The organism is Stenotrophomonas sp. FW305-3-2-15-E-LB1 (assembly GCF_058787375.1).
Genome location: NZ_JBYSZR010000014.1, coordinates 1 through 54,806 on the forward strand (window position 1 = coordinate 1; position 54,806 = coordinate 54,806).

General features: G+C 68.7%; 53 protein-coding genes and 1 riboswitch (1 of these 54 running past the window's edge). Of the genes, 21 read left to right on the forward strand and 32 right to left on the reverse strand.

Annotated elements, in window-relative coordinates; all coding sequences use genetic code 11:
* Positions 1–95: 95 nt before the first annotated feature.
* Positions 96–318, forward strand: a riboswitch (cobalamin riboswitch).
* Positions 319–435: 117 nt separating this feature from the next.
* Complete coding sequence (btuB, locus tag AC3WL7_RS11745; protein WP_492750363.1) at positions 436–2,283, forward strand: TonB-dependent vitamin B12 receptor; 1,848 nt, start codon at positions 436–438, stop codon at positions 2,281–2,283.
* Between the two features lie 99 nt (positions 2,284–2,382).
* On the opposite strand, the gene gph is transcribed toward btuB, so the two are convergent.
* The 3 genes from gph to AC3WL7_RS11760 are packed head-to-tail and all read right to left on the reverse strand — an operon-like array spanning position 2,383 to position 4,817.
* Positions 2,383–3,039, reverse strand: a complete 657-nt coding sequence (gph, locus tag AC3WL7_RS11750) for a phosphoglycolate phosphatase (protein ID WP_492750364.1) — start codon at positions 3,037–3,039, stop codon at positions 2,383–2,385.
* Positions 3,040–3,099: 60 nt separating this feature from the next.
* Complete coding sequence (locus AC3WL7_RS11755) at positions 3,100–3,891, reverse strand: class I SAM-dependent methyltransferase (RefSeq protein ID WP_492750365.1); 792 nt, start codon at positions 3,889–3,891, stop codon at positions 3,100–3,102.
* A complete protein-coding gene (locus AC3WL7_RS11760) occupies positions 3,888–4,817 on the reverse strand; it encodes a LysR family transcriptional regulator (protein ID WP_200734567.1) in 930 nt (309 codons plus the stop codon). Before AC3WL7_RS11760 ends, AC3WL7_RS11755 begins: the two co-directional genes overlap by 4 nt.
* A 108-nt stretch (positions 4,818–4,925) precedes the next feature.
* Between AC3WL7_RS11760 and AC3WL7_RS11765 the strand changes: the two genes are divergently transcribed.
* Positions 4,926–5,564: an NAD(P)-dependent oxidoreductase gene (locus AC3WL7_RS11765; RefSeq protein ID WP_492750366.1), complete on the forward strand. Its 639-nt coding sequence runs from the start codon at positions 4,926–4,928 to the stop codon at positions 5,562–5,564.
* 93 nt (positions 5,565–5,657) lie between these two features.
* Positions 5,658–6,569 (forward strand): MBL fold metallo-hydrolase, encoded by a 912-nt coding sequence (locus AC3WL7_RS11770; protein WP_492750367.1) that lies wholly within the window; start codon positions 5,658–5,660, stop codon positions 6,567–6,569.
* Between the two features lie 151 nt (positions 6,570–6,720).
* On the opposite strand, the gene dinB is transcribed toward AC3WL7_RS11770, so the two are convergent.
* Positions 6,721–7,791: a DNA polymerase IV gene (gene dinB / locus AC3WL7_RS11775; protein ID WP_079220499.1), complete on the reverse strand. Its 1,071-nt coding sequence runs from the start codon at positions 7,789–7,791 to the stop codon at positions 6,721–6,723.
* A 191-nt stretch (positions 7,792–7,982) separates the two neighbouring features.
* Between dinB and fabA the strand changes: the two genes are divergently transcribed.
* Both fabA and fabB read left to right on the forward strand, forming a co-directional pair.
* Positions 7,983–8,498, forward strand: a complete 516-nt coding sequence (gene fabA / locus AC3WL7_RS11780) for a 3-hydroxyacyl-[acyl-carrier-protein] dehydratase FabA (protein ID WP_108745897.1) — start codon at positions 7,983–7,985, stop codon at positions 8,496–8,498.
* Positions 8,498–9,706 carry a beta-ketoacyl-ACP synthase I gene (gene fabB / locus AC3WL7_RS11785; protein ID WP_492750368.1) on the forward strand — a complete coding sequence of 403 codons (1,209 nt, stop codon included), beginning with the start codon at positions 8,498–8,500 and terminating at the stop codon, positions 9,704–9,706. Before fabA ends, fabB begins: the two co-directional genes overlap by 1 nt.
* A gap of 273 nt (positions 9,707–9,979) precedes the next feature.
* Here fabB and AC3WL7_RS11790 read toward each other — a convergent pair whose 3' ends face one another.
* Genes AC3WL7_RS11790 through AC3WL7_RS11800 form a run of 3 tightly spaced genes read right to left on the reverse strand, consistent with a single transcriptional unit; the run spans position 9,980 to position 12,428 of the window.
* Positions 9,980–10,663, reverse strand: a complete 684-nt coding sequence (locus AC3WL7_RS11790; RefSeq protein WP_492750369.1) for an HAD family hydrolase — start codon at positions 10,661–10,663, stop codon at positions 9,980–9,982.
* Positions 10,660–11,361, reverse strand: coding sequence for a pseudouridine synthase (locus AC3WL7_RS11795; protein WP_116863745.1), 702 nt, complete (start codon positions 11,359–11,361; stop codon positions 10,660–10,662). The genes AC3WL7_RS11790 and AC3WL7_RS11795 overlap by 4 nt, the downstream gene beginning before the upstream one ends.
* The gene (locus AC3WL7_RS11800) at positions 11,358–12,428 is read right to left on the reverse strand and encodes a class I SAM-dependent methyltransferase (RefSeq protein ID WP_492750370.1); all 1,071 of its coding nucleotides are present in this window, start codon (positions 12,426–12,428) and stop codon (positions 11,358–11,360) included. The genes AC3WL7_RS11795 and AC3WL7_RS11800 overlap by 4 nt, the downstream gene beginning before the upstream one ends.
* A 159-nt stretch (positions 12,429–12,587) precedes the next feature.
* On the opposite strand from AC3WL7_RS11800, the gene AC3WL7_RS11805 reads away from it, so the two are divergent.
* Positions 12,588–12,851, forward strand: coding sequence for a hypothetical protein (locus AC3WL7_RS11805; protein WP_079220493.1), 264 nt, complete (start codon positions 12,588–12,590; stop codon positions 12,849–12,851).
* Positions 12,852–12,942: 91 nt separating this feature from the next.
* On the opposite strand, the gene AC3WL7_RS11810 is transcribed toward AC3WL7_RS11805, so the two are convergent.
* Together AC3WL7_RS11810 and AC3WL7_RS11815 are read right to left on the reverse strand one after the other, a co-directional pair.
* Positions 12,943–13,236: a DUF3247 family protein gene (locus AC3WL7_RS11810; RefSeq protein ID WP_492750371.1), complete on the reverse strand. Its 294-nt coding sequence runs from the start codon at positions 13,234–13,236 to the stop codon at positions 12,943–12,945.
* 45 nt (positions 13,237–13,281) lie between these two features.
* Positions 13,282–15,267: a hybrid sensor histidine kinase/response regulator gene (locus tag AC3WL7_RS11815; protein ID WP_492750426.1), complete on the reverse strand. Its 1,986-nt coding sequence runs from the start codon at positions 15,265–15,267 to the stop codon at positions 13,282–13,284.
* Between the two features lie 247 nt (positions 15,268–15,514).
* On the opposite strand from AC3WL7_RS11815, the gene AC3WL7_RS11820 reads away from it, so the two are divergent.
* Entirely contained in the window at positions 15,515–16,081 is a 567-nt protein-coding gene (locus tag AC3WL7_RS11820) for a DUF3016 domain-containing protein (protein WP_079220490.1), read from the forward strand.
* Between the two features lie 75 nt (positions 16,082–16,156).
* Here AC3WL7_RS11820 and alr read toward each other — a convergent pair whose 3' ends face one another.
* Together alr and AC3WL7_RS11830 are read right to left on the reverse strand one after the other, a co-directional pair.
* Positions 16,157–17,227: an alanine racemase gene (alr, locus tag AC3WL7_RS11825; protein ID WP_492750372.1), complete on the reverse strand. Its 1,071-nt coding sequence runs from the start codon at positions 17,225–17,227 to the stop codon at positions 16,157–16,159.
* Positions 17,206–18,510, reverse strand: coding sequence for a D-amino acid dehydrogenase (locus tag AC3WL7_RS11830; RefSeq protein WP_079220488.1), 1,305 nt, complete (start codon positions 18,508–18,510; stop codon positions 17,206–17,208). The genes alr and AC3WL7_RS11830 overlap by 22 nt, the downstream gene beginning before the upstream one ends.
* A 149-nt stretch (positions 18,511–18,659) precedes the next feature.
* Here AC3WL7_RS11830 and AC3WL7_RS11835 point away from each other — a divergent pair, with 149 nt between their 5' ends.
* Positions 18,660–19,139, forward strand: a complete 480-nt coding sequence (locus tag AC3WL7_RS11835) for an Lrp/AsnC ligand binding domain-containing protein (protein ID WP_200733436.1) — start codon at positions 18,660–18,662, stop codon at positions 19,137–19,139.
* A 99-nt stretch (positions 19,140–19,238) separates the two neighbouring features.
* Here the strand turns inward: AC3WL7_RS11835 and AC3WL7_RS11840 are convergent, their stop codons facing one another.
* Positions 19,239–19,427 carry a lana protein gene (locus tag AC3WL7_RS11840; RefSeq protein WP_079220487.1) on the reverse strand — a complete coding sequence of 63 codons (189 nt, stop codon included), beginning with the start codon at positions 19,425–19,427 and terminating at the stop codon, positions 19,239–19,241.
* Positions 19,428–19,542: 115 nt separating this feature from the next.
* The gene (locus AC3WL7_RS11845) at positions 19,543–19,926 is read right to left on the reverse strand and encodes a classical arabinogalactan protein 4 (RefSeq protein WP_492750373.1); all 384 of its coding nucleotides are present in this window, start codon (positions 19,924–19,926) and stop codon (positions 19,543–19,545) included.
* Positions 19,927–20,066: 140 nt separating this feature from the next.
* On the opposite strand from AC3WL7_RS11845, the gene msrB reads away from it, so the two are divergent.
* From msrB to AC3WL7_RS11870, 5 genes are all read left to right on the forward strand, one after another.
* Positions 20,067–20,534: a peptide-methionine (R)-S-oxide reductase MsrB gene (msrB, locus tag AC3WL7_RS11850; protein WP_108745894.1), complete on the forward strand. Its 468-nt coding sequence runs from the start codon at positions 20,067–20,069 to the stop codon at positions 20,532–20,534.
* A gap of 91 nt (positions 20,535–20,625) precedes the next feature.
* Positions 20,626–21,480 (forward strand): flagellar motor stator protein MotA, encoded by an 855-nt coding sequence (gene motA, locus AC3WL7_RS11855; RefSeq protein ID WP_312738192.1) that lies wholly within the window; start codon positions 20,626–20,628, stop codon positions 21,478–21,480.
* 3 nt (positions 21,481–21,483) lie between these two features.
* A complete protein-coding gene (gene motB, locus AC3WL7_RS11860; protein WP_283221367.1) occupies positions 21,484–22,440 on the forward strand; it encodes a flagellar motor protein MotB in 957 nt (318 codons plus the stop codon).
* A 107-nt stretch (positions 22,441–22,547) separates the two neighbouring features.
* A complete protein-coding gene (locus tag AC3WL7_RS11865) occupies positions 22,548–23,048 on the forward strand; it encodes a hypothetical protein (RefSeq protein WP_079220482.1) in 501 nt (166 codons plus the stop codon).
* A gap of 13 nt (positions 23,049–23,061) precedes the next feature.
* Positions 23,062–23,337: a DUF4031 domain-containing protein gene (locus AC3WL7_RS11870; protein ID WP_108745892.1), complete on the forward strand. Its 276-nt coding sequence runs from the start codon at positions 23,062–23,064 to the stop codon at positions 23,335–23,337.
* A 138-nt stretch (positions 23,338–23,475) separates the two neighbouring features.
* Here the strand turns inward: AC3WL7_RS11870 and AC3WL7_RS11875 are convergent, their stop codons facing one another.
* On the reverse strand, positions 23,476–24,018 hold the full coding sequence (locus AC3WL7_RS11875) for a DUF6630 family protein (RefSeq protein ID WP_492750374.1): 543 nt from the start codon (positions 24,016–24,018) through the stop codon (positions 23,476–23,478).
* Between the two features lie 89 nt (positions 24,019–24,107).
* On the opposite strand from AC3WL7_RS11875, the gene AC3WL7_RS11880 reads away from it, so the two are divergent.
* Positions 24,108–24,356, forward strand: a complete 249-nt coding sequence (locus AC3WL7_RS11880) for a DUF3297 family protein (protein ID WP_079220479.1) — start codon at positions 24,108–24,110, stop codon at positions 24,354–24,356.
* Positions 24,357–24,442: 86 nt separating this feature from the next.
* Here AC3WL7_RS11880 and AC3WL7_RS11885 read toward each other — a convergent pair whose 3' ends face one another.
* From AC3WL7_RS11885 to AC3WL7_RS11900, 4 genes are all read right to left on the reverse strand, one after another.
* Complete coding sequence (locus tag AC3WL7_RS11885) at positions 24,443–26,092, reverse strand: Na+/H+ antiporter (RefSeq protein ID WP_079220478.1); 1,650 nt, start codon at positions 26,090–26,092, stop codon at positions 24,443–24,445.
* Positions 26,093–26,202: 110 nt separating this feature from the next.
* The gene (locus tag AC3WL7_RS11890) at positions 26,203–26,856 is read right to left on the reverse strand and encodes an alpha/beta hydrolase (RefSeq protein WP_313419670.1); all 654 of its coding nucleotides are present in this window, start codon (positions 26,854–26,856) and stop codon (positions 26,203–26,205) included.
* Positions 26,853–27,659 carry a dioxygenase family protein gene (locus tag AC3WL7_RS11895; protein ID WP_492750375.1) on the reverse strand — a complete coding sequence of 269 codons (807 nt, stop codon included), beginning with the start codon at positions 27,657–27,659 and terminating at the stop codon, positions 26,853–26,855. Before AC3WL7_RS11895 ends, AC3WL7_RS11890 begins: the two co-directional genes overlap by 4 nt.
* A 31-nt stretch (positions 27,660–27,690) precedes the next feature.
* Positions 27,691–28,101: a DoxX family protein gene (locus AC3WL7_RS11900; RefSeq protein WP_079220475.1), complete on the reverse strand. Its 411-nt coding sequence runs from the start codon at positions 28,099–28,101 to the stop codon at positions 27,691–27,693.
* Between the two features lie 95 nt (positions 28,102–28,196).
* Between AC3WL7_RS11900 and AC3WL7_RS11905 the strand changes: the two genes are divergently transcribed.
* Positions 28,197–29,078 (forward strand): LysR family transcriptional regulator, encoded by an 882-nt coding sequence (locus tag AC3WL7_RS11905; protein ID WP_312738178.1) that lies wholly within the window; start codon positions 28,197–28,199, stop codon positions 29,076–29,078.
* Between the two features lie 91 nt (positions 29,079–29,169).
* On the opposite strand, the gene AC3WL7_RS11910 is transcribed toward AC3WL7_RS11905, so the two are convergent.
* Positions 29,170–32,121 carry a bifunctional diguanylate cyclase/phosphodiesterase gene (locus tag AC3WL7_RS11910; RefSeq protein ID WP_492750376.1) on the reverse strand — a complete coding sequence of 984 codons (2,952 nt, stop codon included), beginning with the start codon at positions 32,119–32,121 and terminating at the stop codon, positions 29,170–29,172.
* 288 nt (positions 32,122–32,409) lie between these two features.
* Here AC3WL7_RS11910 and AC3WL7_RS11915 point away from each other — a divergent pair, with 288 nt between their 5' ends.
* Positions 32,410–34,521, forward strand: coding sequence for a M13 family metallopeptidase (locus AC3WL7_RS11915; protein ID WP_492750377.1), 2,112 nt, complete (start codon positions 32,410–32,412; stop codon positions 34,519–34,521).
* A 231-nt stretch (positions 34,522–34,752) separates the two neighbouring features.
* Here AC3WL7_RS11915 and AC3WL7_RS11920 read toward each other — a convergent pair whose 3' ends face one another.
* Entirely contained in the window at positions 34,753–35,679 is a 927-nt protein-coding gene (locus AC3WL7_RS11920) for an oxygenase MpaB family protein (RefSeq protein ID WP_492750378.1), read from the reverse strand.
* Between the two features lie 309 nt (positions 35,680–35,988).
* Here AC3WL7_RS11920 and AC3WL7_RS11925 point away from each other — a divergent pair, with 309 nt between their 5' ends.
* On the forward strand, positions 35,989–36,603 hold the full coding sequence (locus AC3WL7_RS11925; protein ID WP_079220468.1) for a hypothetical protein: 615 nt from the start codon (positions 35,989–35,991) through the stop codon (positions 36,601–36,603).
* Between the two features lie 74 nt (positions 36,604–36,677).
* Here AC3WL7_RS11925 and AC3WL7_RS11930 read toward each other — a convergent pair whose 3' ends face one another.
* The 7 genes from AC3WL7_RS11930 to AC3WL7_RS11960 form a co-directional block, all read right to left on the reverse strand.
* Complete coding sequence (locus AC3WL7_RS11930) at positions 36,678–37,448, reverse strand: LytR/AlgR family response regulator transcription factor (RefSeq protein WP_079220467.1); 771 nt, start codon at positions 37,446–37,448, stop codon at positions 36,678–36,680.
* Positions 37,438–38,697, reverse strand: a complete 1,260-nt coding sequence (locus tag AC3WL7_RS11935; RefSeq protein WP_079220466.1) for a histidine kinase — start codon at positions 38,695–38,697, stop codon at positions 37,438–37,440. Before AC3WL7_RS11935 ends, AC3WL7_RS11930 begins: the two co-directional genes overlap by 11 nt.
* A gap of 163 nt (positions 38,698–38,860) precedes the next feature.
* Positions 38,861–40,510 (reverse strand): M28 family metallopeptidase, encoded by a 1,650-nt coding sequence (locus AC3WL7_RS11940; protein ID WP_492750379.1) that lies wholly within the window; start codon positions 40,508–40,510, stop codon positions 38,861–38,863.
* Between the two features lie 149 nt (positions 40,511–40,659).
* Entirely contained in the window at positions 40,660–41,916 is a 1,257-nt protein-coding gene (locus tag AC3WL7_RS11945; protein ID WP_492750380.1) for an RNA polymerase sigma factor, read from the reverse strand.
* Between the two features lie 58 nt (positions 41,917–41,974).
* Positions 41,975–42,385: a VOC family protein gene (locus AC3WL7_RS11950; RefSeq protein WP_492750381.1), complete on the reverse strand. Its 411-nt coding sequence runs from the start codon at positions 42,383–42,385 to the stop codon at positions 41,975–41,977.
* A gap of 46 nt (positions 42,386–42,431) precedes the next feature.
* The gene (locus tag AC3WL7_RS11955) at positions 42,432–42,854 is read right to left on the reverse strand and encodes a VOC family protein (protein ID WP_079220461.1); all 423 of its coding nucleotides are present in this window, start codon (positions 42,852–42,854) and stop codon (positions 42,432–42,434) included.
* Positions 42,855–42,915: 61 nt separating this feature from the next.
* A complete protein-coding gene (locus AC3WL7_RS11960; RefSeq protein ID WP_283221361.1) occupies positions 42,916–43,329 on the reverse strand; it encodes a YciI family protein in 414 nt (137 codons plus the stop codon).
* A 701-nt stretch (positions 43,330–44,030) separates the two neighbouring features.
* Here AC3WL7_RS11960 and AC3WL7_RS11965 point away from each other — a divergent pair.
* On the forward strand, positions 44,031–44,435 hold the full coding sequence (locus AC3WL7_RS11965) for a YciI family protein (RefSeq protein WP_492750382.1): 405 nt from the start codon (positions 44,031–44,033) through the stop codon (positions 44,433–44,435).
* Here the strand turns inward: AC3WL7_RS11965 and AC3WL7_RS11970 are convergent.
* From AC3WL7_RS11970 to cycA, 3 genes are all read right to left on the reverse strand, one after another.
* Positions 44,413–46,494, reverse strand: coding sequence for a gluconolaconase (locus tag AC3WL7_RS11970; RefSeq protein WP_492750383.1), 2,082 nt, complete (start codon positions 46,492–46,494; stop codon positions 44,413–44,415). The genes AC3WL7_RS11965 and AC3WL7_RS11970 overlap by 23 nt on opposite strands.
* A gap of 88 nt (positions 46,495–46,582) precedes the next feature.
* Positions 46,583–47,347, reverse strand: a complete 765-nt coding sequence (locus AC3WL7_RS11975; RefSeq protein ID WP_492750384.1) for a lytic transglycosylase domain-containing protein — start codon at positions 47,345–47,347, stop codon at positions 46,583–46,585.
* A 131-nt stretch (positions 47,348–47,478) separates the two neighbouring features.
* Positions 47,479–48,849, reverse strand: a complete 1,371-nt coding sequence (gene cycA / locus AC3WL7_RS11980; RefSeq protein WP_492750385.1) for a D-serine/D-alanine/glycine transporter — start codon at positions 48,847–48,849, stop codon at positions 47,479–47,481.
* Between the two features lie 226 nt (positions 48,850–49,075).
* Between cycA and AC3WL7_RS11985 the strand changes: the two genes are divergently transcribed.
* A complete protein-coding gene (locus AC3WL7_RS11985) occupies positions 49,076–50,695 on the forward strand; it encodes an EAL domain-containing protein (protein WP_079220455.1) in 1,620 nt (539 codons plus the stop codon).
* 308 nt (positions 50,696–51,003) lie between these two features.
* Here the strand turns inward: AC3WL7_RS11985 and AC3WL7_RS11990 are convergent, their stop codons facing one another.
* Positions 51,004–52,188 carry an MFS transporter gene (locus AC3WL7_RS11990; RefSeq protein ID WP_492750386.1) on the reverse strand — a complete coding sequence of 395 codons (1,185 nt, stop codon included), beginning with the start codon at positions 52,186–52,188 and terminating at the stop codon, positions 51,004–51,006.
* On the reverse strand, positions 52,185–53,363 hold the full coding sequence (locus AC3WL7_RS11995; protein ID WP_492750387.1) for a serine hydrolase domain-containing protein: 1,179 nt from the start codon (positions 53,361–53,363) through the stop codon (positions 52,185–52,187). The genes AC3WL7_RS11990 and AC3WL7_RS11995 overlap by 4 nt, the downstream gene beginning before the upstream one ends.
* Before the next feature lie 224 nt (positions 53,364–53,587).
* Between AC3WL7_RS11995 and AC3WL7_RS12000 the strand changes: the two genes are divergently transcribed.
* Both AC3WL7_RS12000 and AC3WL7_RS12005 read left to right on the forward strand, forming a co-directional pair.
* A complete protein-coding gene (locus tag AC3WL7_RS12000) occupies positions 53,588–54,487 on the forward strand; it encodes a LysR family transcriptional regulator (protein WP_492750388.1) in 900 nt (299 codons plus the stop codon).
* A 293-nt stretch (positions 54,488–54,780) separates the two neighbouring features.
* Positions 54,781–54,806: the 5' portion of an ATP-binding cassette domain-containing protein gene (locus AC3WL7_RS12005; RefSeq protein ID WP_492750389.1), read on the forward strand. It continues 1,582 nt past the right edge of the window; the window shows 26 of its 1,608 coding nt (coding positions 1–26); it begins with the start codon at positions 54,781–54,783; the stop codon falls past the right edge of the window.

The window sequence follows — 54,806 nt, forward strand, 5'->3', positions numbered from 1 at the left end:
CGATCCAGCCCTGTTGAAGGTGGGCCAAGCCCGCTTCCTGCAGGCTTGACTGCGAACATAGGATCTCGACTCTACCGGGCCGCCGGCGATGCCGTAGACTGCGCCCACTTCCAGGTGACCTGCGGCCGCGGCCGGCAGGTTGAAACGGGAAGCCGGTGACGCGTGGCAACACGCCAGGCCGGCGCTGCCCCCGCAACGGTAAGCACGTCTGTTCCAGGCAATACCGCCACTGTGCCACCGGCATGGGAAGGCGCCTGGACGGTGGCCTCGCGCCACCTGGCGGCAAGCCCGGAGACCGGCCCGGAAGCCTCAGGTCGCGATGCGGTGGGCATGGCGCTGGATGATCGCGGCCTCTGCCGCGGCTTCGGCGCGTGCCTGCCTTCGTGGCTCCTCCCCTTCGCCACGCGGGCGTGCGTGGCACCCGGAGTCCTCCCGATGAAGCTGCAGTTCCGAATGCTGTCCCTGGCCGTGCTGGCCGCCCTGCCCGCCCTGGCCCATGCCCAGGCGAGCGATGACACCGCTGCGCTGGACCAGGTGCTGGTGACCGCCACGCGCACCCCCATCGCCCTGCAGGACAGCATCGCACCGGCGCAGGTGATCGACCGCGCACATATCGAATCCAGCCAGGCCACCTCGCTGCAGGAACTGCTGGCGGGCCGCGCCGGCATCAACCTGACCAACAGCGGTGGCCTCGGCAAGCAGAGCTCGCTGTTCCTGCGCGGCACCAATTCCTCGCACACCGTGGTGCTGGTCGATGGCGTGCGCATCAACAGTGCCGACCTTGGCCTGGCGATGTACCAGGACCTGCCGCTGGCGCAGATCGAGCGCGTGGAAATCGTGCGCGGGCCGCAGTCCAGCCTGTACGGCGCCGATGCCATTGGTGGCGTCATCCAGATCTTCACCCGCCGCAACCAGGGCGGGTTTGCGCCGCACTTCCAGCTGGGCGGCGGCAGCAATGGCCTGCGCGAAGCCAGCGGTGGCATCGGTGGCAGCGGCGAGCACGGCTGGTTCGGCGCCGATATCGCCTACCAGCACACCGACGGCATCAACGCCTGCCGCGGCTCGGCCACGCTGTTCACCGGCTGCTTCGCCGATGAGCCCGACCGCGATGGCTACCGCAACCTGTCCAAGAGCCTGCGCGGTGGCTACACCTTCAACGAGCAGTGGAGCGTGGAAGGCAGCGCCCTGCGTGCCGAAGGCGAGAACCACTACGACGGCTACTACAACTACTCGGAAACGCTGCAGCAGGTGATGTCCGGCAAGGTGCGCTACACCCCGTCCGAGCGACTGGCCTTCACCGCCAGCGTCGGCCGCAGCGACAACGAGTCGGACAACGTCGGCGACTTCGGTGTGTCCGGCAGCGCGCAGACGCACCGCGACAACGCCTCGCTGCAGGCCGATATCGGCCTGGCCGAGGGCCAGCTGCTGAGTACCGGCGTGGACTGGAGCGAGGACAACCTGGATGGCAGCAGCGCGGGCTATCTCGTGGACAGCCGCCGCAACACCGGCGTGTTCGTGCAGTACCAGGGCCGTTTCGGCCACCACCAGCTGCAGGTGAGCGCGCGCAACGACGACAACGCGCAGTTCGGCAACCACGCCACCGGCAGCCTCGGCTGGGCGATGGACCTGGGCCACGGCCTGCGCGTGAATGCCAGTTATGGCACGGCGTTCAAGGCACCGACCTTCAGCGACCTGTACGACCCGTGGAGCGGCGTACCGACGCTGGATCCGGAGACGTCGAAGAGCGCCAACATCGGCCTGTCGCAGCAAGGCCAGGGCTGGCACTGGGGCGTGGACGTGTACGAGACCCGCATCGATGACCTGATCACCTACGATGCGACGACCTTCATGATGCAGCAGATCGAGAAGGCGCGTATCCGTGGTGCCGAACTGACCGCAGGCGTGGTGCTGGCCGGCTTCGACATCAATGGCCAGCTGAGCTACACCGACCCGCGCAACCGCACCGCTGGCAGCGCGCAGTTCGACAACTGGCTGCCGCGCCGCGCGCAGCAGACCGCGCGCCTGGACGTGGACCGCCGCTTCGGCGATTTCCGCGCCGGACTGACCGTGCAGGGTGCGGGCAAGCGCTTCGACGACGCCAGCAACGCAGTGAAGGTGGGCGGCTACGGCACGCTGGACCTGCGCGCGGAGTACGCACTGACGCCGTCGTGGTCGCTGCTGGCCCGCGCAGCCAATGTGTTCGACCGCCGCTACGAGACCGTGGCGTGGTTCAACCAGCCGGGCCGCGAGTACCAGCTGAGCGTGCGGTACCAGCCGAAATAACCACGCCGGCCATGGTAGTGCCGGCCGCTGGCCGGCAACGTCATGGTCTATGGCAGCGTGCAACGGGTTGCCGGCCAGCGGCCGGCACTACCCAGTGCGTCAGCGCTGCAGGCCGGGCAGTTCACGCAGATCGTCGATGACCGACACGGCGTGCGCGGTGTCCAGGTCCAGGCCACGCGGATAGCCATAGCGCACCAGCGCGATCGGCATGCCGGCGTCTTCGGCGGCACGGTAATCGGTGAGCGAATCACCCACCATCAGGCAGGCGTCCACCGCCTGCCCGAAGTGCGCGGCGATGTGCCGCAGCGGCTCGCCACTGGGCTTGCGCTGCGGCAGCGAATCACCGCCCAGCACCAGCGAAAACGCATCCGCAATGCCCAGGTGCTGCAGCAACGGCGGTACCAGCGCGGCCGGCTTGTTGGTGCAGATGGCCAGCGGCACGCCGCGCGCGCGCAGCAGGGCCAAGGCTTCCGGCACGCCATCGAACAGGCGCGGGCTGCGCAGCAGGCATTCGCGGTAATGCACCATGAAGGTCGGCATCACCTCGGCCAGGTCCACGTCGCGACCGGCGGCGTGCACGGCCTGCTCGACCAGCCGCCGCACGCCATCACCGATCCAGCCCAGCACGGTGGTTTCCGGCACGCGCGCGACGCCGATGTCTTCCAGCGTGCGGTTCAGCGCTTCGGCAATGTCAGCCGCGCTGTCCACCAGCGTGCCGTCCAGATCAAACACAACCAACGGATAGGGATACGACAAGGGACGGTACCTGTACGACGTGGGCCGTCCATTGTACGCCCCGGCATTTCCGCGCCCGCCTCAGCCGATCCGGCGGGCACGGGTGGCCAGGAAGGTGGGCAGGTAGCGGTCGATCAGGAAACGCGGGCGCGGCTGCCAGTCTTCCATGAAGCGCTCGACCACGAAGCCGGCATCGAGCTGGCCACCGATCAGGTCGCCGAGGCTGTGGCCGAAGGTCAGTGCTTCACCACGGGCCAACTTGGCCTCGCGCTCTTCGGCCGGCAGGTCTTCCAGGTCCGAATACGGAATGGCGTACTGCGGGCGGATCAGGCCCTGTTCCTGCAGCTGCGGATCGCGCGCGCCCACGAACACCACCGGGTTGTAGAAGCTGGCCAGCAGCAGGCCATCCCGCGCCAGCACGCGCTGGCACTCGGCCCAGACCGGGCGCACATCCGGCACGTACAGGTTGGAAATGGGGTGGAACACCACATCGAAGCTGCCATCGGCGAAGGCATGCAGGTCACGCATGTCGCCCTGCACGGTGCGCAGTGACAGCCCATCGCGCTCGGCCACGCGGCGGTCCTGCGCCAGCTGCCCGTCGGACAGATCGAACACGGTGACCACCGCGCCAGCGGCGGCCAGCACCGGCGCCTGCTGGCCACCGGCCGATGCCAGGCAGAGGATGCGGCGGCCGCGTACATCGCCCAGCCAGTCCAGCGGCAGCGGGCGGGGCGTCAGGTGGACCTGCCAGCGTCCCTGGCGTGCGGCAGCGATGGTTTCGGCATCAACCGGGCGCGACCAGTCGCTGGCCTCGCGTGCCTGGCGGTCCCACGCCGCGCGGTTGTGCTCAAGCAATCCCTGTCCATGGCTCATGTGTCCTCCTTGACCGGTGGGCGCCAATCCAGATCCTGGAATGCCGGGCTGGCGAAACACTCGGCCAGGAAATCCAGGAACCGCCGCATGATAGCGGGCTGCTGTCGACGCGATGCGTACACGGCATGAATGCCCAGCTCGTCCAGCGCATAGGCCGGCAGCAGCTGCACCAGTTCGCCCGAACGCAGCAGCGGTGCCACCTGGTAGGTCGGCAGCATGGCGATGCCGGCACCGGCGCGCACCGCTTCCAGCAGCAGGGAGGCTTCGTTGGCGCTGATGTTGCCGCCCACCGCCACCGACAGCGAGCGACCGTCGCGATGCAGCTGCCACAGGCTCCTGCCGACGTAGTGGTGGGTGAGGCAGTTGTGCGCGGGCAGCTGCTCCGGCGCGCTGGGCGTGCCGTGTGCCTGCAGGTAGGCAGGCGTGGCGCACAGTACCGAACGGCAGGTGGCCAGCCGTCGCGCGATCAGGCTGGGATCGATCTGGCGGGCGATGCGCACGGCCAGGTCCACGCGCTCCTCCACCAGGTTGACCATGCGGTCGACCAGCAGCAGTTCGATGCGCGCGGCCGGGTGGCGCTGCACGAAGGCCGCCACGGCGCGCGCCAGGTGGCTCTGCCCGAACGACACGCTGGCGGTGATGCGCAGGGTGCCGTGCGGCTCGGGATCGTCGCTGGCCAGTTCGCCCTGCAGTTCCTCGCCGATGGCCAGCATCTGCCGGAAGCGCGCCAGCGCGGCTTCACCGGCGCCGGTCAGGCTGATCCGCCGCGTGGTCCGGTGCAGCAGGCGTGCGCCCAGCCAGCCCTCCACCTCGGCCAGGTAGCGGCTGACCATCGCGCGGGACATGTCCAGCACCTCGGCGGCAGCGGTCAGGCTGCCACGCTCGGCCACTTCGACGAACACGGTCATGGCTGTCAATCGGTCCATCTGCTCGATCCATGCAACAAACAAGCGCGTTATACGCTGTTTTTCGAGCAACTGCAGCGGCCTACAGTGGCCTCGTTCCCACCCCATTCCGCCCCAAGGAGTTCCGCCATGAAGATCGCCCTCGTCGGTGCCACCGGCAACATCGGCCGCCAGATCGCCCGCCACGCCCTCGCCCACGGCCACCAGGTGACGGCCGTGGTCCGCAGTGAAAAAGACCTGCCGTCCGAGCTGGCCGGTGCCCAGCTGGCCATCGCCGCGCTGGACGACACCGCCGCCCTGGCCGCCGTGATCGCCGGCCATGACGTGCTGGCCAGCGCCTATGGCCCGCGCCCGGGTGATGACATCGGCCAGATCGCCAGCGTGGCCGACCAGCTGGTCGCCGCCGCACGCCAGGCCAAGGTGCCGCGCGTGGTGGTGGTCGGTGGCGCCGGCAGCCTGGAGATCGCACCGGGCGTGCAGCTGGTCGACACCCCGGATTTCCCCGCCGCCTACAAGCCGTACGCACTTGCCGCGCGCGAAGCGCTGAAGCGCCTGCAGGCGGTGGAGGACCTGGACTGGACCTTCTTCTCGCCGGCCGCGGAAATCGGCCCCGGCGAAGAGCGCGGCCAGTACCGCGTGCAGGCCAAGACCTTCCTGGCCGATGCCAGCGGCCACAGCCGCATCAGCTACGCCGATTACGGTGCGGCATTCGTGGCCGAGCTGGAAGCGGGCAAGTACCCGAAGCAGATCATCACTGCGGCGTATTGATCGATACGTTTCCCCTGTAGAGCCGAGCCTGCGCTCGGCTTGAGGCAACCACTGCAGCCGAGCACGGGCTCGGCTCTACACGAGGAATCGTTGATGCGTACTGCTGCCCTGCTGCTTCCCCTCGCGCTGGCCGCGGGTTTCGCCAGTGCACCGCTGCGTGCCACCGCGGCGGCGCCTGCCACCGCCCCTGCGGCGCACTCACAACTGCACCTGCAGACCTTCCATCCCGGGCCGCAGGCGATGTTCTCCGTGTCCTCGGTGCTGATCGAAGGCCGCAATGAGGCGATCCTCGTCGATGCGCAGTTTGCCGCCAGCGATGCGGCTGCGCTGGCCGACAGGATCCGCGCCAGCGGCAAGCGGCTGACCACGATCTACATCAGCCATGGCGATCCGGACTACTACTTCGGCCTGGCCACGCTGCAGGATGCGTTCCCGCAGGCACGCATCGTCGCCACGGCGCAGACCGTTGCCCACATCACGCAGACCCAGGCCGGCAAGCTGGCCTACTGGGGCCCGAAGATGGGTGCCGATGTACCTGCGCGCATCGTGCTGCCGCAGGTGCTGGACGGCGATGCACTGCAGCTGGAAGGCCAGCGCCTGCCGCTGATCGGGCTGGACGGGCCGACACCCGACCGCACGGTGCTGTGGGTGCCGTCGCTGCGTGCGATCGTCGGTGGCATTCCGGTGGTGGCCGGTGAGCACGTGTGGATGGCCGATACACAGACGCCGCAGTCGCATGCCGATTGGCTGCAGACGCTGCAGCACCTGCAGGCGCTGAAGCCGAAGGTGGTGGTGCCGGGCCATTACGCGCCGGGTGCGGCACTGGATGCGAGCGCGCTGCGTTTCACTGCAGGCTACATCCGTGCGTTCGATGCGGAGGCGGGCCAGGCGAAGGACAGTGCGGCGCTGGTGAAGGCGATGCAGGCGCGCTATCCGGCGCTGGAGGGCGTTGCGTCGCTGGAGCTGAGTGCGAAGGTGGCCAAGGGCGAGATGCAGTGGCCGTGAGGTAGGTAGTTTCTTTTTGCAGGGCTGCGCCCTGCACCTGCTCAATGCAACGGCAACGGCAACAGCTGGGTATCCGTGGGTTGCCGGGGTGGGTGCCGACAGCTTCCCGCTGCTGTTGGTAGGTGCCGACCGTTGGTCGGCACGGGGTTGATCAGTGCCCGAACAGTTCGCCCTGCACCACCGGTTCTTTATCGCGGAATCCCCCCAGGCCAACGCCTACGAGGCGGTAGCGGGTGTCGGCAGGCAGGTCGACGCGGGCGCGCAGGGACAGGGCGATGTCGCGCAGTTCCTGCATCGATTCCGGTGGACGGTCCGGAGTGAAGCTGCGGGTGAGGATGCGGAACTGGGCGGTCTTCAGTTTCAGCACGACGGTGTGGCCGATGCGTTCGGTCTTGCGCGTGGCATTCCAGGTCTTCTCGGCCAGCTGCACGATGGCCTCGCCCAGGTCTTCCAGCAGCAGGTCTTCGGCAAAGGTGTCCTCGGAGGAGATCGACTGCACCTGCTGGTCCGGCTCCACCGGGCGTTCATCGATGCCGCGGGCGCGGTTGTACAGGCTGCGGCCGAAGCTGCCGAAGTTTTCTTCCAGGTCCGGCAGCGTCCAGTTGCGCAGGTCACCGCAGGTGACGATGCCGCGCTCGGCCAGCTTGCCTTCCATCACCTTGCCCACGCCCGGCACGCTTTTCACCGGCAGCGTCAGCAGGAACGCGTCCACGCGTTGCGGCGGGATGACGAACTGGCCGTCAGGCTTGCGCCAGTCCGAGGCGATCTTGGCCAGGAACTTGTTCGGCGCGATGCCGGCTGAAGCAGTCAGGTTCGTCTCTTCGCGGATCTGCGCGCGGATGGTGCGGGCGATCTCGGTGGCCAGTTCGATGCCGCTCTTCGGCGCGGTCACGTCCAGGTAGGCCTCGTCCAGCGACAGCGGCTCGACCAGGTCGGTATGGCGCAGGAATATCTCGCGCACCTGGCGTGACACGGCTTTGTAACGCGCGAAATCCGGCGGCACGAAGATCGCATCCGGGCACAGGCGCTCGGCGCGCAGGGCGGGCATTGCCGAGCGCACGCCGAACACACGGGCCTCGTAGGAGGCCGCGCACACCACCGAGCGTGCACCGCGCCAGGCCACGACCACCGGCTTGCCGCGCAGTGACGGATCGTCGCGCTGCTCCACCGACGCGTAGAAGGCGTCCATGTCGACGTGGATGATCTTGCGCAGTGCGTTCATGGTTGGCGGACATCATACCCGCACCGTACCGCTCCAGACGGCCAAGTATGGTCGTTGTGCATCAACGGGATGCGTGATTCCCAGGGAAAACACTACGCACGCGTACGGTGCGGCGGTTTGATTCCCGTTGCAACCGTCGTGCATTCTCGGGGACTTGTTGCCTTGTTTTCGCTTCCAGGAATGCGCTTTCCATGACTCGTCTCCACGCGTTCAACCGTGACCAGCTGCTGGCCAGCGCCCGCGGTGAACTGTTCGGCGCCGCCGCCGGCCGTCTGCCCAACGACCCGATGCTGATGTTCGACCGCATCACCGAAATCCGCGAGGACGGCGGACCGCATGGCAAGGGCATGGTACGTGCCGAACTGGATATCCGCCCGGACCTGTGGTTCTTCGGCTGCCACTTCATCGGCGACCCGGTGATGCCTGGCTGCCTGGGCCTGGATGCCATGTGGCAGCTGACCGGTTTCTACCTGACCTGGCTGGGTGCGCCCGGCAAGGGCCGCGCCCTGGGCTGCGGCGAGGTGAAGTTCACCGGCCAGGTGCTGCCGGAAGCCAAGCGGGTGCGCTACGAGATCGACATCACCCGCGTCATCAACCGCAAGCTGGTGATGGCCCAGGCCGATGCCCGCATGTACGTGGACGACCGCGAGATCTACAACGCCCGCGACCTGCGCGTGGGCCTGTTCACTGAAACCGGGAGCTTCTGATGCGTCGCGTCGTCATCACCGGCATGGGCATCACCTCGTGCCTGGGCAATGATCTGGATACCGTTTCCTCGGCGCTGCGGGAAGGCAGCGCCGGCATCACCGCGCTGCCCGACCACGCCGAAGCCGGCCTGCGCAGCCAGATCGGTGGCCGCGTCGACCTCGACCTGGATGCGCAGATCGACCGCAAGCAGAAGCGCTTCATGAGCGATGCGGCGGCCTTCGCCTACATTGCCATGCGCGATGCCATCGCCGATGCCGGCCTGTCGCCGGAACAGGTGAGCGCGCTGCGTACCGGCCTGATCGCCGGTTCCGGCGGTGGTTCCAGCGAATGGCAGGTGGGTGCCGTGGACCTGCTGCGCGCCCGTGGCGTGCGCAAGGTCGGCCCGTACATGGTGCCGCGCACGATGTGCTCCACCGTGTCGGCCTGCCTGGCCACCGCCTTCCAGATCAAGGGCGTCAGCTACTCGCTGTCGGCTGCCTGCGCGACCTCGGCGCACTGCATCGGCGCGGCCGCGGACATGATCCGCCACGGCGCGCAGGACATCATGTTCGCCGGTGGTGGTGAAGACCTGCACTGGTCGATGAGCGTGATGTTCGATGCGATGGGCGCACTGTCGACCAGCTTCAACGACACCCCGGCCAGCGCCTCGCGCCCGTATGACAAGGACCGCGACGGCTTCGTCATCGCCGGTGGCGGCGGCATGCTGGTGCTGGAGGACTACGACCACGCCGTCGCCCGCGGCGCGCGCATCCATGCCGAGCTGATCGGTTATGGCGTGACCTCCGACGGTGCCGACATGGTCGCCCCGTCCGGCGAAGGTGCCGTGCGCTGCATGAAGATGGCGCTGCAGAACGTCGATCGCCCGCTGGATTACCTCAACACCCACGGCACCTCGACGCCGCTGGGCGACGTGACCGAGCTGGGGGCGATCCGCGAAGTGTTCGGCGATGCCGTGCCGCCGCTGTCGTCGACCAAGGCGCTGTCGGGCCACTCGCTGGGCGCCGCCAGCGTGCACGAGGCGATCTACTGCCTGCTGATGATGCGCGATGGTTTCGTGGCCGGTTCGGCCAACATCACCGAGCTGGACCCGGCGGTGGAAGGTTTCCCGATCCTGCGCGAAAGCCGCGAGCAGAAGCTGGATACGGTGATGTCCAACAGCTTCGGCTTTGGTGGCACCAACGCAGCGCTGGTGTTCGGCCGGGTGTGATTGAAAGGCGTGCCGACCAACGGTCGGCACCCACCAGAGCGGTGGTGGTGGATGTGTAGAGCCGAGCCCATGCTCGGCTCAGTGCCAACCAAGGTTGGCATCTACCAGAGCGGTGAGGCGTGCCGACCAACGGTCGGCACCCACCGGAGCGGTGGTGGTGGAGGTGTAGAGCCGAGCCCATGCTCGGCTCAGTGCCAACCAAGGTTGGCATCTACCAGAGCGGTGAAGCGTGCCGACCAACGGTCGGCACCCACCGGAGCGGTGGTCCCACCGTCAGGTTGGCAGCAGCGGCACCAGCAGGGCGTGGGCATCCACCAGCGAGCCGACGATGCGGTGGCCCAGCGCGCGCAGTTCTTCATCCGGATGCACCAGGTCCGGCACCTGGATCACGGTCATGCCTGCCGCAACGGCGGCGCGCGTGCCGGCCGGTGAATCCTCCAGCGCCAGGCAGCGCTCCGGCGCCTTGCCCAGCCGCTGCGCGGCCAGCAGGTAGCTGTCCGGCGCCGGCTTCGGGTGGGCGACGTCGCCGCTGGTGATGACCGCATCGAAATACGGCAGCAGGCCGGCGGCGGCCAGCTTGCGGTTGGCCCGCGGCTGCCGCGTGGTGGTCGCCACCGCGCGCGGAATGCCGTGCGTCTTCAGCAGTTCCAGCAGTTCCACGATACCCGGCCGCAGCGGCAGGCCGGTCTGCGTGCGCGCTTCGTACAGGTCGTGGCAGCGCGCGGCCATCGCCGCGATCACCGCGTCCGACACCCCCTGCCCGCGCAGCAGCGCCTGGCTGTCTCGGTCACCCAGGCCAACCATGCGCACGAAGAACGTTTCGTCCAGGGGCAGCCCGGATTCGGCGGCCGCCTGGCTCCAGCACGCGATCGACACCCGCTCGCTGTCGATCATCAGGCCGTCCATGTCGAAGATGACGGCATCCGGAAGGAACGGCAGCGCTGCGAGTGAAGTCATGGAGCGAACAGGGTGTCCAGGTCGGTGGGGGTCAACATCCGCCATTGGCCTTCGTCCAGCCCCTGCAGGTCCAGGCCGCCGACGCGGCTGCGGTGCAGGGCCTGCACGTGGTTGCCGACGGCGGCGAACATGCGGCGTACCTGATGGTAGCGGCCTTCGTGCAGCACCAGGCGCGCCTTGCGCGGGCCCAGCACCTCGAGTTCAGCCGGCAGCAGGGGCGTCTTCTCCGCTTCCAGCATCAGCGTGCCGCTGGCGAACTGCGCCACTTCGTCGCCACGCAGGTCTTCGGCCAGTTCCACTTCGTAGACCTTGGGCAGCTTCGACTTGGGCGAGATGATCCGGTGCAGCAGGCCGCCATCGTCGGTCAGCAGCAGCAGGCCACTGGTCTCGCGGTCCAGGCGGCCGACCGTGGACAGCACCGGGTCGCGGTCGCGGAAGCGCGGCGGCAGCAGGTCGTAGATCAGGCGGCCGGTGTCCTTGGTCGAGCAGGTGTAGCCGGCCGGCTTGTACAGGGCCAGCGACAGGCCCACCGGCGGATCCAGCGGCTCGCCGTCGACCCGGATCGCCTCGTGCGGCACCTGGTCATCGGCGTACAGCACTTCGCCATCGGCATCGGTGACGCGGCCCTCGCGGAACATCCACTGCACCTGCTTGCGGCTGCCATAGCCGAGGTTGGCGATCAGCTTGACCAGCTTCACTTGCCCTTCCCCTGCGCCTTCACCGCTTCCACCAGCTTGAAGCCATCGCGCTCGGCCACCACGCGCACCGCGCCGAAGCTCTCGTTGAGCGTGTACTCGTAAGGCAGGTGGCGGTTGGCCACCACGTACAGGCGGCCACCCGGGCGCAGCGCCTGCGCGGCCACGGCGATGAAGCGCTGGCCGATGTCGGGGCGGTCGGCACGCGAGGGCGTGTGGAACGGCGGGTTGCTGATGATGACGTCGTAGCCCGGCTCGATGCCGGCGGTGACGTCGCGCCACAGGAAGCGCAGCGGCAGCGCGCGCGGCGGCGGTGCCAGGTTCAGTTCGGCCAGGGACAGCGCACGCTGCTCGGCTTCATACAGGTCCAGCGCGGTGATCTTCGGGCAGCGTTCCAGCAGCTCGCGCGACAGGTAGCCATAGCCCGCACCGAGGTCGGCGGCACGGCCGGCCAGATCCGCCGGCAGGTGTTCGGCCAGCAGCGCGGAGGCCGGGTCGATGCGGTCCCAGGCAAACACGCCCGGGCGGCTGAGGAAGCGGCCGCCGACGATCGGACGCACCGCGTCCAGCGCGCTCCAGCGCTTGGCCAGGTCGGCATCGTGCTGGCCCTGCAGCGGGGCGGTCCAGTACACGCGGCAGTGGTTCTTGGTCAGGCAGCCGCCGAGGCCGGTCAACTGCTTGAGGTCGCCTTCGCCGGAGCGGGCGCCCTCGTTGTTGGACTGGCAGGCGACGATGCGGCCGCCCTCGGCCACCAGGGCCAGGGCGCGGGCGAACAGCGCGCGGGCCTCTTCACGCTGGCGCGGCGGCAGCACCAGCACCAGCGGGTAGCGGCCCTTGCCAGCGGCATCGTCGATCTGGCCGCTGACGGTCCAGCCGGCGGCCTGCTGCAGCGGCTCGGCAAACGGGGCGAAGCTCTGCTCGCAATGCACTTCGCGGTTGCCGGCGATCTCGCGCAGCGGCCAGCCATCACGGGCACGGAGGAAGGCCACCGGGCCGTCGGGCCAGTGCAGGGCGCCGTTGCTGAACGGCAGGAGCAGGGTCTGCAGGGGGGCGTCGTTGCTGGAGGCCATCGGCGCGGGTACTTCAAGCGTAGGGCCGTCCATTGTACCGGCTTGGCCGTGCCGGCCCCGGCGCGCCGCTTTGCGAAACTTCAACGGGCTGTTGATGTGCCGACAACATCGAAGCGTTCAGGGTAGGGACTCACCCCCAGCAACCCCAGGAGAACCTGCATGCGCGCCTTGTTCGTCGGTGGAGTGGTCGACAACAGTGAAATGGACCTGGAAGGCAGCCATCCGCCCGTGCATTACCCCGAGGACACCGGTGGTGGGCATTCGCGCTACCGCCTGCACCAAGTCGGCCATGGCGCCGATGGCAGCGTGGCCTACGCGGTATACGGCGCACCGGACTTGGCCGACGAGGAGGTGGCCCGGGTGGCCGACGAGCGTGCGTATGCGCGCCGGTTCGAAGCGACGCCGACCGTGTTCGAGCATTGATCGACCGGTGATCAACCGAGCATGGGCTCGGCTCTACAGTAGCGCCCGAGCCCATGCTCGGGCGGCGGCGTAGCCGCGGCGCCACATCGGATCAGGGCGCCTTGGGCGGCAGGCGGCTGACGCTGGCGATCTCGTCCAGCCAGAGGTGGTGCTGCTGCACCGGGTTGTCGTAGTCGTCCAGGCGCAGCTGGCCGTTGCTGCCTTCATCGCCCGCTTCGTTGCGGTACTGCTGCAGCGTCGGGCGCACGGCGACGGTGCCCAGCAGGCGCTGGCCATCGTGCAGGGTCACCTGCACCTGCCATTCGCCATCAAGCTGCGGCAACAGGGCTTCCAGGCGCGCGATCTGCGCCGGGTCGGTATGGATGCGGGGAGCAATACGGGACATCGGTGAACCTCCTTGCAGGCAGGTTCGCCGATCCGCCGTGAATGCTCAGTGCAATGCGCTGCCTGCGCGCAGGGGCTGCACGCTGCGCACCGCCGAGACCAGCTGGGCTACCGAATACGGCTTGGCCACGTGCTCCTGGAAGCCGGACGCCAGCGCGCGGCGGCGGTCATCGGCGCGGGCCAGCGCGGTCACCGCGACGGCCGGCAGCTCTGCCGCCTCCACGCCCATGTCCTCGCGCAGCGTACGCACCAGGCCATAGCCGTCCATGCCCGGCATGCCGATGTCGGTGAGCATCACGTGGTACTGCAGGTGGCCGCTGTCGGCCAGCAGCGCCAGCGCTTCACCGGCCGAACTGACCGCCGAGACACTGGCGCCCTGCTCCTCCAGCATGCGCCGCAGGTACTCCAGCACTTCGGGCTGGTCTTCCACGGCCAGCACATGCAGGCCACGCAGCGGATACGGCTCGACCACCATCGGTTCCAGGATCGGCCCGCTGAACACTTCGCGCAGCGGCCGGCGGTCGGCATCGGGGATGTACTGCGGCAGGCGCACGGTGAACGTGGAGCCATGGCCATGGCCTTCGCTGGCCGCGCTGACCGTGCCGCCATGCAGTTCAACCAGCTGCTGCACGATGGCCAGGCCCAGGCCCAGGCCGCCATGGCGGCGGGTGGTGGTGCCATCGGCCTGGCGGAAGCGGCTGAACAGGTGATGCAGGAATTCAGGCGCGATGCCGTCGCCGGTATCGCGCAGGGTGATCGTCCAGTAGCCACCATCGGCGCGCAGCTGCGCCTCGATGCGGCCTTCGGCGGGGGTGAACTTGATGGCGTTGGACAGCAGGTTCCAGAGCACCTGCTGCAGGCGCGTGGCATCGCCCAGCACCAGGCAGGGCTGTTCGGGCAGCTGCAGGGTGACGTCCAGCGCCTTGCCCTCGGCCACCGGTTCCTGTGCGCCGAGCGCTTCGCCCAGCTGCAGGCGCAGGTCCAGCACCTCCACTTCCAGCTGCACCTTGCCCAGCAGCATGCTGCTCAGGTCCAGCATGTCCGAGATCAGGCGCTTCTGTGCCGTCGCGCTGCTGGCGATCACGTTCAGGCCCTTGAACAGCGGGCTGGTGTTGTCCACGCGCTGCAGCAGCAGTTCGCTCCAGCCAAGGATGGTGGTCAGCGGCGTGCGCAGCTCGTGCGACAGCGTGGCCAGGAATTCGTCCTTCAGCCGCGCCATGTTTTCCGCGGCACTGCGCGCGGCACGCTCGGACTGCAGCAGCTCCTCGCGTGCCAGCTCGATCTCGCGGCGCTCGGTCACGTCGGGGCTGCTGCCGGCCAGGCCGATGAAGCGGCCCATGCGCGAGAAGCGCGGCCGTGCGTTCATTTCCAGCCAGCGCCACTGGCCATCGGCACGCCGCGCACGCACCAGCGCGTGCATCGAACGCTGTGCCTTCAGCGCTTCCTGCAGTTCGTACTCGAACACCGAGGCGTCGTCCGGATGCACCAGGCCGCGCCAGACATCTTCCGGCACGCGGGTTTCGTCGCCACCGAAGAATTCACTGAAGGCACTGTTGACGAAACGGGCATGGCCGCGCTCGTCCAGCACCCAGACCGGCATCGGCAGGCCGTCGGCCAGCGCACTGAAGCGCGCCTCGCTCTCGCCCAGCTCCACTTCGATCTGCCTGCGCGCGGTCACGTCGAAGAACAGGATGCCGACCTTGTCCTCGCCCGGCTCGCCCACGCGCACCGCGTCCACGGCGAACGAGCGGCCCAGCGCGCGCGCATCCATCTCGAACTGCGCCGGCTGCCCGGTGCGCGCGACTTCGCCATAGATGCGGAACCAGTCGCTCTCGTGCTGCGGTTCCAGCGTGCTCATGCGCTTGCCCTGCGCGCCCTTCAGGCCGGTATGGCGCTCGAAGGCCTCGTTGACCTCCAGGAAGCGGTAGTCCACCGCCAGGTCGCCTTCGAACAGCACCTGGATCACGCAGAAGCCGGCATTGATGTGCTCGAGCACGCGATGATGCAGGTCGGGTTCGGGCGCCGGCGCCATCAAGGGCGGGCGCTCGGCGAGGGGCGGCAGTGTGGACAAGGGCGTGGGAGGCGGACCGGGTGGAGGTACAGCATCTTCCAGAGCGCGTATTCACAGCGTCAAGCGCCGTCAGTCACGCTTGACGACCATGAATTGGCGACAACTAGTGACGCATTTGACGCAATCGGCCATTGCTGGCGGCCATGCGCAGGATCACACTCGGCCTGTAGCCCCAGACCGTCCCGATCACGGGACGCAGGAGACCGTCATGAACCGTTCGCTCTGCGCCGCCCTGCTGATGGCCGGCGCCCTGGCCGTGGGCAGCGCCACCGCTGCGCCGCGCACTGTCACCGATCCGCAGGCACCGCGGGCCCTGCAGGCCAATGGCCCGGTCAGCGTGAAGTGGGACGACCCGGCCACCTTCACCGAGATCCGCCAGAGCACCAACCGCTTCGAGGCGCAGCGGGGTGACTGGGTGCAGCAGCTGGCCCGCTACCTGCAGACCGCAGCGGCCAAGCCGCTGCAGCCCGGGCAGACCCTCGATGTGACCCTGGTGGACATCAAGCGCGCCGGCGACTACGAGCCGTGGCACGGCCCGCGTGGCGACGACATCCGGATCATGCGCGACATCTACCCGCCGCGCATCACCCTGCGGTACACGCTGAAGGACGCCAGCGGCGGCATCATCAATGAAGGCGAAGCCAAGCTGAGCGACAGCGGCTACCTGCACAACATCGGGGTGCGCAGCGACAACGATCCGCTGCGTTTCGAGAAGCGCCTGATCGATGACTGGGTGAAGCGCCAGCTGGCCACGCAGGCGACTGCCGCGCGTTGATCAAAAGCCGCCGGGCATGGCCCGGCGAACGGCAGGCATGCATTCCGGTAGTGCCGGCCGCTGGCCGGCATTCCCTCACCCCTGGTAGACCCGCGCCACGCGCTTGACCGCGCACGGCAGCTGGTAAGCGCTGACGCCGCAGCGCGGTGCGAGTTCGGCCAGGGTCGGCGCCGTGCCCCACAGCTCCACCACGCTGCCGATGCCGGCCTGCGCATGGGCGGTCAGGTCCACGGTCAGCATGTCCATCGAGACGCGGCCGATCAGCCCGCCGGGCTGGCCGTCGATCAGCACCGGGGTACCGTTCGGCGCGAACTGCGGGTAGCCGTCGGCATAGCCCAGCGCGACCACGCCCACGCGCGTACGCGCCTTGGCCACGAAGCGTGCGCCGTACCCCACCGGTTCGCCGGCGTCGATCCAGCGCTCGGCAATCACTTTCGACTGCATGGTCATCACCGGGCGCAGGCGCTCGGTCAGCGCGGTGTCGTCCGGCAACGGGTTGGCCCCGTACAGCATCAGGCCCGGCCGCACCCAGTCGCTGCGCACGTCCGGCCAGCCCAGCAGCGCCGGCGAGTTGCACACGCTGGTCTCGCCCTGCAGGCCTTCGACGGCGGCCTTGAAGGTCGCGGCCTGTTCGTGGGTGCGCTCGCTGTCCAGCTCATCGGCGCGCGCCAGGTGGGTCATCATCACGATGCGCTCGACCTGCGGCAGCGCCGACAGCCGTGCGTGCGCGGCGCGGAAGCCGGCCACGTCCAGCCCCAGCCGGTGCATGCCGCTGTCCAGCTTCAGCCACACCGTCAGCGGGCGCGGGCTGTCGAAGGCGGCCAGCGCCTCCAGCTGCCACGCCGAGCCCACCGAGAACCACAGGTCGTGCTCGGCCACCAGCGGCAGTTCGCTGGCCTCGAAGATGCCTTCCAGCAGCAGGATCGGCGCACGGATGCCGGCCTGGCGCAGTTCCAGCGCTTCCTCGATCGTGGCCACGGCAAAGCCATCGGCCTCGCCTTCCAGCGCCTGTGCACAGCGCACGGCGCCATGGCCGTAGGCATCGGCCTTGACCACCGCCAGCGCCTTGCCGCCGCCCAGCTCGCGGGCCAGCCGGTAGTTGCTGCGCAGCGCGCCCAGGTCGATCAGCGCGCGGGCAGGACGCATGCGCGGCTCTCCTGCTGCGGGGCGTGGCCGTACTGGCCATAGCGGAAGATATCCAGGCCCTCGGTGCTGATCTGCGGCTGGCGCGCGCTCATCAGGTCGGCCAGGTAGCGGCCCGAGCCGCAGGCCATGGTCCAGCCCAGGGTGCCGTGGCCGGTATTGAGGTACAGGTTGCGGAACGGGGTGGCGCCGATGACCGGCGTGCCGTCCGGGGTGGCCGGGCGCAGGCCGGTCCAGAAGTCGGCCTTGGCCAGGTCGCCGCCCTTCGGGTACAAGTCGCGCACCACCAGTTCCAGGGTTTCGCGGCGACGCTGCGACAGCGACAGGTCGAAACCGGCCACTTCGGCCATGCCGCCGACGCGGATGCGGTTGTCGAAGCGGGTGACGGCCACCTTGTAGCTTTCGTCCAGGATGGTCGAGGTCGGTGCCATCGCCGGGTCGGTGATCGGCAGGGTCAGCGAATAGCCCTTCAGCGGGTACACCGGCAGGCGCATGCCCAGCGGCGCCACCATCTGCGGCGAATAGCTGCCCAGCGCGACGACGAAGCGGTCGGCGGTTTCCAGCCGGCCGCCGATGCGCACGCCGGTGATGCGGTCGCCATCGAACTCCAGGCCACTGATGTCCTGGTCGTAGCGGAATTCAACGCCTGCGTCGGCCGCCATCTGCGCCAGGCGGCGGGTGAACAGCTGGCAATCGCCGGTCTGGTCACGCGGCAGGCGCAGCGCACCCACCAGGCCATCGACGTGGGCCAGGGCCGGTTCGGCCTGGATGATGCCGGCGCGGTCCAGCACTTCGTAGGGCACCCCGTACTGGGCCAGGATCTCGATATCCTGCGCCGAGGCGTCCAGCTGCTGCTGGGTGCGGAACAGCTGGGTGGTGCCCAGGTCGCGGCCTTCGAACTCGATGCCGATCTGCGCGCGCAGCTCGTTCAGGCAGTCGCGGCTGTATTCGGACATGCGCACCATGCGCGCCTTGTTGATGGCGTAGCGCTCGTGGGTGCAGTTGCGCAGCATCTGCCACAGCCAGCGGTACTGGGCCAGGTCCATGCCCGGCTTGATGGCCAGCGGCGCATGCTTCTCGAACAGCCAGCCGATCGCCTTCTTCGGCACGCCCGGGGCCGCCCACGGCGAGGTGTAGCCGAACGACAGCTGCCCGGCATTGGCAAAGCTGGTTTCCAGCGCGGGGCCGGGCTGGCGGTCGATGACCGTGACTTCAAAGCCGGCCTGCCGCAGGTACCAGGCACTGGTGGTGCCGATCACGCCGCTGCCGAGAACGAGGACTCGCATGGAAACTCTCCAACCCGATGATTCCCTGCGTTTGAGCACGCCGGGAGCATAATCGGGGAAGTATATTCCCCCGTTCCCAGACGATTTGCCTGATTTAGCGATCACAGGCAGGATGTTTTCCTGTGATTCACCCCCAGAGGTTGACGGCCATGGCCACACGCCCCCGCGAGCTGGACAAGATCGACCGCAGGATCCTGCGCATCCTGCAGGCCGAGGGCCGCATTTCCTTCACCGAACTGGGTGAACGGGTCGGCCTGTCGACCACCCCCTGCACCGAACGCGTGCGCCGGCTGGAACGCGAAGGAATCATCACCGGCTACCACGCGCACCTGGACCCGGCCGCGCTGAAGGCCAGCCTGCTGGTGTTCGTGGAGATCAGCCTGGCCTACAAGTCCGGCGACATCTTCGAGGAATTCCGCCGCGCGGCGCTGAAGCTGCCCAACGTGCTGGAGTGCCACCTGGTCTCGGGCGATTTCGATTACCTGCTGAAGGCGCGCATCAGCGAGATGGCCAGCTACCGCAAGCTGCTGGGCAGCACCCTGCTGACCCTGCCGCATGTGCGCGAATCGAAGAGCTACATCGTGATGGAAGAAGTGAAGGAAACCTGGGCCCTGCCGATCGCGGACTGAGCGGCCGCGCCGGGATGGGGTCAGAGCCCGCTGCGCGGGATCCGACCCCTTGGGCGTCGGGGTCAGATCCCGCGCAGCGGGCTCTGACCCACGCGTCGGTCAACGCTGCTGCGGGTGCTTCTGCGACCCCTGCTGGCGCTGCTCCTGCTGCTTGCCGCCCTTCTGCGGCTGCTGCGCATCCATCTGCTGCTGTTGCTGCTGCGGGCTGCGGCTCTGGCTCTGCTGCTCCTTGCCGGGATGACGGTTCTGCTGGTTTTTCATGATCGCGATCCAATGGACGAAGGACATGCAACGGCGGTTGCCGGTGCAGGGCCACGGTGGTCCCGGAGCGGTTAATCGCAGGCGAAAAAACAGTGATCGGCAAGGCGTCGTTTTCGTGGGTTCAGGCCCGGGCGCGCGCGCCTTACGGTTTGATCTGCTGCCCGTCACCGGCCGGCACGCTGTCGTAGTAACGGCCGGTGCGCGAATCGAACACGCGGTTGGGGCCGGCCGGCTTCACCCCGGGCACGATGCGGCCGTTGCGGTCATACACCTTGTCCGGCGCCCGCGTGGCCGGTGCCGGTGCCACCTGTGCCGGGCCGGTTGAACGGATCGGCTGTGCCTGCTGGCGCGGCACCTGCACCGGCAGCGCCGGGTTGGCCGGTGGCGGCGGCGACTGCGGCGCGACCGGGGGCGGGTTCACGCTGTTCGCGCTGCGCGTAGCGGTCGGGCTGGAGGACGTCGGCACCTGCGCCTGCGCGGCCAGGGGCAGCAGGACGGACAACAGAAGGACGAGACGCGGTTTCATGGCACGCTCCATCGTGTGAGAGGTCCACCATGCGCCGGGGGCCGTGTGCCGGCCATGAATGGCCATCACACTTGCAACGGCGGGCCCGCACCCCCACGTTTGCCGGCATCCCCAGGCCACTGACCCCACGGAGAGCCGGCATGAGCGCTTTCGACCTGACGCCCCCCACCGCCCCCCAGGCCGACGCCCTGGTGGCCGGCCTGAGTACCGAAGAGCGCCGCGTGCTGCTGCAGCACGGTACCGAAGCCCCGTTCTGCGGCGTGTTCCTGGACAACAAGCGCGAGGGCGTCTACTGCTGCCGCATGTGCGGGCTGCCGTTGTTCCGCTCCAGCACCAAGTTCGATTCGGGCACGGGCTGGCCCAGCTTCTTCGCGCCCTACGACCCGGCGCACGTCACCGAGATCCGCGATACCAGCCACGGCATGGTCCGCACCGAGATCACCTGCGCCCGCTGCGGCAGCCACCTGGGCCACGTGTTCCCGGACGGCCCGCCGCCCACCTTCGAGCGCCACTGCCTGAACTCCGTCTCACTTTCCTTCGCCGGCAACGGCGAGCCGTGGCCCAATCCCCTGCAGCGTGAAGGCGCCGAGGCCGGCACGGCGGGCTGATCACCCCCGCTGACCGACTTCACAGAATTCCCTCTTCAGAAACACCGGTGTCAGGCCGACAAGGAGATATCCCCTCTCCTTGCGTCGCGCCATGCTCATCATCGTTGGATTCCTGGTCGTCATCATCAGCGTCCTCGGCGGCTACCTGGGCGCCCACGGCCGCCTGGGTGCCCTCTGGCAGCCTTACGAACTGGTCATCATCGGCGGCGCCGCACTCGGCGCCTTCCTGGTCGGCACCCCGGCCAAGACGGTCAAGCAGACCCTGCAGGCCATGGTGGGCGTGTTCAAGGGCCCGCGCTACAAGCAGCAGGACTACATCGACGTCCTCAGCCTGCTGTACGAACTGCTCAACAAGGCCCGCCGCGAAGGCTTCATGGCGCTGGAAGACCACGTCGAGCGCCCGGCCGAAAGCGCGCTGTTCGCCAACTACCCCAAGGTGCAGGCCGACCACCACCTGATCGACTTCATCACCGATTGCCTGCGCCTGATGATCGGCAGCAACATCGAGCCGCACGAGCTGGAACCGCTGCTGGAGCTGGAGCTGGAAAAGCACCACGCCGAGGCGATGGCCCCCTCGCAGGTGATGAACAAGGTGGCCGACGGCCTGCCCGGTTTCGGCATCGTGGCGGCCGTGCTGGGCATCGTCATCACCATGGGCTCGATCGGCGGCGACATCGTCGAGGTCGGCGGCCACGTGGCCGGCGCGCTGGTGGGCACCTTCCTCGGCATCCTGCTGGGCTACGGCTTCGTCGGCCCGATGGCCTCGGCGATGGAAGCCCGCGCCGAGCAGGACAGCCGCATCTACGAATCGGTGAAGACTGCCCTGCTGGCCTGCCTGCGCGGCTACAACCCGAAGATCGCGCTGGAATTCGCCCGCAAGACCCTGCCGTCGAACGTGCGCCCGGCGTTCTCCGATTTCGAGCAGCACCTGAAGACGGTCAAGTAAGCCATGGCCGAGAACAAGCCCACCGTCATCGTCCGCCGGGTCAGGAAGGGCGGCCATGCCGCCCATCATGGCGGTTCGTGGAAAGTGGCCTACGCCGACTTCGTGACCGCGATGATGGCCTTCTTCCTGGTGCTGTGGCTGATGGCCAGCACCAGCAAGCCTGAGCGCGCGGCGATCTCCGAGTACTTCCGCAACCCCAGCCCGCTGGCCGGGCAGAGCCCCACGCCCGCACCGGGCATGGCCGGGCCCGGTGGCGCCAGCACCTCGATGATCAAGCTGGGCGGCGCCACCGATGTGTCCCGCGGCAACAGCAACGACCCCTTCCAGAACCAGAAGGAAGCCGTGCCGCAGCCGGTGGACCAGCAGCAGCGCGACAAGCAGCAGCTGGAAGCGCTGATGAAGGAACTGCAGGAAGCGATCAGCCGCAGCCAGGCGCTGGAACCGTTCAAGGACCAGCTGCTGCTGGACCTGACCCCGGAAGGCCTGCGCATCCAGATCGTGGACAAGCAGAACCGGCCGATGTTCGACCTCGGCAGCGCCACGCTGAAGCCGTATACCCAGCAGATCCTGCACGAGCTGTCCGAGTACCTGAACCACGTGCCGAACCGGATCAGCCTCACCGGCCATACCGATATCACCGCGTATTCGGCCGCACGCGGCTATGGCAACTGGGAACTGAGCGCCGATCGCGCCAATGCCGCACGCCGTGCGCTGGTGGACGGCGGCATGGAGGACAGCAAGATCACCCGTGTGGTCGGCCTGTCCTCCTCGGTGCTGTTCGACAAGACCGACCCGCAGAACCCGATCAACCGCCGCATCAGCATCGTGGTGATGACCAAGGCCGCCGAAGAAGCCGCCCTGGCCGGTGCCGGCCCGCAGGTGGGGCTGTCGGCAGCCGTGGCCGACCCCGATGTGCAGGCCGCGCAGGGCGAAGCCGCCACACCGGCCGTGGCGCCCTGACGCTACGCCGGGGCGCGGCACCCCGGTAGCGCCGGGCCATGCCCGGCGAGCGCGCAGCGCGGCACCCAGTACAATGGCGGTCTTTCCCTTTCCAGGTGACCCCACCCATGTCCCAGAACTCCAAGGCCAAGCGCGACAAGCGCAAGAAGCAGCAGGCCAAGCGTCCGTTCCTGCGCCTGAATGCCCAGCAGCAGGTGCAGAACCACGCCGTGCTGACCAACGAAGACGGCCAGGCCGTGGCCGCCATCGGCCTGCAGGGCCGCGAGTGGCTGCTGGCCATCGGCGGCCAGACCATGGGCAACGCCGACAACCCGGTGCCGATGCTGGCCATGCTCAAGCACCTGTCCAACGTGCAGGAAAAGGAAGGCCGCAAGGTCAACCTCGAGTATTCCGAGCTGATGCAGAAGCTGCTGGACACCCTGGCGGCCGAAGCCGGCCAGACCGCTGACGAGTACCTGGACAAGCTGGTGTCCGAGTTCGAGACCGTGGAGGCCGAGGAAGGCGAAGAAGCCGCTGAAGCCGCTGAAGGCGACGTGGTTGAAGCCGCTGCCGACGCCGAGGCCGCTCCGGCCGACGCCGCCGACACCGACGGCAAGCCGCAGGCCTGAACCGGCCGCGACGGTGGCGGTCTACGTCGATGACGCGGTGCATCCCTGGCGCGGACAGCGCTGGGCGCACCTGATGGCCGACACCCTGGCCGAGCTGCACGCGATGGCGGCGCAGCTCGGCATTCCGCCACGGGCCTTCCAGAACAAGGCCAGTGGCGCTCACTACGATGTCACCGCGGACCTGCGCGCGCAGGCGATCGCACTCGGCGCCCGCGCCATTTCCCGGCATACCGACCGCGACCTGGTGAAGGCCGTGATCGCCAACGCGCGGGCACAGTACCGGCCGTAGGCCGGTACGGGTAGCGCCGGGCCATGCCCGGCGAGCGCGCAGCGCGGTGAGGAAGCCGCCGGGCATGGCCCGGCGCTACCGGGTGCATGCAGTAGATCCACGCCATGCGTGGACTGGGTTCGGGCCCGGCGCTACCGCTCAGAACGGGTCGCTGCCCAGCCGCACTTCCACGTTCAGCAGCGAACACAGCGCCAGCAGCGCGTCGTCGTCGCGGGTCAACGCCATCCAGCCGGTGAAGCCATCGCTGCCCGCGTCCACGCTCCACAACGTGTAGTTGTGCTCGCGCAGGCGGTCGAAGGCGGTGGACATCAGCTGCACGCCGTCCAGGTCGGCAGCGAAATCCTCGTCGTCCAGGTCACCGCCCCAGTCCAGCTGCAGGTTGAAGCGCGCCGACAGCTCGTTCACCGCCGACTGCAGCGATTCCAGGTCGTCACGCTCCACCTCGAAGCCGGACTGCCAGGCGATGGCCGTGAACAGCGCCGGCACCCAGTCACTGTCCGCTTCCAGCGGCTGACCATCCTCGGACAGGTACTCGCGCCAGCGGTTGAACTGCTGCAGCGCCAGCTCCTCGTCGCCCGGGTTGATGAGAACCAGCAGGTTCCAGACCCGTGCCTCGAAGTCGTCTTCGTCGAAATCGTGGGCGTCTTCTTCGAAGTCGAAATAATCGCTGTTGTCAGGCATGGCGGGCACTCCTTGGGGCAGGCCGGCATTCTACGGTTTATCCTGTGCCGCTGAAGCCGGCCTTGTTGGCCGTCACTGTGAATGAAGCGATGAGCGATACCCCTCCCGACCACCTGGCGATCAACCCGGCCAGCCCCTTCCATGATGCCCAGGCCCTGGAGCGCGGCGTGGGCGTGCGTTTCAACGACATCGAGCGCGACAACGTCGAGGAATACTCGATCAGCGAAGGCTGGATCCGCGTGCAGGCCGGCAAGGCCCGCGACCGCCGCGGCAACCCGATGACCATGAAGGTCAACGGCAAGGTCGAGGCGTATTTCCTGGACCAGAAGCCGGAATAAACCGCTGTTGTAGAGCCGAGCCCGTGCTCGGCTGCTCTTCTGGCGCAAAGAGCAGCCGAGCACGGGCTCGGCTCTACAGGGCAGGGTCAATCGCGCTTGCGCGATTCCAGCAGGTCCAGGTTGCGGATCAGGCGCCGCGAGATCTCATCGGAGATCACCCCGCGCCGGGTCAGGCGGAACAGCTCCTCGCGCTCGGCGTTCAGGCCGGCACTGCGCAGCTGGCGGTAGCCCTGCTCCATCCGGTTGACCTTCTCCGGGTCCACGTCGGGGCCATCGCTGTCCTTTTCCAGATGGCGCTGGTACAGCAGGCTGACCCGCGAGGCAGCATCGTTGTACAGCTGCACGTTCTCGGTGTTCTGGTTCATCACCAGCTGCTGGCGCATGCGCTCCACCCCGGCCAGCGCGGCCTTGGAGGAGAGCTTGCGGGCCAGGTCCTCTTCCTTGCGTTCGCCCGAATCGGCCGGCAGCTGCAGGCCCTTCAGCAGCTGGGGCAGCGCCACGCTGGCGCCGACCAGCGAGAACAGGATGACCGCCGCCGCCAGGAAGATGACCAGGTCACGCGCCGGGAAGGCGCTGCCATCGGGCAGGAACAGCGGCAGGGTCAGCACGCCGGCCAGGGTGATGGCACCGCGCACGCCGGCCACCGAGGTCGCCACCACGATGCGCCAGTTCGGCGCCTCGCCCCGCTCCAGGCCACGGCGACGGGCGCGCAGCAGGTTCCAGCGCAGCGACAGCCACACCCACAGCAGGCGCAGCGCGATCAACGTGGCGTTGATGACCAGCACGTACACCAGCAGCCACCAGGCGCTCTGGTGGCCGGTCTCGTTCATGGTGGTGGTGGCGCGCTCGACGATGCCCGGCAGCTGCTCGCCCAGCAGCACGAACATGATGCCGTTGAAGCTGAACTGCAGCATGTTCCAGACCCCGGCGCGCTGCACGCGCATGCTGCCCGACACGCGGCCGGTCAGCTCGACGTAGCTCATCGCGATGCCGGCGGCGACCGCAGCAAGAATGCCCGAGGCATGGATCTCTTCGGCCAGCAGGTAGGCCGCGAACGGGATCAGCAGGTTGACCAGCATCGCCGCGCCGGGCTCTTCGCCGAAGCGGCGCCACAGCCAGCGCTGGAACGTGGACACGCCCAGGGTGACCGCCACGCCCACTGCCAGGCCGGCCACGGCCACCCACAGGAAGGTGAGCGAGGCGGTGGCCAGCGAGAAGCTGCCGGTCATCACCGCGGCCACGGCGAAGCGGAAGCAGACCAGGCCGGACGCATCGTTGAGCAGCGATTCGCCTTCCAGGATGTGCATCAGGCGCTTGGGAATGGGCGCCTTGGCAGCGATCGCCCCCACTGCCACCGGGTCGGTGGGCGAGACGATGGCGGCCAGCGCGAAGCACACGGCCAGCGGCATCACCGGAATCATCCAATGGATCAGCAGGCCGGCGCCGATGACGGTGAACACCACCAGGCCGAAGGCCAGCTCGAGGATCGCGCCTTTATCGCGGAACAGGCCCTGCTTGGGAATGCGCCAGCCATCGAGGAACAGCAGCGGCGGCAGGAACAGCAGGAAGAACACTTCCGGTTCCAGTGCGTGGCCGCGGTTGAACACGCCGGCAATAACCGCGCCAAGCGCGATCTGCACCAGCGGCAGGGGCAACGAGAATGGCAGGACGCGAACCAGGTAACCGCTGGCGACAACGGCTACCAGCATCGCCAGGACGACTTCGATGGTGTGCATGCTTCTTCCAGGAAGCGGCGCGTGGGGCCGGAAAAAACCGGTGTGCGCCGGAGACTGGAAAAAAAGTTAACACAGCAGGCCGTCGCTGCGGCCCGCTGTGTGAATGCGCGTCAGGGCAGCGACAGCAAACGCTGCTGGATCCAGCCGTTGATGTCCCGCTGCATGTCCGCCGACAGCGTGTGGCCAACCGGGTAGCCACGCAGCTGGTGGGCCACGCCCAGCGCCTGCAGGCGCTGCGCGGCCGACTCGGCCAGTGCATACGGCAGCTTGTCATCGGCATGGCCGTGCACCAGCAATCCGTCCAGCCCGGCAGCGGCGATATCGGCCGGCACGTGCGGCGCGATCTCCGGCAGGATGCGCCCGCACAGCACGCCGAACGACTTCACCCGCTGCGGCTGGGTCAGGGCGACGCTGGCACTCATGATGCCGCCCTGGCTGAAGCCGGCCAGCACGGTCTGCCGCGCGCCGACACCCAGCCGCTGCTGCTGCGCCGCCAGCCACTCGCCCAGCAGCAGGCGCGACTGCTCGGCCTGGGCCGGGTCGATCACTGGCCCCTGCGCGCCGAAGCGCACAGTGAACCAGCCGAACGCCTGCGGCCCGAACACCAGCGGCGCGCGCGGCAGCAGCACGTGCAGGCGCGGGTCCAGCGCCTGCGCCAGGCCGGCCAGCGACTGCTCGTTGCTGCCCACGCCATGCAGCAGCACGACCAGCCCCTGGGCCGCGCCCTGCGCGGGCCGCTCCAGCATCGGCAGCACCGCGCTCATGCGGCCACCGCGGCGGCGCTGCCATCGAAACGATAGATGTCCATCGCCAGCATGCCGGCGTCGATGCCGGCATCGATGCGCTGCGCGCCGAAGCCACCCTCGCCCGCCGCGCCCATCGCGAAGTACAGCGGCAGCAGGTGTTCATCGGTGGGATGCGCGCGCTCGGCAAACGGCGCCTGGCGGCGGTAGTCGAACAGCGCGTCGCGGTCATCGGCGGCCAGGCGCTGCTCCACCCATTCGATGAAGGGGCGCACGTACGGCGCTTCCTTGCCGTCCTGGTAATCACGCCAGTCATGCAGGTTGTGGGTGATGCTGCCCGAACCGATCAGCAGCACGCCCTGCTCGCGCAGCGGCGCCAGCGCGCGGCCCAGCGCGTACTGGTGCTGCGGGCCGAGCATTGGCTGGATCGACACCGGAACCACCGGGAGGTCGGCCTGCGGGCGCAGCAGGCGCAACGGCACCCACGCACCGTGGTCGAGGCCGCGCTGCGGATCGATGGCCACCGGCAGGCCAGCGGCGGCGATGCGGCCGGCCACTTCTTCGGCCAGCGCCGGGTCACCCGGGGCCGGGTACTGCAGCTCGAACAGTTCGCGCGGGAAGCCGCCGAAATCGTGGATGGTGGGCGGCTGCGGATGCGTGCCCACCAGCGGCTGGCGGGCCAGCCAGTGCGCCGAGGCGATGACGATCGCGCGCGGCGTCGGCAGGTCGCGGGCCAGCTCGGCCAGGCGCACGCCGACCTGGCCCGGATGCAGGGCGGTCATCGGCGAACCATGGGAGATGTACAGCGAAGGCAGGCGGGACATGGGAACCTCCAGGAGTTCTTTCAGGGGGCGATCAGCGCGAACGCAGGGTCCAGCGGCCATCGCCCAGCAGGAACAGCACGACCAGAGCCAATGCCCAGAACGCCGGGTATTCCCAGCCGCCGCCACTGTTGGCGAAGCTGAAACCGTTGGCGCCGTGCACGCTGGCGATGGTGCCCAGCAGCAGCGGCACGCCCAGCAGGCCGATCCAGCGCGCGTAGATGCCCAGCAGCAGGGCAGTGGCCAAGCCGAGTTCGGCAACAATCGTGAAATAGCCCAGCGCACCGGGCAGGCCCAGCGACTGGAAATAGGCCGCCGTGCCAGCCGGGGTGAACACCAGCAGCTTGGTCAGGCCGTGGGCCAGGAACAGGCCGCCCAGCGCCAGCCGCAGCAGGGTGGCGGCATAGGGAGCGAGCGGTGACAACGAGCGGGAAGGGGCAGACATGGCGGGCACCTCGGAAGGAGTGAGCACAGCTTATTGCGCTCACCACCGTCGATAAATACGATGATCCGACCGTATTTGTTTCAAAAGGCGAAACAATGGACACCCTGGATGCGATGCGTGTGTTCGTGGCGGTGGTCGAGCGCAACGGCTTCAGTGCCGCCGCGCAGGCCTTGGACATGTCCACGGCCGGGGTGACCCGGCAGGTGGCCGCGCTGGAAAAGCGCCTGTCCACCCGCCTGCTCCATCGCACGACGCGGCGGGTCAGCCCCACCAGCGCGGGCGCGGCCTACTACGCGCAGTGCGTGCGCCTGCTGGCCGAGTTCGATGCGCTGGAAGCGAGCATCGGCGCCCAGGCGCTGGAGCCGTCAGGGATGCTGCGCATCAATGCGCCGGTCAGCTGGGGCATCGCCCGCCTCGGCCCGCTGCTGGCCGGCTACCGCCAGCGCTTCCCGCAGGTGGAGCTGGACCTGGCGCTGTCCGACCGCCTGGTGGACATGGTGGAAGAAGGCTACGACGTGGCCATCCGCATCACCCGCGAACCGAGCCCGGCGCTGATCGCGCGGCGGCTGGGCCAGGCCCGCATCACCCTGTGTGCTGCGCCGTCCTACCTGGCCGCACGTGGCACGCCGCGCACCCCGCAGGATCTGGAACAGCACGACTGCCTCGGCTACAGCTACTGGGCCTCGGGCAACCAGTGGCCGCTGCAGGGGCCCGGCGGCGAAACGCGGGTGACGGTGAACAGCATCCTGCAGGCCAACAACGGCGATGTGCTGCGCGAAGCGGCCATCGCCGGGATGGGCGTGATCCTGCAGCCGGATTTCCTGCTGGAGGACGCGCTGGCCGACGGCCGCCTGGTGCGCGTGCTGCCCGAGTGGGACGTGCCCGCCATCGGCATCTTCGCCGTGTACACCAGCCGCAGCCACCTGGCGCCTAAGGTGCGCAGCTTCATCGATTACCTGGTGGATGCGGGGGTGTAGCGAGGCGTGGCGTCTGCCGGCCAGCGGCCGGCACTACCGTCATGTTCCGGCCTGGTAGTGCCGGCCGCTGGCCGGCAGATACGAATCCCGATCAGGCGACGACTTCATCCAGCGAATCGATGATCTTTTCCAGCGGCGCCGGCCGCCCCAGCAGGTAGCCCTGCACCTGGTCGCAGCCGTGCGCGGCCAGCCAGTTCAGCTGCCCCGGTGTTTCCACGCCCTCGGCGATGATGGTCAGCCCCATGCTGTGGCCCAGCGACAGCAGCGCGCGGCAGATCGAGGCGTTGCGCGGATTGGTTTCCACATCGGCGACGAAGCTGCGGTCGATCTTCAGGATGTCCAGCGGCAGGTGCTGCAGGTAGGACATGCTGGAATAGCCGGTGCCGAAATCATCCAGCGACACGCAGATGCCCTGCTCGTGCAGGCGCTGCATGGTCTGCATCGCCTGCGCCGGCTTGCGCATCAGGCTGCTCTCGGTCAGCTCCACGTGCAGTGCGCCGCGGGCCAGGCCGAACTCCTTCTGCGCGCGGGTGAACTCGGCCACCAGGTCGCTGTTGAAGAACTGCACCGCCGAGACATTCACTGCGATCGACAGCTCGCCCCAGCCCGCGTCCACCAGGCGCCGCTGCGCCTGTGCGGCCGCGCGGATCACCCAGCGCCCCAGCGCCAGGATCAGCCCGGTGTCCTCGCACAGCTGGATGAACTCGCTGGGCGGAATGAAGCTGCCGTCGGCCTGCGGCCAGCGCAGCAGGGCCTCCAGTGCCGCCGGGCTGCCATCGCTGGCATGGCGGATCGGCTGGAAATACAGCTGGAATTCGTTGTCGATGGCGGCATGGATGCGCGCGGCCAGGCGCAGGCGGTCGGCCAGGCGGGTGGTCACCGCGGTGTCGAACCACGCCACCACGTTGCCTTCGGCGCGCGCGGCATGCGCGGCCTGCGCGGCCATGCCGATCATCTGTTCGGCACTGTGGCCATCGCCCACCGCATGCACGGCCACGCCGATGCGCGGCTCGAACTGGTGCAGGGAATCCTTGCCGCGCATCGGCGCCGAGACGATCTGCAGCAGGTCGTCCAGCGCACGCTGTGCGGTGTGCTCGCCGCCGATGGCCAGCACGAAATCTTCGGCCGGCTGGAAGGCCAGCGTGCCGAAGCGCGCGCCCAGCCCGCCCAGGCGCAGGGCCATCGACTGCAGCACCGCATCGCCGATCTCGCGGCCCAGCGTATCGGCCACCAGCTGCAGGCCGCGCAGCTGCACGTAGGCGATGGTGTAGGCGCCTTCCTGCGCGTCCAGCTGCTCGGTCAGCGCGCGCACGGTCAGCAGGCCGGTATCCGGGTTGTGCCGCGCGCGGTAGGCCAGGTCGCGCTCGTAGGCCAGCCGCTCGCTGACATCCTCGGCCAGCACCAGGCAGGCCGGCTGGCCGTCGAAATCCAGCTTGGACAGGTGCGTGCGCACTTCGAACACGCTGCCGTCGCGGCGCCGGTGCATGCGCACGGTGGCATCCTGCATTTCGCCCACGCGGGCCCGCGCGATCGCACCCTTCACCTCGTCCCAGCCTTCGCGCGGGCGGATGTCGAGGATGCTCATCGCCAGGAATTCCTCACGGCTGTAGCCGTACTGCAGCACCGCCGCGTGGTTGACCTCGAGGAAGCGCAGGGTGTCCGGGTCGAACACCCAGAACGGTGCCGGGTTGCGGTCGAACAACAGGCGGAAGCGGCGCTCGGCCTGGCTCATCTGTTCGCGCGCGCGGTAGCGCTCGGTCTGGTCGGTCAGCGCGCCGATCATGCGGCGCTGGCGGTCGGCCACTTCCACCCGCTGGCCGCGCGCCGCCACCCAGCGCACCTGGCCACCGGGCAGCACCAGGCGGAATTCCTCGTCCAGCACTTCATCGCCGGCAAACGCCTGGTTGAATGCGCGCTGCAGGCGCTCGCTGTCCTCGTGGTGCACGCGGTTGAAGAACTCGGCCACCGGCATGGCGTCGGTGTGCAGGCCGAAAATCTCGCGGGCCAGCGGCGACCAGTGCAGCAGCGCCGCATCCTCGTCCACGTGCCAGGTGCAGACCCGTCCGGCGTGGTGGGCCAGGCCCAGTTCGGCGTGGCCGGTACGCAGTTCCTCGGCCATCGATTGATGGCTGCGGGTACTGCGGCGTATTGCATACAGCAGCACCAGCAGCACGCCGGTGTAGGCCAGCATGATGGCCACCGCCGCCTGCAGGTACGGCCACCACGGCGCCAGCACGTCCTGGTCGGCCAGGCCCACCTGCACCGCCAGCGGGCTGCGTTCCAGCGTGCTGATGGTGGAAATCCGCGCAATGCCATCCACCACGCCGGGGATGCTGCCCAGTTCGACCACCGCCTGGTGGCCGACAAGATCGCGGCTGGGCAGCACGTAGCGATGGCCCACGGTGGAGGCCGGCTCGGGCACCCGCGCAAGCATGAAGCCCTGGCCGTCGCTGATCGACACCAGGCCGCGCGGGCCGACGTCCAGGCCGCCGACGATGCGCTGCAGCTCCTCGCAGCGCAGGCGCGCCAGCAACCAGCGGTCGCCCGCCATCGGCAGGGCCAGCGGCACCACCCAGCTGCCATCGATGGCCTGCTGCGGCGGGCCGAGATACAGCGCGCTGCCCTGCCCGCGCCGCTGCGGGTCGATCCACAGCGGCAGCTGCAGGTCGCCCTTGCCGGCGGTCAGCGCGCGGCCGTAGGTATCGAGCACGACGATGCTGTGCAGTTCGGCGTGGCGGCCCAGTACACCGTCGATGGACGCATCCAGCAGTGCGGGCGCCTGCGCCGGCACGCGGCGGAACAGTTCGGCGGCATCGGCGGCGATACCGCTCATGGCCCGTTCCAGGTTGCGCAGTTCCATCGCCAGCAGCCGCTCGGTGCCCACGGCCATGGCCCGGCTCTGCCGCTGCGCGGCTTCCAGCCGGCGCTGGTAATCGTTGGCCAGCATCACCCCCAGCACCACTGCCAGCAGCACGCCCACGGCAATGCCGCCCCAGGTGATGGCACGCAGTGGCCGAGCCAGGGCGCGCTTCAACGCTGGCATCGGTCGATGTTCCCTGTGCAGACGACTGGCTTCATGCGCGAACGATTCCTCCACATCCCCGACCAGAGCGGCCGCAGATCGGCATTCTTGACGCCTGGGTCTGTCCGGCACGCCATCTTCCCCATGGCTGCGCCGGTATCCAGCCTGCAGCATGCACCACGCCGATGACGGCGTGAAGATCGGCGGCGCGTGTTCAGCCAGATCGGGCACAGCACGGCCCCCGCAGCAGAGCGTCCAGCACGCGCGCAGGGGATTAGACTTGGGGTTTTCCCGCCGCAAGAGAAGTCCATGTCCAAGCTGCGCCGTCCCACCCTGGCGCTGGCCATCGTCGCCAGCCTGTCCCTGGCCGCCTGCGACCGCCCGGCCGAACCGGCCGCCGGCACCCCCGCACCGGCCGATGCCACCCCTGCCCCGGCCAAGCCGATGCTGGGCAGCTTCGGCTTCGATGCCAGCGGCATGGACCGCAGCATCGCCGCCGGCGACGACTTCTTCGGCTTCGCCAACGGCACCTGGGTGAAGAACACCGAGATTCCGGCCGACCGCTCGCGCTTTGGCAGCTTCAACGTCATCGCCGAAAAGACCCAGGCCGATACCCGCGCGATCCTCGAGGGCGCGGCCGGCAATGCGCAGGCCAGCGGCGACGACAAGCTGATCGGCGATTACTACGCCGCGTTCATGGATGAGGCCGGCATCGAGAAGCGCGGCCTGGCCCCGGTGCAGCCGCAGCTGGCAGCGATCAGCGGCATCACCGACAAGGCGGGCCTGGCACGTGCGCTGGGCGGCGACATGCGCGCCGACGTCGACCTGCTCAACGCCACCAACTTCTACACCGACCGCCTGTTCGGCCTGTGGGTGTCGGTGGACATGCTGCAGCCGGACCGCAACGCGCCGTACCTGGTGCAGGGCGGCCTGGGCATGCCCGACCGTGATTTCTACCTGGGCGATGGCCGCATGGCCGAACTGCGCAAGCAGTACCAGGCCTATATCGCGCAGGTGCTGCAGCTGGCCGGCGTGGCCGATCCGGCCGGCAAGGCGCAGCGCATCCTCGCGCTGGAAACGAAGATCGCCCAGGCCCACGCCAGCCAGGAAGAAACCAACAACGTGACCCTGGGCGCCAACCCGTGGACCCAGGCGGACTTCAACGCCAAGGCACCGGGCATGGACTGGGCGGCGTTCCTAGACGCGGCCAAGCTGGGCCAGCAGCAGGACTTCATCGTGTGGCAGCCCAAGGCCGTGGCCGGCCTGTCGCGGCTGGTGGCCACCGAGCCGCTGGACGCTTGGAAGGACTACATGGCCTTCCACGCGCTCGACCGCGCCGCCGCCTACCTGCCGAAGACGTTCGCCGATGCCCGCTTCGCCTTCCATGGCACTGCACTGAGCGGCACCCCGCAGCAGAGCGACCGCTGGAAGCGTGCGGTGGACGATGCCAACCACGCCGTCGGCGAAGCCATCGGCAAGCGTTACGTGGAAAAGCACTTCGACGCCAAGACCAAGGAACGCGCGGACGAAATGGCGAAGAACATCATCGCCGCCTTCGCCAAGCGCATCGACGCCCTGGCCTGGATGTCGCCGCAGACCAAGGCACACGCCAAGGCCAAGGTGGCCGGCCTGACCGTGGGCATGGGCTACCCGGACACGTGGCGCGACTACACCGGCCTGGAGATCCGTCGTGACGACCCGCTGGGCAATGCGCAGCGCGCCGAGCAGTTCGAGTACGCGCGCAACGTCGCCAAGCTGGGCAAGCCGGTCGACCACAACGAGTGGGCGATGCTGCCGCAGACCATCAACGCGATGAACGTGCCGCTGGAAAACCGCCTGGTGTTCCCGGCCGCGATCCTGCAGCCGCCGTTCTTCGATGGCGCCGCCGACGACGCGGTGAACTACGGTGCCATCGGCGCGGTGATCGGCCACGAGATCAGCCATGGCTTCGACAACGCCGGCGCGCTGTTCGATGAAACCGGCAAGCTGCACAACTGGTGGACGGCCGAAGACCTCAAGCAGTTCAACGCTGCCGGTGATGCACTGGCCGCGCAGTTCAGCAGCTACGAGCCGTTCCCCGGCGTGCACGTCAACGGCAAGCTGACCCTGGGCGAGAACATCGCCGACGTGGCCGGCCTGGGCACCGCCTACGACGCTTACCAGATGTCGCTGCAGGGCAAGCCGGGCCAGACCCTGGAAGGCTTCACCCCCGACCAGCGTTTCTTCCTCGGCTTCGCCCAGGCATGGCGCAGCAAGAGCCGCGAACAGGCCCTGCGCAACGGCCTGCTGACCGACGTGCACGCCCCCGGCCAGTACCGTACGCTGACCGTGCGCAACATCGATGCGTGGTACCCGGCCTTTGAAGTGAAGGAAGGCCAGAAGCTGTACCTGGCCCCGGACAAGCGGGTCAAGGTGTGGTGATGTAACGCGAACGGGCGCCGCAAGGCGCCCGTTTTTTCATGGGATGCGGCGTGCCATCCACGCATGGCGTGGATCTACGGTAGAGGCCAACCTTGGTTGGCGCTTTCCGCCATCCACGCATGGCGTGGATCTACTGCTGCGCGGCATGGATCCGTAGATCCACGCCATGCGTGGATACGCAGCATCGATCGTGCCAGTAGATCCACGCCATGCGTGGATGCGCGCGATGGATCACCCCCCGGCCGGCCACTCGCGCAGCACGTCCACCGACACACCCACGCGTGCGCACGCGCGCGTGGACAGGCCATCGGGCAGTGCGCGGCGGAACAGCGGCGCCATGCCCTGCATCAGCCTGGCCGAGGCTGCCGCCTGCGTGCGCTGCCCCGCGCTGCGTTCCAGCATCGCCTCGGCCCAATCGGGCAGCAGCGCGGCCCCGGCCCCCAGGAACACCGCGCGTGACAGGCCCGGAATCGGCACCGGCAGATTGACCGTCGACAGCACCGCCAGCACTTCGCGCGAACGCGCATCGGCCAGCAGCTCCGGTTGCCGCGCGCAGAAGTAAGCCGCCACTTCCGCCTCGCTGCGCGGCACGTCCACCGCACCCAGGGCCTCCGCAACGCAGCGGTATTCGTCGTAGTAGCGGTCGGCGATCGCCTCCGGCACGTCGCGCCCGTAGCGGCGATAGCCCTGCAGGAAGCCGAACGCCTCGGTCACGTGCACCCATGTCAGCAGCTGCGGATCGTCGGCGGCATAGGGCTCGCCCTGCGCCGTGCGGCCGCGGATCTGCGCATGGATGCGACGCACCTTGGCCACCAGTTTTTCCACTTCCCCTGCAGGTGCGTAGCTGGTGCCGGCGACGAAGGCCGTAGTGCGGCGCAGGCGGCCGACCAGGTCCTGGCGGAAGTTGGAATGGTCGTACACGCCGGCCAGCGCGCGCGGGTGCAGGGTCTGCAGCATCAACGCGCACAGGCCGCCGGCCAGCATCGAGGGCAGCTCGGCGTGCATGCGCCAGGTCACGCTGTCCGGGCCGAACCAGCCCGGGTCGCCCAGCGGGTGGTCGTAGTCGATGCCGCTCTGGCCGCGCGGGAAGGCATCAAGCACCCAGCGCCGGATCGGCGCGGTGACGGGGCGGGAAAGGCGGTGCAGCAGCGGCGGCATCTTCGGTCCAGGCGGTGGTGGAATCGGCCGCGGTCTGCGCGGTCAGCCTCGATTCTGGGCGATCACGGCGGATGCGGCGAGCCTGGCGGGTCAGCCGGAGTTTCATGTGCGGCCGCAGCACATTTCACCCTGCGACATCTTGACGCAGGCGCCGAGCGCGATGATGCGCCGCAGCAACATTCACCCATTCAGACAGAACCCTTACGCCCCTAGGCATTTCACCCATTGCACGGCCCGCTGGAAGTGCTAGAACTGAATCCGCCACACCGTCCAATGCTGATCGACGCACGTTCCACAAGGGAGCCAGCCATGATTGCTTTGTTCAAGGGTTTGGGACTACTGCTTCGCGACAACGAGCTCTACCACAGCCCGTTCGACAAACAGGTCGCGCACTGGCGCAACCTGAGCGAGCAGCAGATCCGCGATGAAGTGGCGGTGCTGGCCCAGGCCAAGTGCCAATGGCTGATTGCCTCGATCATCGGCTGGCAGGCGGCGTCCCTGCTCATCCTCGGCCTGATCGCCAACTACCTCTGGCGCGACGATTACCACATCACCTTCACCCGCGTGGTCGTCGTGTTCGGGTCGTGGGTGTCGATCCTGTTCGTGATCTGGTTCATGGCCAACATGTTCGACCAGCAGGCCGGTTTCGAGCGCTGGATGAAGGCATTCAACAGCCGCGCGCGCATCACGTCCAAGGCCGACAGCGTCGAGTGCGTGGCCGAGGCGCTGGACCTGGCCGAGCACTACCCGGAAGTGCTGGACTACAAGCAGGCCGTCACCTCCAGGCGCGAGCTGCGCCACGAGGACATCCGCATCATGACCGAGATCGGGCGCATGCGGCAGCACTCCGAGCTGGTCGGCCGGCTCAACCATGTCGGCGAGACCGAACACCACCACGATCTGACCCTGCAGCCAGCGTACTGATACCGGCGCACCGATCCAGGGAAGTGGGGGGAGCCACAATGCCACCGTGCACAGTCACGGTGGCATTGTTCTTTCTACATGCCGCGGAACAGGCTCATGAACGGCTGGCTGACCACCAGCGTCTCCGGCCGCTGGCGCAGGCGCAGCACGCCGCGGCCAGTGTCATCGCGGCTGACCGCCGCCACCGCCTTCATGTTGACGATGGTCGAACGGTGCACCTGGCGGAAGTGCTGCGGGTCGAGCACTTCCAGCAGTTCGCGCAGCGGCGTGCGCAGCAGGCTTTCGCCGGCGCTGGTGACCACCGTGGTGTACTTGTTGTCGGCGCGGAAATAGACCACGTCCTCGAGCATGATCAGCTGCGTGTCGCGGCCGTTGCTGGCGGTGATCCAGGCCAGCGGCGGGCGGTCGGCCGCCCCCTGTGAGGGGCCCAGGCGCTGCAGCAGGCGTTCCAGCACCGCGTCGTCCTGGCGGGTGTTGGGCAGGCGCGAAAGGATGCGTTCGCGGGTGGCCAGCAGGCGCTCGTCGCTGACCGGCTTCAGCAGGTAATCCATCGCGCCCTGCTCGAACGCATCGATGGCGTACTGGTCATAGGCGGTGACGAACACCACCTGCGTGCGCGGGCTCAGTTCGGACAGCGCGCGGGCCACTTCGATGCCGCTGATGCCGGGCATGCGGATATCCAGGAAGGCAATGTCCGGCTGCTTTTCGGCGAGCTGTTCCAGCGCACTGGCGCCGTCCTCGCATTCGGCCACCAGCTTCAGTTCCGGCCACAACCGGCCCAGTTGTTCCACCAGCGACTGCCGCAGCAGTTCCTCGTCTTCGGCGATCAGGGCTTCAAGCGGCATGGCTGCGTTCCTTGGCCGGCTGCGGCAGGGTCATGGTGGCGGCCACGCCGCTGGGGAAATTGGCGACGATCGCCACGCCGGCCTGCTCACCGCAGGTCAGGCGCAGGCGCTCGCGCAGGTTCTTCAGGCCGATGCCGGTGCCGCTGGTGCCCTGGCCGAAGCCGAGGCCATCGTCGGCCACGGTCACCGTCACGTGGTCGTCGAAACCACGCGCCAGGATCCAGATCGTGCCGCCGCCGGGCTTGGGTTCCAGGCCATGCTTGATCGCGTTTTCCACCAGCGTCTGCAGGGCCATCGCGGGCATGTGCACGCCGTGCAGTTCGTTGGGCACCTGCACTTCCACCGCCAGCCGCGCCCCCATGCGGATGCGCAGGATTTCCAGGTAGGCGCGGGTGCGCTCCAGTTCCACGCCCAGCGTGGACACCGATTCATCCACCTGCGGCAGGGAACTGCGCAGGTACTGGATGAGGTGGCCGAGCATCTGTTCGGCACGGCCCGGATCGGTGCGCGTGAGCACCTGCGCGTTGGCCAAAGTGTTGTAGAGGAAGTGCGGTTCCACCTGCGCGTGCAGCAGGTTCAGGCGGGCCACCGACAGTTCCTTTTCCACCTGGGTCTGTTCGGCGGCGGCCTGCTCGTCGCGGCGCTGGTCGGCCACCCGGCGGGTGATCGCACGGGTGACCGCTTCGGCGTTCTCGAAGTTGCTGCCCTCATCCAGCGCCAGCAGATCGGCCCACCAGCCGGCATCGGGTTCGAACAGCAGGGTGACCGTGCTGGTGCCCTGCCCCGGGGTGACCGTGGCCTGCACGCTGTTGCGCTTGATGGCCAGCCGCGCCGGCAGGTTCCAGCGCGACGGCTGGCGGCCATTCCACGGATCGACGCGGCGCACGTAGGCGCGCACCTGCAGGCTGCCGGCGGCGCTTTCCACGTCTTCCACCCGCGGCAGTTCGGCCACGGCGGCCTCGACCAGGGCAAAGGCCGGGCCGGCATCCAGCGGCACTTCGATCTGGCGGCGCTGGTGTCCGGACAGGGTGCTGCCATCCAGGCGCCCGGCGATCAGCCATACCCGGCGCACATGGGTGATGGCACTGCCCAGTGCGCTGATCATCAGGAACATCGCCAGCAGGCCGAAGATCCAGCCCGGGCCGTCGTTCATGCCGCTGAAGATGCCGCTCCAGACCATGCCGGCCACCAGCAGTGCCACGGCCCAGGCCAACAGGTGACGGAGAATGAGAGTGAAGCTGGCGATCACGGCGGCGCCTTGGAGGAAGGGGGTGAGCCGAGCATAGGCCGGCCCACCGGGCAAACAAGCGGCCTGCGACGAAGCCCCGGAAAGCGGGGATGGAAGCTGTTACGGGAACGCCGGGCATGGCCCGGCGCTACCCGTGGGTGGCGGGGCAGCGCCCCGCAATCCCTTACTTGCGCTGGTCGGCGCTGCTGTCACGCACGGCGCGGAACGACTCGTCGGTGCTCCAGTTCGGCCAGCTGCGCGCGTTGGCCAGCTGGTTGCCCAGCGTATAGAGCACTTCCAGGTCGCGCGCGGCACCGGCAAACACCCAGTCCGGCTGCCACTCGTCGCCCTGCTGGTGGTAGCGCTTGGCGGTGTAGTCCTCCGAGGCCTTCCTGCCGGCGGCAACGCCACCGTCCACCCAGTCCTGGCCGGCCGACCAGGACAGCGCCGGCACGCCGCGCTTGGCGAACGAGAAGTGATCGGAGCGGAAGAACAGGCCCGCTTCCGGCTTCGGGTCGGGGGTGTAGCGGATGTCCCAGCCCTTGGCGACGTCCTTCAGCTGGTCCAGCAGTTCGAAGCGCGCGGTGCCGTAGATGCCGAAATCGCGCGACGGGCCGAACGGTGCCATGCCATCCATGTTGATCGCCGCCACCGTGGTTTCCAGCGGGTACAGCGGGTGGGTGGCGTAGTACTCCGAACCCAGCAGGCCCTTCTCCTCGGCGGTCACCGCCAGGAACAGCAGCGAGCGCTGCGGGCGCGGGCCCTTGGCGAAGCCCCGGGCCAGCTCGATCAGCGAGGCGGTGCCGCTGGCGTTGTCCAGCGCGCCGTTGAAGATGCGGTCGCCGCGTGCATCCGGTTCGCCCACGCCGATGTGGTCCCAGTGCGCGCTGTAGATGATGGTCTCGTCCGGGTGGCTGCTGCCCTCCAGGCGTGCGGCCACGTTGTGCGAAGTGATCACCTCGGTCTTCACTGCATACTTCGCATCCAGGCTGGCGCCGGTCAGCGCCACCGGGGTGAAGTCGCGCTGCTGCGCCTTCTTCTTCAGCGCCTCGAAATCCTGCCCGGCCGCGCGGAACAGCTCGACGGCCAGGTCACGCTGGATCCAGCCTTCCAGCAGCGGGTGGGTCTCGGCCGGGTTGTCACGCACCACGTCGAACATGGTGTTGGTGTTGGAGCCGGCCACGGTGGCCCAGCCGTAGGACGCCGGTGCGGTCTCGTGCACGATCAGCACGCCGAGTGCGCCCTGGCGTGCGCCCTCTTCGTACTTGTACGGCCAGCGCCCGTACCACGTCATGCCCTTGCCGTCGAAGTCGCCCTTGCCGGTCTCGAAATCAGGATCGTTGATCAGCACGACGGCGATCTTGCCCTTCAGGTCCACGCCCTTGAAGTCATCCCAGTTGCGCTCCGGCGCCTTCACGCCGTAGCCGAGGAAGACCAGCGGCGCCTTGCTGATGTCGACGTCGGTGGCGCCGTTCATGGCCGCGCGCACGGCGATCTGCTTGCCCTGGTCGAGGGTGAGGGTCTTGCCGCCCTGGTGCAGGGCCAGCTGCGGGGTGCCGACGATGTCGCCCTTGCGCAGCGGCACCGCCTGGGTCCACAGGCGCTGCCCGTCCTTCAGGTCACCGCCCGGCTGCAGGCCGGCGGCGGCAAACTGCTTGCTGAGGTAGGCAATGGTCTTCTCTTCGCCCGCGGTGGCCGGCGAGCGGCCTTCGTAGGCGTCGGAGGCCAGTTCCTTGACATCGGCGGAAATCCGCGCGCCGTCGAACTTCGGCGTGGCGGCCATCAGTGCGCTCGACACCGACAGGGCCAGGACGCCCAGTACTGCTCGTTTCATTGCTCTCTCCAGCAGGAAAATCCTTCCGGAGTGTAATGGGATTCGGCAGGGCTGCGCCCTGCACCTGCGGTCGTGCCGGCCTTGCTCGGCAACCCAACACGAAGGGGTCAGATCCCTTTCCCGCCGGGAAAGGGATCTGACCCCGATCGCTATCCTGGCCGCTGGGCACGCGCCAGCAGCAGCGCGCGCTCGCGGGCGTTGCCGGTCATCGCGGCCGCCTGATGGAAGGCGCTGGCGGCATCATCATGCCGGCCCAGCTGCTGCAGCAGGTCGCCACGCACCACCTGCAAGGGCGCATAGCCCTGCAACCGCACATCGACCAGCAACGGTTGCAGCAGCGCCCAGGCCGCAAACGCGCCGTCGCTGCGCGACACCGCCACCACCCGGTTGAGGGCCACGACGGGTGATGGCATCACCTGCAGCAACTGTGCATACAGTGCGGCGATGCGCGCCCAGTCGGTATCGTCGGCGCGGCGCGCAGTGGCATGGCAGGCCGCGATACGGGCCTGCAGCACGTAGGCGTCGTCGCCACCGCCGGCCTCCAGCGCACGCTGCAGCACCTGCTGCCCGCGCTCAATCTGCAGCCAGTCCCAACGCGCGCGGTTCTGCACGTCCAGCAATACCGGCTGGCCCTGCGCATCGACGCGCGCCGCGGCACGCGACGCCTGCAGTTCCATCAGTGCCAGCAGGCCCAGCACCGGCGGTGCAGGCAGCCGATGGGCCAGGATGCGGGCCAGCCGCAGCGCCTCCTCGCACAGCGCCGGGCGCATCCAGTCATCGCCGGCACTGGCCGCGTAGCCTTCGTTGAAGACCAGGTAGATCGCCTCCAGCACCGACGCCAGCCGCTCGGGCAACGCCTCGGCGCGCGGCACTTCATAGGGCACCTGCTTCTGCACCAGGGTGCGCTTGGCGCGCACGATGCGCTGGGCGATGGTGGGCTCGGGCTGCAGGAAGGCACGGGCGATCTCGGTGGTGGTCAGCCCACCCAGCAGGCGCAGGGTCAGCGCCACCCGTGCATCGGCCGGCAGCACCGGGTGGCAGGCCACGAACATCAACCGCAGCAGGTCATCGCCGAGGTCGTCTTCCAGGGCCTGGGTATCATCGGGCGCAGGCAACGCCGCCGGGTGCAGTTCATCGCCCCATTGCGCATGCTGCTGCGCCACGCGCTGGTGCTGGCGCAGCACATCGATGGCACGGTTGCGCGCAGTGGTCATCAGCCAGGCTCCGGGGTTGTCCGGGATGCCCTGCGCCGGCCAGCGCTCCAGCGCGGCCAGCCAGGTGTCCTGTGCCAGCTCCTCGGCGCGGCCGACATCACCGCCGAGCAGCCGCGCAAGGCGCGCGATCAATACCGGCGATTCCATCCGCCAGAGGGTTTCCAGGCGCTGGCTCAGGGCGGGCTCGGTCATGCGCCGATCACAGCACGCAGGCCGTGCCCGCACAAGCGCCAGCGGCAAGCAGCGGCCATCAACCCGGCTCGCCCTCCATGTGTGCGATTTCCCACAGGTGGCCATCCAGGTCCTGGAAGCCGCGCTGGTACATGAAACCGTAATCGCGCGCCGGTTGCGGTTCGCTGCCACCGGCGGCCACCGCCTTGTCCACCATCACGTCCACCGCCTTGCGGCTATCCGCCGACAGGCAGGTGATCACCTCGGTCTGCGCATGCGCATCGGCGATGGCCTTGTTGGTGAACTGCTGGAAGAACGGCTTGACCAGCAGCATCACGAAGATGCTCTCGCTGATGACCATGCAGGCGGCATCTTCGTTGGTGTACGCCGGGTTGAAGCTGTAGCCCAGCGCGCTGAAGAAGTCCTTGGACTGTTGCAGGTCCTGCACGGGCAGGTTGACGAAGATCATCTGCGGTTGCGGTGCGCTCATCGTTGCGGTTCCTGTGCGGGTGGTGGGTGATGGGGGGTGGAATGGATCAGGGCTGCTTCATGCAGTTGACCATCCACGGCTTGCCGTAGCGGTCGATCAGCATGCCCCAGCGATGGGCCCAGAAGGTTTCGGCAATGGGCATCTGCACCTGCCCGCCCTCGGCCAGCGCGGCAAACACGCGCTCGGCTTCCTCGATGCTGCCGACGTCGACATTGATCGTGGTCGACCCGCCCTCGCCGCCACCCGGGCCATCAGCCGCCATCAGGATCGCGCCGTCGATCTCCAGCTGGCTGTGCGCCACATGGTCGAGGGTCTCGGCGGGCATTTCATTGCAGCCTGGCGAGCCGTCGGAAGGCGGCATGTCGCGGTACTTCATTTCCGAGGTGACCTGGCCACCGAGAGCCTTGGCATAGAAGGCCATCGCATCGTGGGCCTGGCCGCTGAAGCCAAGGAAGGGAATCAGTTTCATGGCAGTGCTCCGTTGGGTGGAAGCGCCGGGTCATTCCCGGCGAAGGGTCGGGTCAATCCGATCAATCTGCGAGCTGTTCCCGCAGACGCTGTTCCTGCTGCTGTAATTCGGGAGTGAAGGCTTCGCCGAAATCCTCGGCGGTGATCAGCGGGCGCAGCTCGAGGGTGCCGCCGGCGCCGAACGGGGCGCGGCTGGCCCATTCGACGGCCTCGTCCAGCGAGCGCACGTTCCACAGCCAGAAGCCGGCGATCTGCTCGCTGGGCGGCCCGAACGGCCCGGCCTGCACCTGCGGGGCGGCGGCGCCAAAATGAATGCGGCGGCCGCGTGCGGTGGCGTGCAGGCCTTCGCCGGCGAGCATGATGCCGGCGGCGACGAGTTGTTCGTTGTAGGCGCCCATTTCGGCCAGTTCCGCTTCGCTGGGCAGGCGGCCGGCTTCGGAATCGGTGTTGGCTTTGACGATGACCATGACTTTCATGCGGGTCTCCCGTGGGCGGCGTTCTGCGTGCCCTTCATCTGGTACGACGAACCGGGGGGACGGGAATCGACAGGTCTGCAGGAATTTTTTTTCCTGCGCGGAAGGCGCGCCTGCGGCGGGGGATCGGCGAACGGCGGAGCCCCTCCGTGGTGGGGTTGGGTTGCTCGATTACCGGGGTTGGCCGGGTGGGTAGACGGGTCGGGGGACGCCGTGAACCCATCCCTGGGGGCTTGGCCGCGGCATCCATGCCGCGGACACCCCCGCCCCGCCTACCCACCCGGCCTCTGACAGTTTCCCGCGGCCTCCACCACGGAAAATCAAGAGAAGAAGGCAAAAGCAGAAGCAACGGCCAAAGCAGTGCGCTGGCGGCCTCGGCTGTGCGAGCGAAGCGACCCGCTTTTGCTCTTTTCTGTTGATTTTCCGTGGTGGGCGCGCGGGAACGTGTCCGTGGCCGGGAGGGTGGGTTGGCTGGGGGCGTGAGCCGCATGGATGCGGCGACCGAGCCTACAGGGACGTATTCACGGCGTCCCCCAGCCAACCCACCCTCCCGGCCAACCCTCAGTTTCCCCAGCTTTCAGCAACCCACCACGGAGGGGCCCCGCCGTTCGCCGATCCCCCGCCGCAGGCGGCCTTTCGCGCTGCAGCATGCCCGCAGGCAAACCTGCGCCATCATGTAACCCCTCCCCCGCCAGGACCGTGCCATGCAGCAGTACCTGCTCCTCATCTACATCGAACCCGCCCTGCTGCAGGCCCTGCCCAGCGAAGAATTCAATGCCCTGATGCGCGACTGCCTCGCCCACGCCGATCAACTGCAGGCCGAAGGCACCCTGCTCGCCGCGCAGAAGCTGCAACCCGTCGACACCGCCCAGACCCTGCGCGTGCGCGATGGCCACAGCCGCGTGCTCGATGGCCCCTTCGCCGAAACCCGCGAACTGCTGGCCGGCTTCAACCTCATCCGCGCACGCGACCGTGACGAAGCCATGCGAATCGCCCGTGATTTCCCGTGGGCGCGCTTCGGCAGCATCGAGGTGCGGCCACTGGAAGACATGGACGCCGAGCGCGAACGCTGCGGCGCACCGGCGGCTATGGCAGCAGCCGCACCCTGATCTCGCGCCTGCCGATGCCTTCATTGCCGCTGTAGTCGCGCGCACTGCCGCGGATGATGTACTCGCCCGGCGGCAAGGCAGCCGGCTGCCAGCGCCCGGTTTCCATCAACCCGTCGCGCACGGTGTTGGTGGCCAGGTAACGGAACCGCGTGACCGCACTGCCATGCACGGTGATGCCGCTGTCCGGCGCATAGGCCACCTTCACCGCCTGCTTCTGCGGCGGCATGCGGTTGAACACGATGTTCCAGCGCGGCTGCTCGTAGCCCTGCAGCGGCTGCCCGGCGGCATCGAGGATCTGGTAACCCACCTGGTACGGCCCCAGGCGGCGGCGCGGCAGGTTGTTGTCCACCTGGTCCCACGCTTCCACCACGATCTGCACGCCACGCCCCTGCCGGGCCAGCATCACCACGCCATCGCTGCCGGCGGCCAGCGGCTGGTCGTTGTCATCCAGCAGGCTGACATCGGTGATGCTCGGTGCGAAGTGATCGGCGTAACCGGTGAAGCCCAGCGCCACCGCATTGGTCTCGAAACCGCTGGTGCCCACCTGCAGGTGGACGTGCGCCTGGCTGTTGATGCTGCCCAGGCGGTCGCCGACGTGGATGCGCGTGCCACGGCGCACGCGGATGCGCTCCAGCTTGCCGTCCTCGCCGTACAGCGGCTGCCAGCGCGCGTCGAACGGCTGGCCGGCGGGCGTGCGGCCCACGCGCATGTGGATGTAGTTCAAGCGCCCCACCGCCAGCCCTTCGGCCTGGCCACCCAGGCTCCAGGCCGCGATCGGGCTGCTGATCTTGCCGTCGGCGATGGCCAGCACGGTCTGGCCGACGTCGCCGCGCACGTCGAAGCCGCCGTGCAGGTGGTGGCGGCTCTCGCCGGTGAAGGTGCCGCGCACTTCGCCCAGCGTGCCGACTACTTCATGCCAGCCCTCCTGCGGGGCCAGCGGCCAGCGACCGCCGGTGTCGGGCAGTGCGGCATCCGCAGCCGGGCCCACCAGCGCGGGCGCGGGCAGCGCGCCCACCGCCAGCGGGCGCACGCGGTGCACGCGATAGCCGGCGGCGTCGGCCACCAGCAGGCTGCCGTCGTCTTCCACGGCCAGCCCGCTGGGTCGCGCCAGGCGTGGCAGGCGGTCGTTGCCGATCAGCGTCACCTGGTGGCCCTGCGGGGTCACCTGCACCAGGCGCCCGGCAAAATCACCCACGTACAGCACGCCATCGTGGGTCGTGGCCAGCGACAGCGGTCCGTTGATCACCCCATCGTTGCCGACCACGGTGCTGACCGTGCCATCGGCACCGACGCGGCGCACCGCGTTGTTGAAGAAGTCGGCCACCAGCAGCGCACCGTGCGCATCGAAGGCCAGCGCCACCGGTGTGTCGAAGCGGGCCTCGCCCGCCACCGCATCGGCGAAGCCGGGGCGATCGCCACCGGCCAGGGTGCGCACGTTGCCATCGGTGCCGATCACCCGGATGCGGTCGTTCCAGGTATCGGCCACGAACACCTGGCCCTGCGCGTCCACGGCAATACCCATCGGGCCATCGAAGCGCGCCTGCGCCGCCGGGCCATCAGCGAAGCCCTGGGTGCCACCGGCCACGGTCGTCACCTGGCCATCGGTGCCGATGCGGCGGATCGCGTGATTGCCGGTGTCGGCCACGTACAGGTTGCCCTGCGCATCGGCGGCGATGCCCGACGGCGTATTGAAGCGGGCCTGCAGACCCGGCCCATCGGCCAGGCCCTCGGCCTGCCCGACCACCGTTTCAACGCGGCCATCGGCCAGCAGGCGGCGGATGCGGTTGTTGTCGCCGGCATCGGTGAAGTACACGCTGCCATCGGCGGTGCGCAGCAGCGCATAGGGTTCGGCGAAACGTGCCTGCGCCGAGGCGCCGTCGCGGTCGCCGGGGTGGCCATCACCGGCCAGTGGCTCGATCTGCGCAGTCCAGGCCAGCGGCGTGGGTTGCGGGCCAACGGGCGTGTCCGGTGCCTGTGCGGGGCGTTCCCACCAGGTCGCGGCCAGCGCAGCTGCCGTTGCCACCACCACACCCACCGCCATCCATTGCCGCCGTGCCATCGCTCGCGTTCGCCCTGCCCTGAAAGAGGCCACGACGATAGACGCTGCGCCCGAGTCCCGCCACACCCACAGGTCACGCGCAGGGATGCTACTTCGCCGGCACTTCGCTGCGGATGCCCATCGCTTCCCGGTAGCGCGCGTACAGCGCCATCACCTTGTCCACGTAGGCCAGGGTTTCGGCATACGGCGGCACGCCCTTGTAGCGGGTCACCGCACCGATGCCGGCGTTGTAGGCGGCCGCCGACAGCGCGCGATCGCCGTTGTAGCGCCGCAGCAGCGCACGCATGTAGCGGGCACCGCCGTCGATGGACTGCTGCGGCGAAAACGGATCACGCACGCCGTACTCCAGCGCGGTATCGGGCATCAGCTGCATCACCCCCTGCGCGCCCTTGCTGGACACGGCCAGCGCATCGAAGTTGCTCTCGGCATGGGCGATCGCGCGCAGCCAGGCGTCGTCGACACCGGTAGCCTTGGCGGCCGCCTTGAACTGTTTGGCATGCTGGGCCAGCTGCGGCTTGCCGACCCTGCCCAGGCCTTCGTGGGCCGGCTCACCGGGCGGGGTGGCGACGGTGAATTTCAGGAACACGCGCGAACCGGGCAGGTTGCGGGTGGAATAGACCAGTGCTCCGTCCTGCTCGCGTTCGTACAGCACGCCGCTGAACACGCCCATGTTGCCCCACAGGTTGGGGATCTGGATGGCGTTGTCGTCGATCTCCTTCGGCGTACAGCGCGAGCCTGGCTCCGGCGCGGTGGCCAGGCTGACCGTGTTGCCCTGCACGCAGCGGTAGACCGTGCGGGCGCTGGCCAGGCCCGGCAGCAGCAACAGCGCAATGAGGACGAGGCGGAGGGTCATGGCGGCCGGATGATCCGGCCGCGCCCGCTAATTCCGGGTGAATCCCGGTAGAGTCGACCGTTGGTCGACTGCTCTCCCGATCAGAACGCGAAAACCCCGCGCTGCGCGCGATAGTCGACCAACGGTCGACGCTACCCCGCCCGCCTCCGCAGCCAATACCCCACACCCAGCAGCACGAACCACACCGGGCTGGCCACCAAGGCCTGGCGGGTGTCGGCCTGCAGGCTCAGCAGCACCAGCACGCCAGCGAAGAACACCAGGCACGCCCAGCACATGGCGACGCCGCCGGGCATCTTGAAGATCGACGCCGCATGGCGTTCCGGGTAGCGGCGGCGGTAGACCATGTAGGCCACCAGGATCAGCGACCAGACGAAGATGAAGAGCACCGTCGCCAGCGTCGTCACCAGGGTGAAGGCGGTCACCAGGTTCGGGATCAGGTAGATCAGCAGGGTGCCGCCCAGCAGGCACAGGCACGAGAACAGCAGGCCGCGGGCCGGCACCGCCGCGCGCGACAGGCGCGACAGGCCGCGCGGGGCGTGGCCCTCTTCGGCCAGGCCGTACAGCATGCGGCTGGTGGAGAAGATGCCGCTGTTGGCCGACGAGGTGGCCGAGGTCAGCACCACGAAGTTGATCAGGCTGGCCGCGGCGGGAATGCCGGCCAGCACGAACAGCTGCACGAACGGGCTCTTGTCCGGCACCACCTGGCGCCACGGCGTCACCGCCATGATCGCCACCAGGGCCAGCACGTAGAAGATGATGATGCGCACCGGGATCGAGTTGATCGCCTTGGGCAGGTTGCGCTCCGGGTCAGCGGTTTCGGCGGCGGTGGTGCCCACCAGCTCGATGCCGACGAAGGCGAACACCGCGATCTGGAAACCGGCGAAGAAGCCGACCAGGCCCATCGGGAACATGCCGCCGTCATTCCACAGGTTGGACAGCGAAGCGGTATGCCCGCTGGGCGAGGTGAAGCCCCACGCGACCAGGCCGGCACCGGTGATGATCAGCGCGCAGATGGCCACGATCTTGATCAGCGCGAACCAGAATTCCATTTCGCCGAACAGCTTGACCGTCACCAGGTTCAGGCCCAGCAGCAGCATCACGCACAGCAGTGCGGGTATCCATGCCTGCAGTTCGGGGAACCAGAACTGCGCATAGGCGGCGATGGCGATGACATCGGCGATGGCGGTGACGATCCAGCAGAACCAGTACGTCCACCCGCAGAAGAACCCGGCCCAGGGGCCGAGCAGATCGGTGGAAAAATCGATGAAGGATTTGTACTGCAGGTTGGACAGCAGCAGCTCGCCCATCGCGCGCATCACGAAGAACAGCATCGCGCCGATGATGAGGTAGACGAACAGGATGGACGGGCCGGCCAGGCTGATGGTCTTGCCCGACCCCATGAACAGGCCGGTACCGATGGCACCGCCGATGGCGATCAGTTGCAGGTGGCGGTTGGACAGGCTGCGGCGCAGGTGTTCGGGGGGCGTGGCGGGCTCGGTCATGGGCGCGGGAAGGGGCGGGTGAAGTCCCCGACGGTAGCCCTCTGCGGCGCCGGGCGCCAGCGTCCCGCTGGGTGGACGCGTCAAATCGCAGCGCTTTCATCCCAATGCGCCCCCCTTCGTGGCCCTGCCCATTTCCCCCGGCGCTGCAACATGCTCAGATAGCGCATCCGACCAAGGACCGGCCCGCCATGCGCAGCGCCCTGCCCCGCCCGCTGGAAACCCTGCCATGAGCCGCCTGGGCGTCATCATCGGGGCGACCGTGCTGTCGATCCTGGTGGCCATCGTGCCGATCGCCGCGATGGTCTATGCCACCTGGAACAGCGCCGTCGGCCTGGAACAGCGGCGCCTGCACGAGATCGCCGAACGCACCCTGCGTCGCGCCGACGTCTCCTACCAGGAATCGCTGGCCGTGCTGAAGTCCGCCGAAGCGTCGCGCCTGCCCCCGTGCAGCGCCGCGCACGTGCGGCGCCTGCAGACGCTGGTGATGACCACGCCCTCGGTCGACCAGATGGGTTATTTCGAAGCGGGCAAGCTGCGGTGCACCTCGTGGGGTGCGTTCGAGGGGGATGTCGCCCAGCCCACCCCGGACCATGTCACCAGCGATGGGGCCGGCATCAAGGTGGACGTGCGCCCGCAGGCCACCGAGCAGCGCAAGGTGCTGTCCATCCTGTACGGCTCCTACGACACGCTGGTCGACCCGCGCCGTTTCGTTGATGTCATCGCCGACCCGCAGGTGCGCCTGGCCCTGGCCAGCCCCGACGGCCGCCTGCTGTCCAAGCAGAGCGGCATCGACGAGGCCCTGCTGGCGCGGCTGCTGCGCGAGCCCGGCGAGGGCCTCGACAACGACACCCTGTACGCCACCGCCCGCAACAACGAGTGGCTGGCCATCGCCACCGGGCCGCGCACCGCGCTGGCGGCCACCTTCCGCCAGCAGGCGTGGCTGTTCGTGCCGGTGGGGCTGCTGCTGGCCGGCATCGGCACCGGCGTGGTGATCTGGCTGTCGCGCCGCCGCCTCTCGCTGCGTGGCGAGCTGGCCATCGCCATCCGCCGCCGCGAGCTGTACCTGCACTACCAGCCCATCATCGAGCTGGAGACCGGCATCTGCGTCGGCGCCGAAGCCCTAGTGCGCTGGCAGCGCCCCGACGGCACCCAGGTGCGGCCGGACATCTTCGTGCCGCTGGCCGAGGAGCACGGCCTGATCACCGCGCTCACCGACCTGGTGATCGAGAACGTGGTGTCGGACATGCGCGATCTGCTGGTGCAGGACCGCAGCGCGCACATCGCCATCAACCTTGCGGCCGAGGACATCATCAGCGGCCGCGCGTTGAAGTCGATCACCCAGCGCATGGCCGGCAGCGGCATCCTGCCGCAGCAGATCTGGCTGGAAGCCACCGAACGCGGCTTCCTCGATGCCGACCGTGCACGCACCATGCTGGCCGCTGCGCGCCGCGCCGGCCACAGCATCGCCATCGACGATTTCGGCGTCGGCTATTCCAGCCTGCAGTACCTGGAACAGCTGCCGCTGGATGCGCTGAAGATCGACAAGTCGTTCGTCGATGCCATCGGCACCGAGAGCGCCACCAGCCCGGTCACCCCGCACATCATCGACATGGCCAGGGAACTGGGCCTGTGGGTGGTGGCCGAAGGCGTGGAAACCGAACCGCAGCTGGCCTACCTGCACAGCCAGCAGGTGCAGTTCGGGCAGGGCTGGCTGTTCTCGCGCCCGTTGCCGCGCGATGCGTTCATCGCCTTCCACCACCAGCGCCAGCAGCGCTACGGCGCAGCGCGCGAGGACATGCAGAACCCACGCAGCGTGCCGATCGAACAGGCCGGCGCGGAAGAATGACGGCCAACGGCGGAGCCCCTCGTGGCGGGGCGGCGTGCGCAATGATCGCGTGCTTGGCCGGGGCGGTGGGGCTCGCGGGGGACGCCGTGAATCCATCCATGGAGGCTTGTCCGCCGCATCCATGCGGCAGACACCCCCGCGAGCCCCACCGCCCCGTCCTCTGACACATTGCTGCGGCGTCACACCACGGAATCAACAGAAAGAGCAAAGAAAAACGCGGGTCGCTGCGCTCAGTAGATCCACGCCATGCGTGGATGACGCAGCCCTGGTAGTGCCGGCCGCTGGCCGGCAACGCCATGCAACCGCCGCTACGCCCAGGCCTTCGGCCGCGCCCACAACCACGCCGCGCACACGGCCAGCAACAGCAGCGGCAACCACGCCAGCTGCCCTGCGCCGACCGACTGCAGCACCACGCCACCCGCCACGCCGCCTGCGGCAATCGCCAGGTTCCAGCCGGTCACCAGCATCGACTGCGCCAGGTCGGCCGCGGCACCGGCACGGCGGGCCACGGCGGTCTGGAACAGCGTCGGCACCGCGCCAAACGCCACGCCCCACAGCACGCTCGCCACCAGCAGCACCTGCGGCACGCCCGGCCACAGCAGCAGCGCCGCCACCGCCAGCACGAAACCGGCCACCGCCGCCCACACCAGCGCGCGCAGGTGGCGATCCACGCCCCAGCCGGCAATGCCGATGCCTGCAACGGCGGCCACGCCAAAGGCCAGCAGCACGCGGTCCAGCCAGTGCTGCGCGTTGGCCAGGATCGCCAGCGGCTCGATGTAGGTGTACAGCACGTTGTGCGCCAGCACATACAGCGCCATCACCAGCAGGGTGCTGCGCACGCCGGGCAGGCGCCACACCGTGCCCAGCGGCACCCGCTGGCCGCCGCCCGCCGCCGGCAGTGCAGGCACCGCCCAGCGCACCCAGCCCAGCAGCAGCACCGCCAGCAGCGCCATCAGGCCGAACGCCCAGCGCCAGCCGATCTGCTGGCCCAGCAGCGTGCCCGCCGGCACGCCCAGCGACAACGCCAGCGGCGAACCCACCATCGCCACCGCAATCGCCCGTCCCTGCAGCGCCGGCACCACCATGCGCGCGGCATAGCCCGCCACCAGCGACCACAGCAGGCCCGCCCCCACGCCTGCCAGGAAGCGCACCACCAGCAGCAGCGTGTAGTTGCTGGTCAGCGCCGTCAGTGCGTTGACCACAACGAAGCCGGCAATCGCCGCCAGCAGCAACGGCCGGCGGGGCATCCGCTGGGTCAGCGCGGTCATGGGCAACGCCGCCAGCACCGACCCCAGTGCATACACGCTCACCAGCTGGCCCACGGCCGCATCGCTCACGCCCAGGCTCTGCCCCATCGGCCGCAGCACGCCAGCCGGCAGGGTCTCGGTCAGCAGGGTGATGAAGCTGCCCCCGGCCAGGGCCAGCAGGCCGTTCCACGGCAACCGCGTTGCTTCACCCGCAGGCGATGATGCGTCGATGGCATGGCCGCTCATCGCGCGGCCTCCAGATCGCGGTACACCGCATCGCGCAGGTCATCGACGAACGCGCCGTGCATGCCCTCGTACAGGGTATTGGTGAGCGCCACCACGCTGAGGCCGCGCGCCGGGTCGACGAACCAGCTGTGGCCGTAGGCACCGCCCCAGCGCCACGTGCCCACGCCCTGCGGCGTGCCTGATGCGGCCGGGTCGCGCAGCACCGCAAAGCCGAGGCCGAAGCCCCAGCCCGGCGGATCGGCTGGCCCCTGCCCGCCCACCTGCGGGCGGCCCATCTCGGCCACCAGCGCTGGCGGCAGCACGGCAGACGCCTGCACATCGCGCAGGGCCTCCAGCACGGTCATTACGTCATCGGCGCTGCCGATCAGGCCAGCGCCCGCCGAGGCATAACGGCTGGCATCGGTGGCGCGTGCCAGGCTGTACTCGATGCCCACGGTGCCATCGAACGGCGCGACGATCTCGCCCTCCTGCAGGCGATGCGGCTGCGGCACATCATTGGCATAGGCGGTGGCCAGACGCGCGCCCTGCGCGGTGCTGAAGCCGGTATCGCGCAGGCCCAGGGGCTGTGCCAGCAGGCGATCAAACAGCTGCTGCAGCGTCTGCCCGCTCGCCGCTTCGGCCACCGCACCGGCCACATCCACGCCCAGCGAATACAGCCACTGGCTGCCCGGTGCGAACAACAGCGGTACCTGGCCGATGCGCTGTACGTTGTCCTGCAGGCTCACCGGGTTGGCGTCCATGCCATCGCTGACGCCGGCACGCGCATAGGGCCCTGCGGCGTCGGCTTCGAGGAAGCGGTAGCCCAGGCCACTGCTATGGCTCAGCAGCTGCCGCAGGCTGATCGGCGGCACGCTGCCATCGCCAAGCGCCGGGCGGAACGTCGGCAGCCAACGCTGCACCGGCGCATCCAGATCGAGCACGCCGTCGGCCACCAGGCGCAGGATCACCGTGGTCAGCAGCGGCTTGCTCACCGAGGCCAGGCGGAACAGCTGGTCGCGCTGCATCGGCGTACCCGCCTCGCGGTCGGCCAGGCCGCTGGCGCTGGCATGGCGCAGCACGCCGTGTTCGCGCACCAGCACCACCGCACCCACCAGGCGCTGCGGGTGGGCCTGCTGCAGTACACGGTCCACGCCGGGCAGTGTGGACGTGGATGCGTCGACAGGAAGAGTATTCATGGGGCAATCCTTGGGGGGAGGGCCGCCACCTTAGGCAGCGCGCGCCGCTGCAAAAAGCGGGGCGGCGCTCCGCGCTTCGCGGACCGGCGGGTCCGCAATCGGCGCCCTGCACGGACAGCACGGGCGGGCTGCCAGCGCAGCGGTGTTGAACCGCAGTGTTGCAACGACCCGCTAGCCGCACGCTGCAACTGGCCCTACCCTGCGGTTTTCCCGCTGCGCCGCCCATGTCCGTCCTCGACAACCTCGCCAACCTGCAGACCTTCGTGCATGCCGCCGACACCCGCAGCTTCGTCGAGACCGGCCGCCTGCAGGGCATCTCCGCCTCGGCTGCCGGCAAATGCGTGGCACGGCTGGAGCACGCACTGGGCGTACGCCTGTTCCACCGCAGCACGCGCAGCATCACCCTCACCGCAGAAGGCCAGCTGTTCCTGGCGCGCTGCCGCCGCATCCTCGCCGAGCGCGATGCTGCACGCACCGAACTGGCCCAGCCGCACGCCGCACCCAGCGGCACGCTGCGCATCAGCCTGCCGCTGGTGGGCGACCTGACCCTGCCGTTGCTGGCCGATTTCATGGCCGCCTATCCGGACATCCGTCTCGACCTGGATTTCAGCGACCGCCTGGTCGATGTCATCGAGGAAGGCTTCGATGCCGTGCTGCGCGTCGGCGAACCCAGTGATTCGCGGATGAACGCCCGGCGCCTGGGCGTGTTTCCACGGCGCATCGTCGCCTCACCGTCCTACCTGCAGCGGCGCGGCGTGCCCAAGGCCCCGGCCGACCTGCTGCAGCACACCCTGCTGCATTACAAGTTCCCCAGCAGCGGCAAGCTCGAGCCGTGGCCGGTCCAGTGGCCGGACCAGCAGGCCGCGCAGGACCTGCCCGTGCACATGGTCGCCAATACCATCGAGGCACGGGTGGAGCTGGCCCTGCGCGATATCGGCCTGGCCTTCGTGCCGGTGCACTCGGTCCGCGATGCCCTCGCCGAGGGCCGCCTGGTCACCGTGCTCGATGGGCACGTGCATTCCCGCGGCACCTTCCACCTGCTGTGGCCCTCCGGCCGCCACGTGCTGCCGAAGCTGCGGGTGTTCATCGATTTCATCAGCGCGCGCCTGGATACCGTCCCGTAGCCCGGTAGATCCACGCCATGCGTGGATGACGGGGGCATCGCCACGACGATTCAGTAGATCCACGCCATGCGTGGATGAAGGGGCATCGCCACGACGTTTCAGTGGATCCACGCCATGCGTGGATGAAGGGGCATCGCCACCGCGACCATTCAGCCACCAGCGCTATAATCCCCCCTCATTCCTCCAAGAGGCTCGCGACCGATGCGCCAGTGATGCCGCCGTCTTTGCACTAGACGGCCCGACTCTTCCCGCCCCTGTGCGCAGGGGAGAACCAGGCATCCCATGGAGGTCGCATGACCACGCATTCCCTCGCGCTCGA

Bases quoted from the DNA above. Each gene is read 5' to 3' on its own strand.
- AC3WL7_RS11925 (WP_079220468.1), top strand. From the start codon at position 35,989: ATGATTGCTTTGTTCAAGGGTTTGGGACTACTGCTTCGCGACAACGAG.
- AC3WL7_RS11945 (WP_492750380.1), bottom strand. From the start codon at position 41,916: ATGACCGAGCCCGCCCTGAGCCAGCGCCTGGAAACCCTCTGGCGGATG.
- AC3WL7_RS11755 (WP_492750365.1), bottom strand. From the start codon at position 3,891: ATGAGCCATGGACAGGGATTGCTTGAGCACAACCGCGCGGCGTGGGAC.
- AC3WL7_RS11990 (WP_492750386.1), bottom strand. From the start codon at position 52,188: ATGAGCGGCCATGCCATCGACGCATCATCGCCTGCGGGTGAAGCAACG.
- AC3WL7_RS11960 (WP_283221361.1), bottom strand. From the start codon at position 43,329: ATGAAAGTCATGGTCATCGTCAAAGCCAACACCGATTCCGAAGCCGGC.
- AC3WL7_RS11760 (WP_200734567.1), bottom strand. From the start codon at position 4,817: ATGGACCGATTGACAGCCATGACCGTGTTCGTCGAAGTGGCCGAGCGT.
- cycA (WP_492750385.1), bottom strand. From the start codon at position 48,849: ATGACCGAGCCCGCCACGCCCCCCGAACACCTGCGCCGCAGCCTGTCC.
- AC3WL7_RS11910 (WP_492750376.1), bottom strand. From the start codon at position 32,121: ATGCCAGCGTTGAAGCGCGCCCTGGCTCGGCCACTGCGTGCCATCACC.
- AC3WL7_RS11815 (WP_492750426.1), bottom strand. From the start codon at position 15,267: ATGGCGCCGGCGCCCGAACCCGACCTGCATCATCGCGTGCTCGAGCAC.
- AC3WL7_RS11835 (WP_200733436.1), top strand. From the start codon at position 18,660: ATGGCCACACGCCCCCGCGAGCTGGACAAGATCGACCGCAGGATCCTG.
- AC3WL7_RS11800 (WP_492750370.1), bottom strand. From the start codon at position 12,428: ATGGCCTCCAGCAACGACGCCCCCCTGCAGACCCTGCTCCTGCCGTTC.
- alr (WP_492750372.1), bottom strand. From the start codon at position 17,227: ATGCGTCCTGCCCGCGCGCTGATCGACCTGGGCGCGCTGCGCAGCAAC.
- AC3WL7_RS11965 (WP_492750382.1), top strand. From the start codon at position 44,031: ATGCAGCAGTACCTGCTCCTCATCTACATCGAACCCGCCCTGCTGCAG.
- AC3WL7_RS11920 (WP_492750378.1), bottom strand. From the start codon at position 35,679: ATGCCGCCGCTGCTGCACCGCCTTTCCCGCCCCGTCACCGCGCCGATC.
- fabB (WP_492750368.1), top strand. From the start codon at position 8,498: ATGCGTCGCGTCGTCATCACCGGCATGGGCATCACCTCGTGCCTGGGC.
- AC3WL7_RS11940 (WP_492750379.1), bottom strand. From the start codon at position 40,510: ATGAAACGAGCAGTACTGGGCGTCCTGGCCCTGTCGGTGTCGAGCGCA.
- AC3WL7_RS11930 (WP_079220467.1), bottom strand. From the start codon at position 37,448: ATGCCGCTTGAAGCCCTGATCGCCGAAGACGAGGAACTGCTGCGGCAG.
- AC3WL7_RS11890 (WP_313419670.1), bottom strand. From the start codon at position 26,856: ATGAGCGCGGTGCTGCCGATGCTGGAGCGGCCCGCGCAGGGCGCGGCC.
- AC3WL7_RS11820 (WP_079220490.1), top strand. From the start codon at position 15,515: ATGAACCGTTCGCTCTGCGCCGCCCTGCTGATGGCCGGCGCCCTGGCC.
- AC3WL7_RS11845 (WP_492750373.1), bottom strand. From the start codon at position 19,926: ATGAAACCGCGTCTCGTCCTTCTGTTGTCCGTCCTGCTGCCCCTGGCC.
- msrB (WP_108745894.1), top strand. From the start codon at position 20,067: ATGAGCGCTTTCGACCTGACGCCCCCCACCGCCCCCCAGGCCGACGCC.
- AC3WL7_RS11770 (WP_492750367.1), top strand. From the start codon at position 5,658: ATGCGTACTGCTGCCCTGCTGCTTCCCCTCGCGCTGGCCGCGGGTTTC.
- motA (WP_312738192.1), top strand. From the start codon at position 20,626: ATGCTCATCATCGTTGGATTCCTGGTCGTCATCATCAGCGTCCTCGGC.
- AC3WL7_RS11840 (WP_079220487.1), bottom strand. From the start codon at position 19,427: ATGTCCTTCGTCCATTGGATCGCGATCATGAAAAACCAGCAGAACCGT.
- AC3WL7_RS11955 (WP_079220461.1), bottom strand. From the start codon at position 42,854: ATGAAACTGATTCCCTTCCTTGGCTTCAGCGGCCAGGCCCACGATGCG.
- AC3WL7_RS11985 (WP_079220455.1), top strand. From the start codon at position 49,076: ATGAGCCGCCTGGGCGTCATCATCGGGGCGACCGTGCTGTCGATCCTG.
- motB (WP_283221367.1), top strand. From the start codon at position 21,484: ATGGCCGAGAACAAGCCCACCGTCATCGTCCGCCGGGTCAGGAAGGGC.
- dinB (WP_079220499.1), bottom strand. From the start codon at position 7,791: ATGAACGCACTGCGCAAGATCATCCACGTCGACATGGACGCCTTCTAC.
- AC3WL7_RS11975 (WP_492750384.1), bottom strand. From the start codon at position 47,347: ATGACCCTCCGCCTCGTCCTCATTGCGCTGTTGCTGCTGCCGGGCCTG.
- btuB (WP_492750363.1), top strand. From the start codon at position 436: ATGAAGCTGCAGTTCCGAATGCTGTCCCTGGCCGTGCTGGCCGCCCTG.
- AC3WL7_RS11895 (WP_492750375.1), bottom strand. From the start codon at position 27,659: ATGTCCCGCCTGCCTTCGCTGTACATCTCCCATGGTTCGCCGATGACC.
- AC3WL7_RS11970 (WP_492750383.1), bottom strand. From the start codon at position 46,494: ATGGCACGGCGGCAATGGATGGCGGTGGGTGTGGTGGTGGCAACGGCA.
- AC3WL7_RS11830 (WP_079220488.1), bottom strand. From the start codon at position 18,510: ATGCGAGTCCTCGTTCTCGGCAGCGGCGTGATCGGCACCACCAGTGCC.
- AC3WL7_RS11810 (WP_492750371.1), bottom strand. From the start codon at position 13,236: ATGTCCCGTATTGCTCCCCGCATCCATACCGACCCGGCGCAGATCGCG.
- AC3WL7_RS11995 (WP_492750387.1), bottom strand. From the start codon at position 53,363: ATGAATACTCTTCCTGTCGACGCATCCACGTCCACACTGCCCGGCGTG.
- AC3WL7_RS11790 (WP_492750369.1), bottom strand. From the start codon at position 10,663: ATGACTTCACTCGCAGCGCTGCCGTTCCTTCCGGATGCCGTCATCTTC.
- AC3WL7_RS11875 (WP_492750374.1), bottom strand. From the start codon at position 24,018: ATGCCTGACAACAGCGATTATTTCGACTTCGAAGAAGACGCCCACGAT.
- AC3WL7_RS11885 (WP_079220478.1), bottom strand. From the start codon at position 26,092: ATGCACACCATCGAAGTCGTCCTGGCGATGCTGGTAGCCGTTGTCGCC.
- AC3WL7_RS11865 (WP_079220482.1), top strand. From the start codon at position 22,548: ATGTCCCAGAACTCCAAGGCCAAGCGCGACAAGCGCAAGAAGCAGCAG.
- AC3WL7_RS11905 (WP_312738178.1), top strand. From the start codon at position 28,197: ATGGACACCCTGGATGCGATGCGTGTGTTCGTGGCGGTGGTCGAGCGC.
- AC3WL7_RS11880 (WP_079220479.1), top strand. From the start codon at position 24,108: ATGAGCGATACCCCTCCCGACCACCTGGCGATCAACCCGGCCAGCCCC.
- AC3WL7_RS11950 (WP_492750381.1), bottom strand. From the start codon at position 42,385: ATGAGCGCACCGCAACCGCAGATGATCTTCGTCAACCTGCCCGTGCAG.
- AC3WL7_RS11765 (WP_492750366.1), top strand. From the start codon at position 4,926: ATGAAGATCGCCCTCGTCGGTGCCACCGGCAACATCGGCCGCCAGATC.
- AC3WL7_RS12000 (WP_492750388.1), top strand. From the start codon at position 53,588: ATGTCCGTCCTCGACAACCTCGCCAACCTGCAGACCTTCGTGCATGCC.
- AC3WL7_RS11900 (WP_079220475.1), bottom strand. From the start codon at position 28,101: ATGTCTGCCCCTTCCCGCTCGTTGTCACCGCTCGCTCCCTATGCCGCC.
- fabA (WP_108745897.1), top strand. From the start codon at position 7,983: ATGACTCGTCTCCACGCGTTCAACCGTGACCAGCTGCTGGCCAGCGCC.
- AC3WL7_RS11805 (WP_079220493.1), top strand. From the start codon at position 12,588: ATGCGCGCCTTGTTCGTCGGTGGAGTGGTCGACAACAGTGAAATGGAC.
- AC3WL7_RS11915 (WP_492750377.1), top strand. From the start codon at position 32,410: ATGTCCAAGCTGCGCCGTCCCACCCTGGCGCTGGCCATCGTCGCCAGC.